A 57,671-nucleotide genomic window follows, 5' to 3' on the forward strand; every position below is an offset into this window, starting at 1 on the left:
TCGGGAATTTCCTACCTTCGATGGTGGTACCGTTGATATGATAGCTGCTGCTGTCAGCGTCGAAATCATCCAGTCGTTCACGCTGATCCACGACGATATCATGGATGATGACGACCTCCGCCGAGGCGTTCCCGCCGTCCACAAGGAGTACGATCTCGGGACGGCTGTCCTCGCAGGAGATACGCTCTACTCAAAAGCATTCGAGATTATGCTTGATACCGGTGCTAGGTCGGACCGGACAGTTAAAGCCCTCGACGTGCTGGCGACGACCTGCAGAAAACTCTGCGAAGGCCAGGCGTTGGACATTGAGTTCGAGCAGCACAGCGACGTCACGCCCGAGGAATACCTCAAAATGGTTGAACAGAAGACCGCGGTCCTCTATGCCGCGTCGGCGTGTCTCCCGGCAATTCTGCAAGGAGCGGACGACAAGACGGTCGATGCACTGTACGGCTACGGTCTCGATATCGGACGTGCATTCCAGATCCACGATGACGTCCTTGATCTAACTGTACCTAGCGAGAAGCTCGGCAAACAACGAGGGAGTGATCTCGTGGAGAACAAACAGACTCTGATCACCGCCCACGCCCGTAAACAGGGACTGGAAATCGAGGAGCTGGTTGATACTACTGACATTGATGCCGTCACCGAACGCGAGATTGACAATGCTGTAACCGAGATCGAGCGTGTTGGCTCAATCGAATATGCTACCGATCAGGCATATAAGTTCGTTGACCAAGGAAAAGCTCGGCTTGAAGTGCTGCCGGACAATGAAGCCCACGAACTACTCTGTACCATTGCAAACTACCTGATCGAGCGCGATTACTGATCGGGTTCTGATCGTCAATCCCCTTCTCAAATAAAAGCTGTTCGCGCTGTCTGGAGACCTCTTAACGGACAAATGGTGGCAGCGGTTTTCAGCCAAAACACATTACGCTGGTGAAACAACAAAATTTGACCGTCATCTGGACGTCTGCACGAACCCGGCTGCGGTGTTCTTCGCCTGTTTCGGGATGACTCCACCTCGCCTCTGATAACTTGCTGACCATCAAACTGAACAAGCTCGTGAAAGACAGGAGCGAGTTCCCCTCTGGGTTACATACAACTCGTAGCCGACTGTCTTCTCGACGCAGCAGTCGTGTCCGGGTTAGACCCGACGTTCATTCCGTCAGGCTCGGTTATTTGGGAGGGGTTATTCGACATTGACCGATTGATGAATTCTCTACACTGCTCATTGGAGCGTTCGATCAAGATTATGGACAACACATGCAAGAGTGAGTTCACGAAACTGCTTCCACCAGTGTCGTGAACGGACGAACGCACCGTATTTTCGCTTGAGACGGGAGTTCACTGTCTCGCTCTGGCTCCGTTGACCGTACAGTTCAGTATCCAACCGAGCGTTCCACGCTTTCTGCAGTAATGAGAACTCACGGTGTTTGATCAGTGGACGAATCGAATTTTCGCGGGCCAGCGCCCGAATCTGCTGATCATCGTATCCCTCGTCTCCAAGCATAACTTCGACTTCAGATGAGTTGCAGTTGATGAGCGATGGTGCGATCTGCGTATCGTGTTTTCGGGTCGTTGTAATGTGAATATCGAGGATAGCGTTCGCTTTGGTATCGACTAAGAGCGTGACTTTCAGCTGCTGAATCGTCAACTTCACCCGTTTCGTGTAGTGCTTCGAGGCGTGACTGCGGTCAAAGCCGGAGGCATCAATTCCGACGACACCGTTAGTCGGGAGGAGTGTGACTGAAAGATTGAGAAGAACACGCCAAACAGCCACATTGAGCCGGTTGAATGCCTTACACAACGTCGAGGATGAGGGGAGTTCCGCAAGATCGATGGCTCTCCGAATTCGAGGCATCTCGATGAGCTCGTCGAGAAGTATCGGGTACGTTGTGTTCTTTCGCACTTTGAGGCAGAGCAAGACGATGTGCTGGTGGAGTGTGTAGCGCCGTTTTGAGAATTTCGGGGAGTAGCGGGCGACAGCTCGTCGAGCCAAATGGAACGTCTGCTCGACGAACCGAAGTAGCTGGGACGTTGGGAGGGTCTGCATCCACTCGCATTACTGGCTAAGTCTGTAACTCTCCAAGGATTTCAACAAAGCCCTCGAATCACTCAATGAAGAAATCGGGGCTCACGACCTGAAGTTCGCTCCTGATCCGGCCTGGGGCGATAAGAGTGCACTCGGCGGCGCGATCGGCAACAACTCGACCGGATCCCACTCCCTGCAGTATGGCAAGACCGACGCCTACGTCGAAGAGGTCGAGGTCGTCCTCGCGGACGGAACCATCACTACCTTCGGCGAAGTAGAGATCGACGACCTGCCCGAGTTAGCCGAGGGGGACGACCTCGAGTCAGCGATCTACGGCGAGGTCGCACGGATTCTGGAAAATAAAGGCGACCTCATCGAGGAGGTATATCCTGATCTCAAACGTAACGTCTCCGGCTACAACCTCGACTGGCTCGTCGAGGACGCTCGCGGAGCCGAACGCGGCATCGGGGAACCCGACGCGGAGGGCGGAATAGTCAACCTCGCAAAACTGCTCTGTGGCAGTGAGGGAACACTCGCAATTGTCACCGAGGCAACCGTCTCGCTCGAGACGGTTCCCGAAACGAAGAGCATGGCGCTGCTGGCCTATGACGCAGTCCTTGACGCGATGGATGACGTCGAGCCTATCGTCGAACATGATCCCGCTGCCGTCGAGGTGCTGGACGACGTCATGATTGACCTTGCGCGGGAGACCCCCGAGTTCGCTTCCGTCGCGGAGATGCTCCCAGAGGGGACGGCCGCAGTCCTGATCGTCGAGTTCTACGCCGACGACATCGAGGACGGTAAACGGAAGGTCGCGAACATGCTTGCCGACCGTTGTCCGGACGTCGACCCCGAAGGTGTGGCCGACAACGAGGACGACGACGCGCGGACGATCACCGACGCCGACGTCCTAGCGTTCGACGCGCTCGAGGCCTACGACGCCGACAGCCGCACGAAGATCTGGAAGCTGCGCAAGTCCGGGCTCCCGATCTTGCTCTCGCGGACGACCGACGAGAAACACGTCGCGTTCATCGAGGACACGGGCATCCCGCCCGAGAACCTCCGGGAGTTCGTCGTTGACCTCCAAGAGGTCCTCGAGGACCACGAAACCTACGCCAGTTTCTACGCTCACGCCGGTCCCGGCGTGCTTCACATCCGCCCGCTGGTAAACACGAAGACACAAGAGGGCCTCGAGGCGATGGAGTCGATCACCGACGACGTGACCAGCCTCGTCGTCAAATACGACGGCTCCGTCTCGGGCGAGCACGGCGACGGCCGCGCCCGTACCCAGTGGAACCGGAAGCTGTACGGCGACGAGATGTGGGAGATCTTCCAGGAACTGAAGTCGGTGTTCGACCCTGACTGGCTCTTGAATCCAGGCCAGGTCGTGTTCCGAGAAGACAACCCCACCGACATGACGGAGAACAACCGGTTCGGGCCCGACTACGAGTTCGACGCAGAGTTCGACCCAGCCCTCGAGTGGGACAACGACAACGGATTCCAGGGAATGGCCGAGCTCTGTCACGGCTGTGGCGGCTGTCGCGGCGAGCAGTCGACTACTGGCGGCGTGATGTGTCCAACGTTCCGCGCCGAGGACGAGGAACTCCTCTCGACCCGGGGCCGTGCGAACGCTCTTCGCCAGGCGATGAGCGGCGAGTTCGAGCCCGAGGAGCAGTTCAGCGACGAGTTCGTCGAGGAGGTGCTCGACCTCTGTATCGGCTGCGAGGGCTGCAAACACGACTGCCCGAGCGGAGTTGACATGGCCAAGATGAAGGCAGAACTCACCTACGAGCACCACAAGCGACACGGGACCTCGCTGCGGGACCACATGTTCGTGAACTTCGAGACGCTGGCGAAGGTCGGTTCGGCGACCGCGCCGCTGTCGAACTGGGCGACGAAACTACCCGGTAGCGGGATCGTCGCGGAAAAGGTACTCGGCATCTCCCGGGAGCGCGATCTGCCGACGTTCCGCCGGAATACCTTCGCAAAGCGGGTCGCCAATCACCGGCCGACAGTCTCCTCGCGTGAGGCCGACCGAAAGGTGGTCCTCGTACCCGACGTCTACACCAACCACGAGTACCCCGAGGCCGGCGAAGCCGCGCTCGAGGTGCTCGAGGCCACCGGCGTCCACGTCGAGGTGGCCGAGCCCCGCGACGTCGGTCGTCCAGCGTACTCGAAAGGGATGCTCGACGAGGCAGCTGAGAACGCGAACGACACCGTCCACGCACTGCTACCGTACGTCGAAGACGGCTACGACGTGGTGCTGATCGAACCCTCTGACGCCGTCATGGTGCAGTCAGATTACCTTGACCTCTTCGATCACGAGGACGTCCGGACGGTCGTCGAGAACACCTACGGCGTCTGTGAGTACCTCGACCGGTTCGATCTCGACCGCGAAATCGACTTCGCTGCACCCAACGACTATCTTGCCTACCACGGCCACTGCCACCAGAAAGCCCACGCAAAGGATCACCATGCAGTCGGGATCCTCCGGCGGGCTGGCTACGCCGTCGATCCGCTGGACTCGACGTGCTGTGGCATGGCCGGCTCCTTCGGCTACGAGGTCGAACACTACTCAATGAGCAAGGCCATCGGCGAAGTCCTCTACGGCCAGGTCGACGAGAGCGAGGGTGACCGCGTCGTCGCGCCGGGCGCGTCCTGCCGGACCCAACTCGAGGACCGTCCGGGTGCGACCGAAGAGCCCCCGACACCGATTGAAGTCATCGCCGAGGCACTCGAAAACGGTAGCGATCGCCGGTAAGATTCGAAAACAGGGCCCACGACCGAGACGACGACCCCGCTTTTCGTTCCGAATGACGGCACAGCGACACCGGAACTCACAGTTGGTCGATTCGACCCACACGGACTGGTCTCTGACGGTGACGACGTCGTGGGACTTCTCGGCTGCAACGGTCGAACTGACACTACTAACGTTGTTCACGATCCGGCCGACATTTTGCTGCCGATGAAGACCATTGAGGCGTGGGACCTCCCGAGTGATCACTCACGCACTTCGTCTATCGACTCGGCGACGTCCTCCGCTTTGATATCCGAATACGCCTCATGAGTTGTTTCAATCGACGAGTGTCGCAGCGCTGATTGGGCCAACTCCGAGTGACCTTTTTTGTACAACTCAGCCCCCAATGCTCGCCGTGCACCATGTGGCTGGAGGTAGTCAGCATCACCCTCGAGTTCAATCCCAGCCTCATGGGTCAACTGCTTCAGGATCTGTCGTCCGGCTTCTTTCGTGATCGACGGCGGAGCAACCTGTTTTTCACGGCAGACAGCATCGATATCGGTGCCGGTTGCAGGTCGATCGCCCGTGGCATCTTCGACGGCCTGGTACTTGCTTGCTGTATGGCCAGTCGGAAACAGTGGCCACTCGCTGATCGGTGGCTCTTGGATGCGCTCAAGGCGTGCAAGCGCGCCGTGGGCAGCTTCCGTCAGCCCGACAGTTTCGTACTTGCGAGACTTGCCGAAGACTTCGAGTCGGCCATGCTCTAAGTCGACGTCGCCCCACGTCAGCCCGTCACGGTGGTTGTCATTCGGATCACGAAAGCACTCGGCTCCCCGAAGCCCAAGTTCGGCCAGCAAGACAACAATGGTTCGGTCGCGGTAAGCACGCTCGAGCGAGACGCTGATCGTTTCCTCACGAGCCATGCTAATTCGTTCGTCCGCGTAGGCGATAAGTTGTTTTCGCTGTTCGGGTGTCCAGAACTGGGTGTCTCGAGTCGGTGTGTCTTCGGGCAGGAACTCTTCGGCCGCTTCGGTATCGGCTGGGTTGGTGTCAAGTTTGCCGTCGCGTACACAAAACGACAGGAACGCGCGAATGTATCGAAAATAAGTGTTCGCTGTCGAGCCGGCGATTTCATTGTCGATGTACTCGGTTCGCAACTCGAGGCCGTAATCACGCAGATCGTCGTCAGTCAGTTCGTCGACGGCGTCAATTCCCTGGGACACACAGTACTCCGCAAAGTCCTCGAGCGGTGGTCGCATCGCTGTGCGACTAGCGCCGGATTCGAGTTTCTTCGTGAGATAGCGTTCGACCGCGTCCTTGACGGTCGTATCCGTGGGGTTTCGGCCTCGAGATTCGGTCCTAACCCCAGAATTTCCTGAATCCATGATTGTCACTGTGGGGTACAGCGTCGCCCCACGTAAATCTACTTGGTTAAACTGGCCTTTGACCAAGTAAGACCTATATCGTTTCTACCGTCTGTTTGTGGTAGTTTCAAGCCCTCTACCCCAAATATAGCATTTTATACACCATATAGTGCTATATAAAATACCCCACTCGATCACTAGAAATGAATCGGACAGAAACAAACGTCTGACGCGTTCTCGAGTGTGTGCTGCTGAGAAGTGTCCTACAACACAAGCCATTCGCTGGTGCCACCAGAACATTTTACTGCATGGTAGTGCTATCTCGAGTTGGTAGAGCGCCGGTGCCCGAGTGCGTACTCGGAGACCGGTTCCTCAGAGAACGATACCGATTACGAGAGCGATTGCTGTACCAATTGCTGTCGCCACTCGAGGACCAGCGGCAATCTCAAGTTGAATTGAGAGTGTTGACTGATTCGCCCACCTTGGGTTCGAGTAGCCGCCTGATTCGTCGGCGCAATCGCTGTTGTGGTTGTCGTCACTCATGATCGAATGTCGGATGGAGGACGGGGGCTTGGTAGAGCGCCGGTGTCCGCCCGCCAACGACAATATCTGGGTACACGCGTCCCACACAAAAAGCCACCCTTTACGCGTATAAAGCGGACGTATTTTCCGGATTCCATTTTAGAGGTAAGGGAAGTGGAGTTTGAAAATTAAGTCCGGTCTTTACTAACAGGATATTTCATGGCGGTCGCCACTGGCAGGGTGTAGATAGTAGACGTATTCGCGTGGTCAGCGGGTACTACGACCGTCATCCCTCGATCCGTTGCCGATGCAACAGCGCCTCTTTGATCGATAGTCCGTCTAACCGGCGATTTCATCTGCCAGTTGGTAGGCCCGGCCCTCCCGGTGTGGGTTTGCGTCGTACCAATTCGCGTTGTATTCGACGAGCGATTCAACGATCAACAAGTCTTCTTGAAAGGTTCGGTCGGACATCACCGCGTTTGGCCGTGTTATCGGGTATAATGTCTTGATAAGGTTGATCGGTTACTCGAGGCCGTCGACAACGGTGTCTTTCATGGCGCGGAATCGCTTGCCCCGATTGTCGTAGAAGTTCACTCGCCGGAGTTGCGGGATAACGATTGCGTATCCCTTCGGTGGCGAACCCGACAACGAGTACACGACACTCCCGACAGTGCCGTGGTCGTCAGTCCGTTCGTTCTTAACGGGTTCGCGACTCGAATTGTCGCCGCCGTAGTGACTCGAGAGTTTTTCGCGTATGTCCGCCTCAGTGAATGTGTCCATGGAATAGGCATGTTCCGTGATGAGTTTAAATTTCTGCAATAGTGGTGAAAGTAAAACAAGTTCGAGAGCCACACCTTTGACCTCCGAATCCGTAGCCTCGAGCAATCAGAACCAGCATGGCTGAACAGGTTGAATCCCACGACGAGAACGATACCGACGAACTAACGGGTAGTGTCGACGAGGTTCCCGACGACAAAACAGTCGAATGGGGCGAGGTACAGTGGGTCGGACTCTTCGGACTCATTTCGAGTTATTTTGTCTTTTCTGGGTCAATTGCGCTGTTCCAATATCTCGACTGGATTGGGATTGCACCGATGATTGCGTCAGCCGTCGAGCCACTCCCCGAAGCCGTTATCGGCATTCTCGGTGTCATCTCACTGTTTGTGAATTTTGTATTGATGGGGCTACTGCTCTGGAATGCAGAGTTTGTAAAGAATTGGCTCGAAGAGAATACGACGTTATAGATCGATTCAACGCCGCTGGGCGCTGACAGCCGATTCTTCCGTTTTCGTGCAAGCTCGAGACCTATCTCGAGGTCGTTGAGCGGGACGGCACGAAATACGTCCGTACCGAAGCGAACGACACTGAAGACGACAACCGAGCTCCCGGTAGTACCCAGCGTGTCGATACCCGCAGCCCCTATCGCCATGAATGCCCAACGGTCGAGGTCGAACGTACGATCGGGCGCCATATGCCACACTTTCACATCCAATGTCAAAGGCGCTATTTCGTCGGGGGTGAGCGTCAGTAGCGCCTGTATGTCGTGTGGCAGGCCGTAGGGGGACGTGGGGATGCAGAACTTCGGTCATTTCACCATGAAGAAAAGCACACCACTCAACAGAGTCCCAATCGGCCATCGCGCCCAACTTGAGGGCCGACACCGTTAGTCGCCAGCTGGAAATACGTTAGTTATTTTATATGGATTAATATCAAGAATTGAAATAATCAGAGCCATACTCACCTTCATTGTCCAATATCAAGTTGAGAAATTGTTCCTCAGTGATTTCACCATCTTGATAGGACTCTGCCCATCCATGTTCGATTCCATAGAACCCTATTGGGTCTTCGTAAATGATTATTTTTACAACAAGAATGTCTGGAGAATCGTACTCGTAATCATCTCCAGCATAAAAACCGCTATAAAAACCCGCCACATGTGATGCCTCTGATATTAAAAGATCATCAGTAGCATCTACCGCTTCTGTTCCAACAGTTAACAGACCTATATTTTGGTCATCAACTTCATAGTCATAGATAGGGAACGGTGTTTCTTCGTCAAGGAATTCTGGAAACATCTCATGGGCCGTTTCAGTTGCCCAATCCTTATCTACTTCAAGATTATCCGATTTATCCTGAACTTCAGAATTGTTTTCATCACCATCAGACATGCATCCACCGAGGAGCGCTAACCCAGTGAGTCCACTGAGAACCTCACGTCGACGCATCCAAATCATTGGTTCTCCCCCTTTCTAATACAAAGAGTTCATTTTGTGCTCCCTTGGCACCACTATACTCATCAGTTGATCGCTGTACTTTACTGCTATAGGTCAGCATACAGGAATCTAACAGACCAAAGACAAAGTAACTAACACTAAGACAACTGGAATGACGTTCCAGACATGTGATCAGTGTTAGTATTATTCATACGGAAAACACCGACCACCTGTTAATTAAGGTAGTTGGAAGGTATTCTCAAGCGGACAGAATGGTTCCAGCACGCAGATCATGCTTCGTTGCAAGCAACACTCGAACTCAACCGTGACACTGGTTGATTGCTCCGCCGCAATTTTCGCGACCACTGGAAGGAGACTAACGCACTCTTTCTGAGTCGTTTGAGCGATCGCTTGACCCCTCCTCCGCTCGTTCCAGTGCCTCAACGAGGCTACCGCTGTCCTGATCATGGACCTGTCTCGCCGACCGACCGCCAACACGGAGGGCGTGCGCGTGCGTTTGTGTGTACCAAAAACAGCTGTGGACATACCGTGACGAATACGACTGTCGAGTTTCGACGCGAGGTATTCGGACTCGAGTACACGATTATCAGCGGTTTCAAGCGTGAGAACGATGAGTGACCCATTCGAGACTGCGTAGCTGGCGGCGATATCCGATAGTGTTTTGAAACTGGTTTGTGAACTAACTGATTGGCGTGCGAAAGGCTCACTTCGGCCCTCTGTGTTCGTATTTCACTCGCAAAAGCGGGGTACGGTTCGTGTGTTCTATGCTTGAGTCGGATGTTTCACTACGGTGAGTTAGATATCCTCACCCCACTCGCGAAGGATTTCCTCAGCGTCGTCGATATTTTCCATCCCGGCGCGGTAGATCGCTTCCCGAACGTCGAACTTGTAAATGTCGTCGCCGAACCGGTCCTCAACTTCGCGACGGGCGTCTTTCTCTGCTCCATTGGTGTCGCTATAGAGCAAGAGTTGGTGTGACCTACGCCGCCCATCTTTCAGCGAGTTGCGTCGGACAAGCCGGGGAGTATCCTCTGTGATTTTGTTTTCTACGTCCCCGTTCAGTAACGCCTCGCCGAATTACCTTGATGGAATTACAAGATGTTTCCACACGAATCCACAGTAATTAATCAAACAATCGAGATTATGGAGAAGAAATTCTAACTCATCATCTCGACAACATCAGTTCGATAAGCCTCTATACAAACTGTGTCCCCAATATCAAACATGTGATTAGTAGTTTTTTGTTGTGTTTTTTCCATATCTACATATATTGTCCCGCTAGGGATTTTAGCGCAAATACCAATCGTATCATCCAAATCAGACCATGATGGTTGTTTGATGAATTCAATTATATCTCCGACATATTGTTGTGTCGACTTGCTTCCTCCTTTTACCAATGGTTTTTGATCACTTTGCGAGATACTGTTAGCTCTGGCAACGACCTTTAGCTGCACTTGATCACCAATCTGGTCAGATGATAAAACTGGAACAGTTCCATCAAACACATTTAATTCATCTCCATTATTCAGTTTTACAACGACAGTCTGAGTATACACTGTCTCTCCGTATTGTGCTTCTGGCTCGATCTCGATAATTTTACATTCAATCATGTGTCGAAACTTGGCTGACCAGGGTGTGAGGTAACAGTGAATCCGTTCTCGCCGGTTATCACAGTAACGTCTTGTCCGTTAATGGAGTGGACATATGCATAACCACCCCCATCAGAACTCGGTATTCTATGTGCATCGCCATGTTTAACTGATTCATGAATTGCATTCTTTATTCCAGTCTTGTCTGAAATATCAAGTCGAGAGCTACTATAAAAGTCAGTAGAATGTCGATTCATAATATGTTCAAGCCCTGCAGATTCAGATCCTGATTCAAGCCATTTGATTCCCTGCGGAGTGGTTACTACACTAGTTACTTGATTGATATCCCCGTTAGAATTGATGACTTCTACTAGATCATTTGCATCCAAATCCGGGTCCAAATGTCGATACTGTAAATCTCCACTCTGCCCCGTATCGAGATTTCGATTGTCATACAATTCACTCAATCGATTAGTGGTCGCTAGATCTTCGTTGAGAACTCGTTGTACATCACTTGGATCGGAAATGTCACTGATGAAACGAACAGTTGCATCCCCGTCAGCACTATTTGCTAATCGGGCTGCAAGAGCAGTTTGATCGCTCGAGGATAACGCTTCGAGGTGACTGTTAGGGAGTTGGTCAAGCCGTGTAAGTGCTATGTCTTGTTTTCCAGGAGAGAATCCACGCTCTTGGAGACCACGCATGACAGTTGGTGCGTCGATTTGCGGATTCCCACCATCAGATACGATACGTTGACTTATCTGTGCGGTTTTGGACCCTTGTCCTGCTCGAAGAGTTGGTGTGACATCACTCAAACCAGCCCTTGCCGTGTCAAGACGATTTGATAAATCAGTCGACTCGGAGGCTCCCTTCGTAATTGTTCCGCCGTATGCCATCGATGCGACGAAGTGGATAGCGTAGCCTTCGTACCAACCCGCTGCATATGCATCATATTGATCAGGATTTTCATGCTGGTCATACGGATTATCACGGTCTTGCTGTTGTTCGACGCTTTCAGGTAAATTTTCAATTATTTCTTGGACTAACTCCGGATCAAGCTCGTCGGCGAACGCTGTTAGTGAACTGTAGACCTCAATAGGATCAGACAGCACTAACATAACGAATTCAGGGAGCTCTGAGGCACCGTGAGTGAAGCCTGAGAGCGTGCCAGCCGCGTTTGGGTCAAGTCCGTGTTGACTCAGTTCGCCGTAGAAAGACGATTGACTGTGAAGGAGTTGATCTTGGGCGTTCCCGTGGATATCATTCGCCTCAATCATCGTCTCCGAGCCACGAAGTGCCGTCATGGAACCTTCCCATAACGACTCATACTGAGTATTCCACGTGAGAGCCGTTGGTGGAGGTGAAAACGTTTCTTCGTCAATCGATGACCCCTCTCGAAGTACTTCGAACGACGAAATTCCCGCGTCGTCCTCCAGTTGATAAGTGTAGCTGAAGTGCCAGCGAGGACGGTCGAAGCTCGCCCACTGGGAGGACTGTTCGTAATTTACCAGTGTAGCCTCAGGAGGTGTTGTGGTGAACACCGTCGGGTCTTCGCTATCGAGCGAAAGTGCCTGTGTATCAGAGATACCGTCACCAGTCGTGTCGCTCTGTCGTGGGTTGGTTCCTAACTCGAATTCCTCAACATCGGTTAGTCCATTTCCGCTCGTATCACTTACTAATGGATCCGAATTAACAAGACGGGTCTCGAAGAACTGGGCTGGATCACGTTCATCATCCGGTTCCGTGACTGCTTCCATCAACTCAAGCGCATCCTCATGGTTGTCGACGATTTCTATTTCCCAACCATCGAGTTGTTGTTGATCTGGAAGGCCGTCACCGGTCGTATCTACACGTCCAGGGTGGGATTCAACATGGTTGAGGTGTGCCTCGAGTTTCGTTTGATTATCTTCTTCGAAGACTTCCCAGTCAATGTCGACTGTCTCGTTGTCGAGTCGTCCGTCACCACTCGTATCCAGGGAAAGGGGATCTAATTCGAGTGGGTCACCGATGACACTGTCGTCACCATCCGCAATTCGAAGATCCATCTCGGTGACTGCGTCCGGAATACCGTCATTGTTCGAATCGAGGAGAGTCTTCGGTTCATCATCCGCCTCAACGTCTCCGATGTCGATCTGAACAGTATAGAATTCGCCAAGCGATGGGGTGAACTCTACGTGACTCTCATTATTCGGTGTACGGAGTTGTAGCCCCTCAGTCCGCTGAGTTCCGGGATTTGTCAGCCGAACCGCAACACCATCGGATCTATCAGGCTCTGTTCCGACTTCGAATCCCGTTCGCATTGCATACGAGCCCGAATTGTCCGTCTCATGTCTAATGTCGCCCTTGATGGTTGTTCCCGATTCAAGTTCGATAAGTTCGTCATTTGAAGTGTAGTAGGTTCCTTGCGGCCCTGTTTCTAACTCCAGTGCATACTGGCCATTTGTCGTTACATCAGAGACAATGCGAGACTCAGCGCCTCCATCACTCGTACGCGTATAATTGTCGAAGTCACCTGACTCAAAATTCTCTATCAGTTCACCGTCTCCATATCGAATATAATCTACAACGCCGTGATCGCCGTCGGACACAAAGTCTCCGATCGATCTAAAATTCAGGTGATTACCATACTCGTCTGGATCGTGATCGTCGAGAACAGAAGCAGATCCAACCTCAGTACCATCTGAATCAGTGACTGTGACTGTGTATTCGAGTGGGTCATCTACGGTATTATACTCGGTTGATGTAATCGAGTCTGTAGACGTTAATCGCTCCTCAGAGAAGGTATCCTCGGTGAGATTGTCTGATGCGTTCTCCGCTGTGTTATAGGCGATACGATTTTCACCAACATTTGGTTCTGTGGAACTCTCAGACAACGCCTGCGTCGCTCCCTTATCCAACGAATTATCCCCCGCATACGTACTGTTCTCAAAGTGCCTATCTTCGAGAACAATCACATCTGTCGTGAAATCGTCCCACTGTTCAGTGTCAAACACCGAAAAGAACGAGAATCCATCTACCTCTGCAGTTGCTGTCTGCTCTTCAAGATCTATCTCTGACTCTATTGAACTCCACGAATCATCGCTAGTTGGGTCCCACGTGTACATCGCGAGTGAATCCGCTTCAGATTCAATATCATCATCAAGCGGGATCGTAACCGACGCGTGATCAATGGCCGTTTCGTTCTCTATTCGCACCATCGGTGCTGCACGATATTCAGCATCACCAGAATCTGATTGATTAGTGACTGTGACCGCATCTGGACCGAGACCGTCACCAGTCGCATTGACTACAGTTCCACTTTCATCATCAGAGACATTGACATCATATGATTTGTCTGGATCACGCGGTGGCGTCGTTACGTTACGTTCGTCAGTTTGGACAGTGGTTTCCTGTGTCACTGTCCGGTCGCCATCCGTTGTGGTCACTTCGAGTGTAACATTTTCATTGGGTTCCAGTTCAAGTTGAGCCATCCCAGTCGCGAGGTGTCCGTCAACGCCTGGAGTGTGAAGAGATTCAGTATCGACGATATTTTCTTCGGAAGCCACATCGAACGTGCCAAACCTTGTAGCATCAGCACCGAATACCGTCGCTTCAAGTCCCACCTTTACAGACCCATTATTTTCAAATGGTTGAGTTGTTGTGACGAAAAGTTCTGGTTCAGTATGTTCGCTTGCTGTATCAAGTGCTCGTTCAGTATGGTGGACTGCCTCTCGATAATGATCAATCGCGTCTGCATGAGTTCTGATCTCGCGTTCTAATTTATACTGATCGGCGCCCTCGACAGATGATTCCCCTCGATTTAGAGCGGCTTCAGCATCGTCAATTGCCTGCTCAACCTGCTGATATTGGGCTGGCTCGTCGATTTCATCGCCAAAATGTTCAAGTGAGTGCTTAGCATCGTTGATGGCAACTTGTGCGGACTGTTCACTCGCATTGAAGATTTCGTGTGTGCTCTCGTTGAGTACCTCATCGTGATCACTACCAGTTGCCCTCGATAGACTGTGAAGTGCTCTCGCTTGTGTGTCGAATGAAGTTCGATCAACTGGTCGATAGACATCATCATACTGCTCGAGTGAAATTGCCAGTTCGTTTGTCGCTTCCGTCACATGATGTTTATTTTCTTCTGATGTCTCAAGTTGAGAAAGTGATTCATTTGCAAGCCATATTTGCTCAACTGGTGAATACTGTGTTTCGAGAATATTTTGATCGGTATCAGGTGGGTTGTCAGTCGAATTATCGGTGAACGCAAGTTGTGATTGCTGTGCCAATTCAGGTTGTTTGATTGACTTATCTTGATATTCCGGTGATGATGCAACTGCGATAGGAGAAATGATTGATGTTATAAGTAGAACTGATAGAATTATAGCTAGAAACTGGTTTACTTTTACAGACATATTTGATACAACATATACACAATACATAAAAGTTATTATTATATATTATACCTGGAGTGTGTATGAATTTGAGGATTATTAATAAGATTCGACAAGCGAAACGATATCTGCCGCTTTGAAAATCCGATTCCGTTCTTTATCACTTAATTCTATGATGATTTCTTCATCGGTGAGTTTCTCAATCACGTCGTAAACGGCCTGTCGAGAGCGTCCGGTTGCGTCAATCACACGCGGGGCCTGAAGATACGGCTCTTCGAATAGATGATCGATGACATCCCGGACCGCTGGACTATTTGGGAAGCGATCATGGTAGTCGGTACGGAGTGAGACAATCTCAATACCACACTGATAGGCATCAGCAGCCTGCTCAGCGATTGCATTCAGGACGAATGTGATCCACGATTCTCACTCTCCGTGCTGGCTTACAGCGAGCAAACGGTCAAAGTACTCTGTCCGATAGTGGTTGAAATATGCTGACAAGGACAAATACGGTTCAGAAAAGAGATCCGCCTGGTACAATTGCAACATGATTAGGAGTCGGCCAAGTCGTCCATTGCCATCTCGGAAGGGGTGAATCGTTTCAAACTGGTAGTGTGTAATAGCGATATCAATCAGTGGCGGGTAATTCCCATTTCTGATATACGACACCAGCTGATCAAGCAAGAGCGCGACACTGTTTGGGTTAGCCGGTACAAATCGAGCGTTTTCAATGTGATTGTCCGAACCAATCAGCACCGGAATCTTATCTCGAATGTGCCCTGGTCGCTTGTTCTCGCCATGGACATCGACCAATAATGATTGGTGGAGATTACAGAGTCGTTCTTGGTCAATCTGTCCTCCATCACCTAAGGCATCGAAGCCCGTTCGAATCGCGTCGACGTAATTATGGGCCTCTTGTACATCCCGTTGGTTTGCTGCTGATCTTTCTGGGTCGTCGTCGAGGTTGTGGAGAACAATATCAGATACAGTAACATTGGTTCCTTCGATTTGTGAACTCATTGCAGCCTCACGAACGACAAACGGAGCGAGGAAATGGGGTTCATTCTCGAGAGTATCGTAAAATGTCGAGAGTTGTCCAAGTGCATATTGGGCATCTCCGTACGCACGAAGGAGGTCATCAGTGAAAGAAAACTCCGGCGGAAGTCCGGCAGGCTGGTAACAGGGATTCCCTCATATGAGTCGATCCACCCCGGCCCGTCCTCAAAATCGGCAGGATTCATTTACCAAAGTGACTGCAGCCACTATCTAAATCTGATAAATAGTATTTTAATAGATTAATGGATCGAAGTTATAGGAGCTAATCTGGGTAGATTTGAATTAGTTGATTTACCATCCAGTGTCGTGGCCAATGTTCAATCCTGACTAAAGAGTAAACCCAAATCAATCGGTCAAGCCATACCCTTCGTCACGCATCATCTCAGCCACTTCCTCCGGGTTTGCATAAGCGAACTTCAGTGCAAACTCTCGAGCATCTGTCTTCGAAACCTCGCCGGTATCAAGTTCGTCAGCAAGTGCGTTCCGGAACTCGGATTCTTGGTTGTTCACCTCAGGACGGAGGTGAATCTCAATTCGTTCTTCCCGCTCATCACCGACATTACTTCGGCGAACAAAATAGGGAAACTCCTGCGTAGCTGGACCAGAATCATCGGTGGGATTAGACTCAGTATCGACAGGATCACTCGGAGTTGTCGATTGCCCTTGACTGCTGTCCTGTTCAGTATCATTTGGGTCTGCCACTGGTGGTTCTGACTCATCAGCCTCTGACTGATCGTCGCTACCACCGAAATCGAGATTTCCAGAACCTTTTTTCATTAGGCCGTCACCTCAGTTTCGGCATCGTCAACCACATCAAACGTATGCTCACCTTTGCCTTCGATATCGAGCGTCAATTCAGTATCTATCTCTGCATCGAACGTCTCGGTTGCGATAAATGCCGCCAGTTCGTAGATATCGCGAGCAGTCTCGAGTTCCCGATCTCGGACACGTCGACGGCCAGGTTCACTAATCATTTCATCGTCCTGCTCGAACGTCTTCCATCGCTCTTCGATTACTTTGAAAGCCGACCCTCGAGCCTCCCACATCGTATCCATCAAACTCTCACGAGCAGGAATTGCAACAGGAGTTTCGTATTCATCGGTGTTCTTGAACTGCTTTGAATATTGCTGGTGAGCGTTCGTCTGTCCAACCCCGGACGGAACGACACACGACAGTCCCACCTCAATATCTAACTGGGTACTCATGTTCGTGACTAACTCCTCGAGGCCATCGAGACTGAGATTTCCTTTCCCTGCTGGCTTGACTGGTGCAACGAGCGTCCGCATAGCGTAAATTGCGTTGAATAGCAGATCCTCTGCGCGAGCATTCGGATCAATAAGGATCGCATCGTACTGTTCATTGAGTTGCTCCTGCTCCCAGAGCAACTTGTATAGTAGCTCGTAGCGTGGGAACTCATCTTTACTCATATTCTTCATACCCGTCTCGTAGGCAATTTTCTGCTCGAGATTTGACGTGAAGTCACCGAGCATATCGTGACTCGGAACGATGTCGACGCCTTCTTCGGATGTTTCAATCAGGTCTTCAAAATCACCGTCAGGCATCTCGAGAATGTGTTTGACCAGATTGTCCGCTTCGGGATCGCTTCGGTGCTTACCAACGTCGAACAGACTTGTGAGATTGCCTTCCTGCGGGTCGAGGTCGATCACGCAGACATCCAGCCCCATCCGCTCGAGGCTAACCGCGAGATTCGCCGTTGTCGTCGTTTTGAACGTACCACCGGACTCTGAGTAAACGACTGTCGTTATCATAGTATCCGGTACAGTCATCAATTACTTAAATCTGTACTAGATAGACAGTGCAGATATCCATTACAGAAATCTGTACCAGTCGTCTGTAACGACCATCTGTTATGGTTCACTCAAGTGGTTTTGCTATCTTCGAGATTAGAAGTGGCCAACCTTCGTCGTAGTAGTGGTATCTGTACCAGATGTCTGTAGCAGATATCACATACAGATATCTGTAGTAGATATCCATATTTGATGTCCGTAATGAGTGAGCTACCTAAATCAGTCCGCAGTTCTCCTTAGGAGAAAGCGCACTCTAGTAGGATATTTAGCTGTTACCGGATTATTGGTAACTAACAGATGTACGAGGTACTCGACGACACAGCGGCACGAGTCATCCTCGCTCTAGAGAGTGGCGACTCGATACGCCGTGTCGCACAGCATCTCCACATGCCCTACGAGACGGTCAGACAGGCAGTCAACCGGCTCGAGGACGCCGGCTACGTCCGGTATGATGACGGCCTCTCCGTCGTCGTCGACCGCGTACGCGACGCGGCCCGTGAGCTGGTAGCCGCGAGCGCCAGCGTCAGTCCACCATCGATCGAAGAGGCATACATCATCCCACAATTTGGAGAGTGGCCGTTCGCGTTCACACGGATCGACGCTGTCTACGTGTGGACGCAGGGCGGGTACCAGGTCGGTCGTGATCCCGACGACTACCCGTTATTCCTCGCCGTTCGCGAGCAGGACGTCCACCACTGGGAAGCGTTCTTCGAGTCATTCGACCTGGCCACCGCATTTGAGCGTCAACCGAGAGAAGAGCTAGCGGGGCCGCTGCAGATCGTGCTCGATCCTCAGCCATCACTCGAGATTGACCATGTTGAAGGCTATCCAGTCATTCCACGAGCGGAAACGATCGAGTATATGCGAGAACATTACGCGCAGTTTCAGTCTGCACTCGCAATGGTCGACCGAATGTACGAGGATCTCGACCTCGGTGTTGCCTACCGGGAGAGTCAGAGGGCCCAGTCATGAGCTTCCATAACCGGAGTGACGCGCTCATCGAACTCCTCACCAACGAGTTGTCTACGATATTGTTCGGGACTGCGGGCCGCTCAAGCCGAGTGAAATCCACGAGCGCCACATCGACCAAGTCGATGATCCTCGAATGAAACGAACCGTCTTGACGTACCTCTCGAAGATGGCTTAGTACAATCTTCTCGAGGCCGAGGTAACGAAGGCTTTTGTCCTTTGAACCGTTATAGCGTTCATGAACCATGATGCGGTTCAGAAAGAGGGGACAAAGGAGGGGTCGTACGTTCGGCTCCCCGTTCCACTCGGTGATCCAGATGCATTTCGATATGGGGCAACAGCTGACGTCCTCCACCTCCTCGTCGATAATCCAGATCGAGCGTTTACGAACCGGGACCTCCGTCGGGTGACGGGAAGAGGATTAAGTGGTGTGAACGCTGCCGTCAATACTCTCGAGGCATTGGGCGTGATCACCGTCGATCGATCCGGCCGGGCAAACGCTGTTCGGATAGACCCTGAGATGCTCGTCAAATCAGACGATCCGGTAACGACAATCCCTCAATCGGAGTATCATGCACCAATCAGGACGATTCTCACTAGGCTTGAGGAACAGATCGCCGAAGACGTCGGCATCGTCCTCTTTGGCAGTGTCGCACGAGGCACTGCCGACCGAACCAGTGACATCGACCTGTTCGTCGTTGTCGAGGGGGATAGAATGCAGGCCCAGCGCGAAGCCCACGCTATCGAACAGGAAATTGCCGACGAGCAGTTCAACGGTGATCGATACGAAGCACACATTGTGGTCGAACCCAGAGAGTCGGCCCCAAATCACGACCGAATCAACGATATCCTCACCGAAGGACTAACACTCCAAGATTCACCCGTACTCGACGCAGTAAAACAGGAGGTGTTTGCCAGTGGGACTAAATGAGGTCGTTGACGCGCTCGAGCGCGTTGAACGGCTGTTAGAAGATGGTCAAACTGGCCCAGCACAGGACTCCCTCTCCTGGCAGCGAGCTAGCGACGACGCAGACATCCAACTCGGAAAGGCATGCGCTATGCTGGGAACGTGCCGCCAGCTTCGGCAAGGAACAAACAACTATGTGAGCATCGTTGAACTCTCGTTTAACGCAATCGAGCGGTCGTTCCAGTTCTATCTCGTCGAAATGACTTCAGCGGAGTCAGCAGATTACAGAAAGCACGAGGAAGTGTTCGCCGACATCGCGGCACGAAACGTCTTCTCTGACGAAGAGGTCGCCAGTCGAATCGATGCCTTTCGCTCCGAACACCGTTCGCGATTCTACTACGATATCGATCGACCTGGACGGGACTTCGCGATGGGGATGCACGACTTAGCCGAGGAAGTCCACCACTACCTGGTCGAGTTTGCCGACGCTCACTCGCGGTGCAGTTGCAACGAGTGCGAGTGAATCTGTGTTCACCGTAGTCTCGCAGGGGTATCGCCGATTCTTCTCGGTCTTAACCAACATTCTACTCTATTGGTCCGATGTGTTGGTTAAGGCCCCAGCATAGAACACGTTCGTTTCTGGAAACAGTCGAACCGCTGTAATTCGGTAGCAAAACCCGTTCTACAAGGGGTGGGTAGCCGGTGGAAGCCTCCAAGCCTCCCACCCAGGTTTGTCGAGACACTTTCCGGAAATGACCCAGTCACGTTTTTATGACTTGCCGAGAAACCTGCCTGTCACTAACGTATGATCCGCGATGCTCGAGTCCTCCGCGCCGGATTTGTCCCTCGAGAAGTCGAGCATCGCGACGCCGAAGTCAACCATCTATCTAGCGTTCTCAAACCGATTACGAACGGCGAACCTGCTGAGACTGCCATCGTGACCGGTCCAAGCGGAATCGGGAAAACGTGTATCTCGAGATTCGTCACCGAACGCCTTCGCGAAGAGGTCCTCGAGGTTGAAGCAACCTATGTCAACTGCTGGCGGAACTATACGCGGTTTCGAACGCTCTATCAGATCCTCGACGATCTTGGAACAACAATCGATATTCATCGACAGTCGACTCCCCACGATGAACTTATCGAGCGGCTTCAACAGTATGACGGCCCTCGAACCGTGATTATCCTCGACGAAGTCGACCAACTCGAGGACCCCAGTATTCTCTACGATCTCCACAGCCTCCCACAGTTCGCGGTGATCTGTATCGCAAACAAAGAAGAGGACCTGTTCAATCGTGTTGACGACCGACTCGTGAGCCGTCTTCGATCGAGTGAGCACGTCCGGATGGACAAATACCACGACGAACAACTCTATGATATTCTGCGGACTCGAGCGAAGTGGGGGCTCGAAAAGGACGTCGTCACAGAGGATCAACTCTATCGGATCGCGGATGCAGCAGCTGGTGATGCTCGGCTCGCTATCGGTGTTCTTCGCTCCGCTGCGAGCAAAGCTGATCGGGAAAATCACGAACGAGTCACAGACGATGTGCTTCTAGACGCAGCGACGGATGCCCGTGCACAGATCAGACAACGAAGCCTCGATTCACTCACACCTCATCAACAGAAAGTCTACACTATTGTCCGCGATCACGGCCCTCTTGCACCGAGTACGATTCACGAGTACTACGTTGACGAAGTCGAGGATCCCCGGACAAAACGAACAGTGCGATCATACCTCTCAAAGATGGCACAGTACAACCTCCTCGAGGCAGAAGGGACGAGTCGTGATCGACAGTACTCGGTTGTCGACTCAACGGCAGCTACATCTATTCAGTGATTTACAACACCATCGTACTACGGTTAGGGTCTAGTTAGCACAACTTGAAATCGAATCAAAACAGCTGTATCAAACGAATATAGTCTGACAGTGGTTTCACAAGTACGTATTGACCGCAGCGACAGCACCTGATGAGAAGGTGAGCAAGCATCCGAGAGTAGCTTGGAGAATGTATACTATTATAACAGACAACAACTATATTGGATACTCAGCACACAAATGCTAGTGGAAGTCAAAGCTAGGCAATTATTTTATCATATGCTTTCTCTGTATACCAGCTATGTGGGGTTGATCTTCTGGTTGACGATCGCCGGCCCCAATCAAGTCAATTTGCCAATCTTCCTCATTCTTGGAGGCGAAGATATGAACTAGTTCGCCATGATCAAGTCTATCGTAGTCATTTCCGCTGAATTCGACTGTTCTATCGCTTTCTTCTTTAATTGTAGCAACAGACTCGAGAGAGCCAGTCGTTCCCTGGTCGCGTTTGATTTTACCTTCCACTTCTTTTGGAGTCTTAATATCTAAGCTAAGGGCTTGTTCTATAATCATATCTCTAGTCTGAAAATCAATATGAAACCCTTCACTGTCTCCAGGATCATGTTGCGTTCCAATGTGTCTCGAATCAATTAATGTTGATGCAGTAAAAGGTAGGTTCTCTGCAATTGGATCCATTGCCTGAGAAAATGCACTTTCTATAGACAATGGTCTGGTAATCCACACGGGGGCTGGCTCTATCGGTTCTCTTCTTGTATCACCTAGTATGTTTTCATACCGGACAAAAAGATGAACTATTGCACTCTGAGTTCCCGTGTAGTTGAGTTTTGCTGTCGCAGTTGTGAATCGAGAGAGTGTATCTGTGAAGTAGTCGCTCTCCAATCCAATAACAACAGACGAGTCAAATTCTCCACTGTCATTAGCGGCGAGGTTTGAACCTAGAGATAATAAAGAATTACTACTTTCAGTTAGAGGAGTTACAGTCGGCTGAATATCATAATATTCGTTCTTGGTTTCAATCTGGCTCACTAATGCGAGGTTCCTCGCGATACCATTTCCCTCGTTTTCTATTTCAAGTGTAATTCTATCGCCTAATTTGAAGGAGATTGATGAGACTGATATCAGAGGTTCGTGGTTTGCGCGGCTAATTTCAGTCTGTGTCTCAATGAGTTCAGTTTGGTTTCCTTGTATCTCTGCTTGTGTCTTCTGAACATTCCTCATTTGGCGATAAAAATAGACCAAGAGTGCGCTGAGCAGAACAGAACCAAGAGCTCCGATTACCTCGCTCCAGCGAAGAAGCCAATCGAATATCGGCTCGATCAATTGATAGCCAACATCCCACATCAGTTCTACTAATGAGCCAATTGTAAATATTATTTATCAATCAGGGGAACTACCCTGTGGTCAGAACTCCAAGATAGATCTTCTCATTAGTGTCCGTGAATCCAGTGAGAGTCGGACAGGATCGCCCCAGTATTTCCCTCAAGGACCACCGTAAGAACGAGATTGGTGGTAGTTCTTGTCCGGAATACAGGCTATCCGGACGATATGAATTTGATGGACAGAAGTACCGTAGCGATATGATGATCCAACTCAACCGGAAGGAAGCAGGATGATTGTTTGCTGACATCAGAAAACAATAGATATGCTTTCTTCTCAGCGCATGCTGCAGTTGATGATAGAATCGCATCTAAATGCTACTGCAAATGGCACCATCCAACGATACTTCTATATGGTGTCAGCACCTAACTATACCTGCAAAGGCTTGTGCCCCGGTGCGCTGCCATATAATGCACCGTGTCACCGAACCCATCATAAAACTACCCTGAGCAGGTAATTGGGTTCGGATTGATTTTTCCTACGTGCTAGTAATACTTAACGCTTGCGCAGATAAGGGTGGGTCGTAAAGATATTAGGACCGCTCGTAAATTCTCCAGATACCTGCCAACCTGATGATAGTGGTGGCAAATAAGCAGTCGACCTTATTTTGAAGCAAAAAAGTAGGGGTCAATCTCCAATAGAATAAGCAACCTCCCTTATTCGACCATAGGCCAAAACATAGTGGATCTCCTTCTGATGATTTGAGTCTGAATGAACTATCTTCAGCATTCCAAATATCTAAAAGAGGGGGGGTTAATCCGTGATGTTTTATATACTCAGAGCATACATGTTACAGCATGGTTCGCCAGAAACACGTTGATCTCTCTCCAAGCAAGGAAACATACCAGGCGGTCAAAGCAGATGTCAATCCACGCTCAGCAATCAAGGAGCTCGTCGACAATGCAATCGATAATCGTACTCGAAATGAAGCACAAGAGGACTCCCTTCGCGTCAAAATCACACACTTGACGCCAGAAGAAAGCCCGAATGACACTGAGGAGTTGGTGATTTGGGATAATTCAGGTGGACTGAAAGAAAAAAACCTGAAACTTTTTTTCGCCCTTGGTGAATCTGCGAAAGAGACTATTGAGGGCTCTATCGGCGCGTATGGCATCGGTGCAAAGAAGGCCTGCGCCTACCTCGGAGATACCGCCGAATTTCGGACACGTTACGAAGACGTTGAGCGAGGATACGGTTTCACAGTTGATGAAGAATGGCTCAACAGCGATACATGGACTGTGGGTCAGGAATACTACGAGAACATTGAACCTGGTACGACAGAAATCAGGATTCGAGAACTCAATTTCACTTGGGAGGATATCCAAGAGCCACTTCAGAGGGATCTAAGTGAGACATATGAAATGTTCCTTGGAGGAGGTGTTGTTCAGGAAGAACATGACTTCGAATTGTTGGTAAATGGGGAACCAATTGAACCGCCGCTTCCTGTCGAGTGGTCGTTCTGTCCACTTGACGGCTATTTTCCGCGTCGCTACGAGGGATTCCAACTCTTCCCAAATGACGAGGCTGAGTCAGAGGCCCCAATTATCATGCACGTCACAGTTGGACTCATGCGACAGGCCAGTCAAAAAGAATCTGGCACGGATGTCTTTTGCCAACGGCGGAAAGTGCTAGTCCGAGATACAGGAGAAGAGGGTGGCTTTGGATCGGGGAAACACAAATTAGGGACCTTTGGCACTGGTCAGAAACGGCTCCGAATTATTGTTGAACTCGAGACGGACGGTGATGCCGAGCGCCTCCCATGGGACGCCCAGAAGTCTCATCTCAATCAATATGACCCAGTTGCCCAGGAGATGTATATTTATCTTAATCGGGTGGCGAAACACTACTATTCAGCAACGTATAGTAAGATCCCACAGTCGATACTCCGTCCTTACGACGAGACACATCGCTATGCAGAAAACGATGGAGGCGTCTATATTCACGATTACAACGATCGAGTGCGAGTTACGGATCGACCAGATGCTGATGCACCGACTATCAAACAAGTACGCCAGATCGCGGAAACTCATGCGCAACTGGGCATCCGATACGAAGACGACCGACTCAAACCTGAGGCTTATCCTGCTTATCATTCGCTTCTGGAGGAAACTTTCGAGAGGGAGGTAGAGGAACTCGATGAGCTAGTCGATATTCAGGGACCCACAACTGGTATCAATTACGAGTCTATTAAGCCCCAAATCAAACAAATAGAGGCATACGCACGCCAGCACGCATCTGAGGACATCTATGTACCTGGTATCGCAGAGTGGGCAAAACCCAGATATCACGCTGAGCTACAAACCCTGGCCAAACTCGATGAATTGGAACCCGTTGATCGTGAGTTAGATCTCACAGTATCGAAGGAGGATAAAAAAGAAGAAGCTCTACAGGACGATGGACAATTAGACGACGGGAAATCGGAGGAATCGGCTAGAACCGAAACTGTACAGCGTGGACAAACGCTACAATTCGTCTTTGAAGATGACACCCAACGCGAACAGATTCTGGAAGCGCTCGACTTGTCTTCTAATGCAACTGCAACTGAAGCCGCCAAGAAACTGCTTGAGCGACTTCAGCAAGACTAGCTAATATTGTCAACTCCACTTCCTTCCAGATTTGGAGATCCCCTCATAATCTATCTCTTCAAAATACTGTGCTGATTGTTGTGCATGACGGAGAATATCCTCTGGAGAGTAGGCTGGAATCCGATGATGGTTCTTTAGCGCGTATCGGAAGTACTCTTCCAGAATTTGGGTGAGTTGTAGTAGTAGATCTGACTCCGACGGAATATCACGATGCCAATCATGCCATACATATCGGAGGCGCTCAACATGGTGAGAATCATCGACTGCTAAATCACTTGGAACCCCCTCTCCGTCGCGCAATGCTACCTGTTTTAGTGGTGAAAAGGCACGCGCAGATTCATCTACATACGTTCCAAATGGTGGTGCATGTCGCTCTGACTGATTTGCTTGTACCATGGGCATACCCATCGGAATTTGTTCCATATGTTCTCGGTGGTCATCTAATCCCTCTAATACTTCTTCTGAAAAGTCCTTCCCATGAACCATTGGTCCAAACGCTAACCCAGCACGTGGCAAGATTGCATGGTGAATACCTTGTATCGTTATGCCCTCAGAGTCGGCCTCTGTTTCGTCATCGCTCACTAGTTCCCCGGTAACGAGTTCTGCGAGTTTACGGAATACTTTGTCGAGGAAACTTTCCATCGTGTCTCGTCGATCAGACATTACGTAGGCACCATCCATGATGGCGTAGCGGTCTAAGTCACCATCGACATCCACCTCACAAAGCGTCTGATGGAATTTGTATAGTGCATTCGCACACTGAGGCATCGACTGCAAGAGTTTTGATTGTATCCCCATTAGATCGATCCAACAGACGTACTGGTTCTGCGGTTCAGGCAGACTATCGGCGTCGAAGTAGACGCTGTGTGCATTACTCATGATGAGTGGATAGTAAACTGCTTGGGTAAAATAGTATTGAGTATTCCTAACCAAGATTAGAACGTCATATGGATGTTGTCTCAATAACGTGTTTAAATATATTGATTCAATCACAGACCTGATTAATGATAAGACACCTTATTTTATATACTGCCAACCTTGTATTTATATCTTATCAAAATAGTATTGAAATGGGAATGGTCCTTCCATGTCCTAGCTAGATGGTTAATTAATACACGAGATAACTTCAAACACCCATAATTTAGTACAGATCCACGTACTGGATCCACTCTTGTACAGTTACTCAACTTCACCACCCAGAATCAAACAGGAAATTGGAAAATCCACGGAGTCAAAATCCTCTGCTAGATTCACTGTTAGGCGTGTCCCTAACGCGGACTTCATCAAAACACATTCCTACCTCTCCGAGTCCTACCCCTATGGGGTGGAACACTGAGCCACGCACAAAGAAGCAGAGTTTGCTGGAAAATAGCGTTGCCACTACCGAGTCGGCTTCAGCCGAGATGATGCCACGCTACTGAGGCGAAGGATTTCGTCTCCGTCTTGTCGATTGATCGGAGACCGGAGTCGACCTCCTTCTTGTATTGGACCTTGGCCATCCGGTATCGATCTTCGGGCATATCCGCTGCTGTCCACAGTTCGTAGCCTTCCCGAAGCTTTCGCTTGATGTCGTCCACGACACCGAACTCTAATCGAAGTGCGTCCCCGTCACGATCTCAAACGTCGATATCATGTTTTGTGGCCCAGGCGATGAACGCGCTCGTGGATTGGTCGAGTCCTCGTTCCGCCGCTTCGATTGCTTTGGCACCGGCTTCGGCGGCTCGTCTGGTTGCTTCCCTGGCTTCCTTTACCGCGTCGTGAACAAGATCCGCGATGTACTTGGACCGCAGCGATACCTTCCCGTACTCTCGCTCGACCAGTTCCGGGATTCGACCGAGAGCGCGACGGACACTTCCTGGATGCCGTCCCGTTTCGTTAGCGATGTCTTGCGGGCTCACCTCACCACCGTCGGTTATGAGAACCTCGAGGGACTCCCACGTCGTTGGGGCAATTCCATCCGCGAGATATTTGATGATGACTGACTCTTGACGGTACTTGATCTGCGTGAAGTCCAACTCGATGACATCGCGATTGCGGTCGGAGTCCCCGACTGACAAGTATGCATCGTCGACTAGGTTCCCGTGCGTGACCGAAGTGAAAGGCCAACTTCCGCGAGGACGCTGAGAAGCGTTTCCTCGAGTTCTCGATTGAGCCGTTCGATATCGGCGGGCGATGCATCGAGTTGGTCGTTCCAGAACGAACACTGGTAGGAAGTACCGACATTCGGGCGCGCTATCGAGCGGTTGTTGTCGAGACTCACCGCGTGCTGTGCGTAGTAGTGTTCCACCTCTTTCAGGAGTTCGTGCGACGAGAACGCCTCGCGGACTCGTCGCGGGTCGGGAGTTGCCGTATGATAGTAGGGACAGATCGCGACCGTCTTCATCGCTGTCTTACTGAACGAACTTGCGCCGACCTGTGCAGTCGTTCTCGAGCAAGTAGCCCAGTTGCGCGAGAAGTCCATCGCGAACGTGTACCGGACCGCTCTCGTTCTTGTCGATCCGTACGCATCGTTCGGCATTGAGGATCGTCGAAAACTTGTATAGTTCGACGAAGTACCGACTGTTGATTCTGACTGCGCGTGCCGCGTACTGGATCAGCAGCTGATAGCGATTGAATTCGATATTCGATCCTTGGAGTGGAGGTTCAATACTTCTCACTGTCGACAGTATCTTAACCAACATCCCTACAGAACACGACCATATGTTGGTTAAGGCCAAGAACAGTCCTAATTCAGGAAGCTATCTTGGAAACAGAGATCAAAATACGGAACACAGACATAGAGCGTCGAACTACCACTCTGTCGCTATTCCTTGAAACATGGAAGCCACACGCTTCGGCTTATTGAAAGAGTGGATGTCTAGTCGAGTATGCCGAGAAACGACACGTCGATGTCGAACCGGTTTGTGACCGATCGACAGACTCGAGGTGCCGATCACAATCAGGATCTTGTCAAGCGAGCGGACCCGGCAACCGATGATCTCCTACTGCCTTCCCTCGAGGGTGGTATGACGCTCCTTGACGTCGACGGCGACCGAGGGGTTCCGATCTTACAGTCGCTTGTCCTCGATCATCTCCTCCTCCACGATGGGCCTGCCTTTTGGGTTGATGGAAATGGCCACGCTACGACGACTGCACTTGCTCAGATTGCACCCAGCCAGCGATTACTCGACCGAATTAATGTCGCCCGTGGTTTCACTGCGTATCAACACTACGGGGCGGTTTGCGATCTCCCGAAGGCGGTGAATCAGTCAATCCAACAGTCAACAACCGAGTCCTGTTCATCACGTCAGCGGAACTCAAATCCTGACGGATCATCCTCCCATACTCCCTCTCTTCTCGTGGTTCCATCGATCGACGTGCAGTATCGGAGCGATGAGACACTCCGGGGGACACATGCAGAGACCCTCCAAGCCCGAACACTCGCACGATTGGCGACCTATGCCGAAGGATACGATATCCCTGTCCTCGTTACCCGCAGTCGAAAAGATGAATTTACGGCACCGGTCGAGACGGCTGCTAATCATCCCCTGAAGTGTGAGCAAACTCGGATGGGACCACGGTTCGTGGGCGACGAATTCGAGACGCTCGTATACCCAGTTGGCGACGGCGCGTACTATCAGACCACGTTCGCGTATTGGCAGCAATTGCTCAGTGCTCGAGCAACGCAACTCGGTCTAGAGCCCGTACCTCCTTCGACATCAACGGGGAGTGGTGCAGGCGTTGGGTCTGGCATAACTGCCGGTGGTGACACGACAACGTTGAGTGCGAATCCACTACTCGATGCATGGACTGCAGCTGGCACAGGAGGGCAATAGCGATGGGGCGAACCAATCCAACCTACCGGGACGCGCTCCGAGCTATCGAGGAGCGGTGGACCGACTTCCGACGAGCGCTTCGGCGTCGCGATCAACCTCGCTTCGACCAGTTGTTCCAGTACGCTCGCGAGCATGCTGACGCCAGTGGACTCCTGAACCACCAAAATCCACTCCTACCGGCGCTCCTCAGTATTGATCTCGAGCAAGAGGCTCGTCTAGATGCACACGAAGAACGCCTTGAGGACCTCGAGGCTGCGCTCGAGGAAAGAGACAACCGCGAGGCAGACTGTCGTGAGAAAGACGACTAGCCATGCCGTTTACAATTGATTTCCTCGATGATGGCCGCACCCTCGAATGGGATGAAACACCAGATGGGCCTGTCGTGACCGAACGTGACGACTACACACCGCGTTTCTACATCGCGCCTCGCTCTCCTGGAAGTGATCTCGATCTTACGAAACTCCAGGCAATCTATGACCGCCATCCAGATGTTGTCTCTACCGAGATTCGTTCCCGACGACCTAGCTTTCGCCGTGATGAGGAACCAGTCCTCGCTGTTGACGGTGTCCACATTGACCGAGTTAGCTCGCTTGCCAACCAAGCTCGGCAGCGAACCGAGTATCCAATTGGTGATCTCGCCTGCTTCAACGTTGACTTCTCTCGAGAATTCCGGTACTGCTTGGAGACGGGAATCGATCCGACACCGGCGGCAGATCTATCGATGCTCCGACTCAGTGTTCCGATGACCGAAGCGGGTAACGAGACATACACTGAGCTGTCCGTCGCTGGAGAGACCATCAGTGGTTCACCGATGGATATCCTGACCGCGGTTCAAGCCGCTCTCGAGACACATGATCCGGATATTCTGGTTTGCTCGACCAGCGAGATTATTCCGGCGCTATACAAGATGGCTACGGCTGCCGGCGTCGACGGCTTTACCTTGAGTCGGTGGCCCGATATCGACTACCAGCAACTTGCAAGCCAGTCAACGTACTCGAGTTACGGCCGTGTTGGGCACTCTCCTGCTCGGTACAACGTCCCGGGAAGAGCGATTATCGACGAGTCAAACACGTTCTTTTACGGCGAGACGAATCTTGATGGGGTCCTTGATCTCGTCTCACGCTCGAAGAAACCCGTTCAAGAACTTGCCTGGGCATCAATTGGAAATGTTCTCACTGCGATTCAAATTTGCGAGGCTCACGAACGCGGCGTCCTCGTCCCATGGAACTCCTGGCGGCATGAATTCTACAAGCCGATGGGGACGCTTCACGATGCCGACCGCGGAGGATTCATCTTCGCACCGGAGGTTGGATTCCACGAGGATGTCCATGAACTCGATTTCTCGAGTCTCTACCCGAATATCATCTGTACACGGAACGTCTCCCCGGACGTCATCCGATGTGAGTGTCATCGTGACCGCGATGACGTCCCCGGGCTTGGGTACTCGATTTGTGACGAGCGTGGCTATCTCGTCGACGTCCTCGAGCCGATCATCGATGCACGCGACAAGATCAAAGCCGCCATCCGTCACGAACAGCAGTGCAAGGATCCCGATGAAGATCGACTTACAGAACTCGAGGGGCGGTCGGAAGCACTAAAGTGGATTCTCGTCGCTTGCTTTGGGTACCAGGGGTTTAGCAACGCGAAGTTTGGCCGGATTGAATGCCACGAAGCAATCAACGCATTCGCTCGAGAGATTCTGCTGACGGCTAAGCAGCGGTTGGAAGTCGGCGGATGGCGAGTCGTCCATGGTATCGTTGACTCGATCTGGGTTACTCCAGACCCAAGCGTTGATGAAGCCAATCGAACCGATCTCGAGACGCTCTCGAGTGAGATCTCGACAACCGTTGATATCCGACTTGAACACGAAGCCCACTACGACTGGGTTGCGTTCGTCCCGCAACGAGAGAGTGCCGCCGGTGCGTTGACAAAGTATTTCGGGAAGGTTGACGGGAAGGATGAATTCAAGATCAGAGGTATCGAAGCCCGGCAGCGATCGACGCCGCCGTTCGTCAAAGATGTGCAACAAGAGTGCCTCGAACGCCTCGACGCAACCCGATCACCGGCGGCTGTTCTCAGCTCTCTCGAGGCTGCAATCGAGAAACTGCATGCGGGAGATGTAGCAGTGGAACAACTCGTCGAGCGAAATCGCGTCTCCAAACCGCTTGAGGGATACACGCAAAATACCCAGAACGTGGCGGCGTTGAAACGTGCTCATGATCAGGACGTTGCTATCCATCCGGGTCAGGATATCGAATATGTGGTCGTCGACGATAAAAAGACCTCGCGAGAACGAGTCGCGTTGGCTCACGAAGAGATCAAGTCGTATGATCCATCGTATTATGAGACGGAACTCGTCAGAGCTGTAGAAAGTCTGCTGTCACCGATAGGCTGGGACCGGTCGAAAGTTCGTCGAGAACTCGCGGAGACACGGGTGACGGAGTTGACGACGTTCGCGAACACCGAGCAAGATTAATCAACACGCGAGTCGGTTGGCGAAGATATATTGGTTAATCATGGTTCCCATAATGGAGAACCCCCACACCCCGTGTGCGATATGAAATAGAGAAGACGACGGGAGGGGGGTTCCCAAAGAGAAACTACGTAACACCAAGAATCCACGATTTCATGGAGGAGAGGTCTCAAAGACAGTAATATCGAAATGGAATATATTTCAGGGAAATTTTTATATAGTTACCCTGTCAACCAAAACCGTACTGGAACTAGAGTCAATCGAAGCGAAACAGTTTGTTTCGTGATATAACGATTCTCGTCTATGGATTTCCTGTCTTTTGGGTTGTCGTCTTCGCCGGTTCTACGCCTTTTCGTGGCCTCTATCCCCAATCCCCGAGATCTTCGGATGATTCGTCCCCGCCTACCCTCTCGTCAAATTCATATCGCACACGGGGTGTGGGGGTGGCTCCCCGGCAAGATCCAATCCCACTTAGGATAGTCAGGGTAGTATTCTTAGTACTACCCGGGCTGAGAGCAGTCTCATGTTTCATCTTGCACACGGGGGGTCTCACCACTAACCTCTTCTAACCAACTCGATATCGGCGACTGCTCAATAAGCTGTCCGTTATTTCATATCGCACACGGGGGGAGGGGGGTCGTTACGGACAATTGATTTCGCCCACGGTTACTATGTCACACCGTTCACCATCTACAAAGACGCTTCTATTGGCTGATTTCGACCGATTTGACCTCGCACACGGCACCCATATTTATTTATGGTCTCGACTTAATCCCCAAACATGACTGACGGCGACGATCAACAATCCCTCTCACAATCTATCAAAGGCCGTCTTCAAGAGGGCGTTCAGAACTCTGTATTTCGAGATAAAGGACTTCTCGACCCGGATGCCGTCATCGACGAGGATCGGATCGTGGGTCGTGATGATCAGTTGGACGATATCATCACCTATCTTCGACCAGCATTGCAGGGAAACCGTCCTCCCAACATGCTCCTCTACGGGCCGTCGGGAACCGGGAAATCGCTCATCATCAACGCGGTCTGTCAACAAGTTCTCGAACTTGCGAATTCCCAGGAAGATCGGTTCGGTGTTATCAAAATCAACTGCCAAACGATCAAGTCGCACGACCGTGCTGTCTATCGCTTGGCAAAGAATGCAGCTGACGAAGCTGGTGTCGATGTCGGTATTCCCCAAAGCGGTATTTCGACGGACCAGAAGCTCAATCGGTTCTACGAAGTCTTGAGCAATAACTTCGACTCGGTCATCATTATCCTCGATGAGGTCGATCTCCTGGTGGGCCGGCAACGGGATCCGAACGACGAACCGGCGTATTCGAAACTGCTCTACCAACTGTCGCGAGCATCACAGCTCGGTCGCATTGAGGGGCACGTTTCCGTCGCCGCGCTCACGAACGATCCCCGGTTTATGGAACATCTCGATGGCCGGGCTGAGAGTTCGTTCAATCCACAGGATGTCGTTTTCCCAGATTACGACGCGAACCAACTGCAGTCGATCCTCGAACGACGTCGTGACGCATACCAAGACGATGTTCTAGAACACGGTATTATTCCGCTCAGTTCCGCATTTGCCGCCCAGGACCATGGCGATGCTCGAAAGGCAATTGATCTGTTCAGGAAAGCCGGTGAAATCGCTGACCGGGCCGGTGAAGATACGATTCGTGAAGAGCACGTTCGTGGCGCCCAGAAAGAAGCTGAACGAGACCGGACGTTAACCCAGATGCAGGGACTATCGACACAAAAGAAGCTCTCGCTTTATGCCACCGCGATTGTCCCCGTCCACTCAAAGCGAAACCTCAACGCTGTTCCCAGCACGGTTGCTTACCGCGTATATCAGTACCTCACAGACCTGCTAGATGCTGACGAGAAATCTCGTGACTCGTATTTGCGGTACATGAGTGAGGCTGAGACCTACAATTTTGTCACGTCTGCGAAACGAGGACGTGGCTACGGGAGTGGCGTCCACAAGGAGTATACCTTCGTTGACGATCCAGAGGTGGTCGCCGAAACTCTTCAGGCTGATATCCGACTCGAACAAGCTGAGCATGAGGTGGATCTTGTCAAATCTGTTGTCAACGCGCAGATAGACGATTTCTTTGAGGGGAACTAACGCAAAGAGACGCCGATTCCGGGTCCGAGTTCATTTCGCACATGGAGTGTGCTTCCGCCGGAAATATTATTAGAATTGTTATGTATGTCTGACAACGGTATGAATAATTTCACTTCGCACACGGGGTGTCCTACCCTCCATCTATCAATCAATTCATCTCTCACACGGGGTCCACAGTAAAGTGAGAGCAAATTCATTTCGCACACGGAGGGTGCTGACTCGATGCAGTCGCCGAATTCACTTCGCACATGGGGTGTTGATGCTTATGGCCGGTATGCTTGAGTCATTCACTGGTGTTCGTCTCCGCGTACTTAAGACGACGACAAACAGCATCTGCTCACTCCCTGTTCGGATCAACTTCGGGACGGCCACTTACAGATACCGTCGCTGTTGCTGTCGCGGTGAGTACAGTTTACTTCTGTTGCTGGCTGAGGAACTCGAGGAGCGTCTCGATATCCTCAGCGTTGGCCGAGGATTGACCGAACATACTCTTGAAACGGTGATCTAACCCACCGTCTTCGATGAACGTTTGTGCGTTGCTGAGCTGGTCACGAAGGGCATCAACATCTCCGCGATACAGATGCGTCTCGACTAGATCTAAGTCGATTGAGGGAATTGCGGAAAGGACATCAGCGAGATCCGTTTTCCGGCCACTATGGAGCTTGGCGGCAACAAGCACTTCTCCGTCAGCAGCTCGTGCCGTCGTCGACTGAGTTCCGCCTGAAATCGTTGTCGGGGAACTGTGCTTGCGCAGATAGTCGAACAACCACTCTGCTTCGGTCTGTCGGCAGCCGAGGCCGTTCACAAGGATGTCTACGCCGACCGGGTGAGGCAATCCCTCGGTGCGCTCGAAGAGTTCAATTTCACGATTATAGATGGTTTCTTCCGGTGGGACTTCGAGATCGGCCTGTCGTTCGAAACTGCGCGCTTCGAGAAAGGCAACGACTTCGTCGTAGTCGTCTGGGGCGATGACGAGGTCGAGATCGGTCGAAAATCGCGTTTCGAACCGACTGATCGCGTAGCCACCAACGAGGACGAACCCGATATCAGACTGCTCCAGTTCTTCGAGCACTTCGATGAGTGCTTCACTGCGGTCTTCTTGACTCATGTTCAGGCTGGCTCCATCCGGTAGGCGGCGTCAGTGTCGACGTCGTCGTACATCCGACCGAGCATGTCGAGTGCCGACTCGAAGGTCGCGTAGTACTCGTTTGCGAACGCCACGGTTTCCTGAAGCGGGATTACGGGCCGTCCGTCGACCATCTCGGCCTCGATCTGTGACCGCGGCTCCAGAACGACTTGGATAGTGCCATCGAGGTCTTCAGCGGGCTGTCGCTCCTCCGTAGTCTGGATTCCAAACCGATCAAAGAACTCCGTCCAGTCGTCAAGTTCGGACTCCTGAACGGCGATGAACAGCGGATAGTCTTCTGGGTCGCGAGCGACCTGGTAACCACCGCGGGTCCAGACGTAGACCGCATCGATAGTGGTGAATGCATACTCCATCCCCGCGAACTGCGGAAGGACATACCCTTCTGAAATTGACGGTGGCGAGATGTCTGCTGACGCCGTTAGGAACTCGAGACCGATGTCTCGAATCGTCTGATCGACGAGCTGGAGGCCATCATCGTACGCGACATATCCTGCCTCCTCGAGACGGTTCACGACGCGCCGAATCGTCTCCCGGTTCTCGTCGATCTTCCGCGCGACGCCCGAGATGGAATCGTCCGGGTCGAGCGCGAGGATAACCTTGAGTTCCTTCTCACCGCATATTTCGTACATCCTATGATTACACAATTCTGTGCAACACCCAAAAGGATTACTCTTCATGTGGGTTCTGTCGGTGTACGGATCTGGTATGCCATGGTCGTCTCGTGCCCTGCGCTCTCTCCTGGGCGCAAAAGCAACACCATGTTAACCAACGTCTGGCTGTTAAAGGCGGCGACTATTGGTTAAACAAGGCTACGGACCGAGTCTGGGGCCAAATTCGTCCCTATTCGTCGGTCGACTGCCATCGTTTGTGCTCCTGCCAAACGTTGTACTGCTTCAGTTTGCGACCGATGGTCTCGAGCGCATTAACACCGCGCTCGACGAGCTAGTGGCTGAGTCTGCGCCAGCCGAAGCATCTCCATCAGTGAGTTTCCTCCGGCGGCTCGATGAGGTCGTTGCTCTCTGCGACGAGGTCGCGAAAAGCCTGCTCGACGTCGCCGTCGACGGGAACTGTGTGACTCGCTAGCGGCGCGGGATAGGCTCGATCTCCCTGACTGCACAGGACGACGAGCCACTCGTCGTCGCCGACTCCGAATACAATGTAATGGTCGACATCAGTCCGCTGGAAAATACGCCGGTTCGGTCGTGTGATTGTCCGCCAGTTCGCGGGCAATGACGGCGCCGGTTGCCCCCCGTCAGCAACGGCGACGACATCGTCGGTTATGGTCTCGAGTGTGGCATCGATTTCCGCGCCGGTGAGGTGCCAACAGTCTGCTGGTCCGTTGCACTCCAACTGACTGACCACCTGATTCCGGAAGGTGATATAGTGCTCTCGAGCGAACTGCTTGTCGTCGTAGTAGTCGAGGAGGAGTCCACAGGCGAGCTGTGCGGGCCCGCTTCCGTTGTAACCCCACTCGAATCCGCTGGGGCTGTGATTGACGAGATCGAGACTCTGCTCAGGGGAGAGTCGCTGGTGTTCGGTGAGATTCAGAATAACGGGACTTCCGTCCACACGGAAGCCGACGTATTCGGCCGATTTTCGGTGCGCTTCAGCGGGCGATGCTACTGGAACTGATTCTGTACTGGTTGTTGGTGCGTTCTCGTTCATTCGTTGTTCGCGGGAGGTTGGTGATCCCCGCACCCCTCTTGGGGTTGAAAAAACAGGGTAGAGATTCGCTTGAGAACGTGTTTGACTGTTATAGCGTATTCTTCCGGTATCCCAGGGATGGCTATACTAGATAACCACTCTGGGCTCGGGTTTGAGGACGAGGAGAGGATATCTTTTGAAACTTCGGCTACGAGAATTTTTGTCCGCTGACTGGATATCCGACGAGAGTCAACCATCTCAAGGGTTGATTCAACTGGCGACAAAGCCACTGGATACGATGGGGTGGCAAACGATGTTCGTTTCCCCGCCCACCTACTCGTCAGGATTGACTGGTCCTTTGTATTTGGACTTGATTTGGTCTCCATCTCGCCACTGCCAGTAGTAGTAGCGATTGTCGTTGATTTCCTTGATGGTCGTTGTCGCTTTTGACGGGACGTCGTCTGGGAGGTCGGCAGAGCGCTCTTCGATGTCACTGCTGTCCGATTTCTCAGCAAGACGTGCCTCACGCTCCTGGTACTCAGCGAGTGCTTCGGCATAGTGGGCAATACGGCGAAGTTGATCAGATGAGTAGTCAGTGATCGCATCACCAAGATCGTCTGGGAGTTCCGCTGGCGGTTTCGGTGGTTCGTCGGACATGATCTCCCCTGTTAACCAACACTCTCCTCGAGTGCATAATTTTGTTGGTTAAACAGATAGAGTTGGTGTACCAGACTTGTTTGGCCGATCTGTGATCACAGACTAGTTCCTACTGTGGTTTTCTCGAGGTCTATTTCATCTGGAGTTCCAGTAGAACGCGTTTAGATCGACTTGAGAGGTGATTGTTGGATATGCACACGAAAGACACGAGTTCGTGTGCATATTGGGGAATTGTGTTTTGTCGACGCGCGGTCCCAAGGGATGATACCGGTAAAATCTTGTTTCCGTATTAGTCAAATAGAATAGTAACTGTTATAAGCTCCATAATATCCATATTCGAGAACATATCATGAACGAGAACAATGGAACATATCTTCCAAAATCCAGTTTTAGACATCGCAATAGCCGATTAGGATGGCCTAGATAGACAGCAATATCGTATTAATGTCGACTATAGAGACCCTAGAGGTTTTTATACCTGGGCGATATACCATAGGGTAATAAGATAGGTCGACATCCCACTGCGAAAAGCCGCATTGGTTCGAACCTGTTGGCGCAGGTTCGGACGTTCCTTTGGGGCAGTAGTCGGTGAGTGGCTCCATGCGACAATACTCACCGGCGTACGTAAACTTTACTGCCGCAAAGCGAAGCGACTAGTCGCTACTACGAAAAGACATTGAGTCTACGTAAGTTAGCCAACGACGTTCGGAATCATCACGAAAATCACGGAAGCCTTGAGGATCAGATCACGGTTCTCGCCCTACACCACTGGGTTCAAACCCGGCCAAGACCGGAAGGCCCGTTCCTAACAAAAAGGGAGATGAGTGAGCTCCTTGAGGATTTAGGGTTAGAACTGGACTGTAACTTAGATGTTGCAGTTGGTAACCTTGAGGAGTTCGGAGCCATGGACGGGTTCCGACCAGAAGACAACCCCGATTGGTACACGATTCGCCAACGCGATGGCGAATTCGTGATGGGGGAAGAAGACTTCCCCGAAGCAGTTGATGAAGAGATAAGGAGAGCACTCAGTCACATCGACTCACTGAGTGCTCGTGTAGCGATCGCTGATGGAGGAGAAGGGCCAAAACTTAACGACGATGGTCAAACTCTACGAGAAGAGGTTGCAGAGGAGATCGGCGTCGATGCAGATGAGTTGGAGTCCTACCTCCACGATGGTGGTGCTAACGAACGACGAGGCAAACTCGATGAAGTCGTGGAGGCTGTAGAAGGCAGTGAGACCTTCGAAAAGCCAGACAGTTACGACAAAATCGAGTGGATCCCCAGTGCAGTTCGGCATCATCTTACTGAAGGAGTGATCGAAAGCTACGATCTCTGAATTAGACTATTTCCCGAAAGGGAAATATTGCGGAATCGTAATTGAAGGGGCGATGGTTAGTTTGCCCTTTGGCCTTAGCCACTTACTCAAAATCTTCTTTGGTGATGGGTTCGCCCTTTGCAAAACGCTTCCATGCACCAGGGTTTTGAATAGCCATTATATCGGATGAACTGATGCCCATTGCTCCAGCAAAGAAGGTTAGGAACGGAAGAAGGGGGAGAAGAGAACTAGGATCAGAAGCAGCCAATATTGTAAAAAGCATGAATGGGAATATAAGCACACTACCACCAGTCATTTTCACTTGCATGTCTGACATTCGGTCTGGACAATCGAATGCTACCCGAGTAGGTGCCTTAAACCACCATCCTTGAAGTCGTGGTCTTGCCCCCGAGATATAACCAATAAGATAGTGGCACAACTCGTGTGCCCAGAGTCCGAGCCAACCTAAGAATAGTCCAGTGAAGACTAACAAAGGCAATTCTATCAATGTCATGACTTACACTACTGAAAACATAACTAAATCCCTACCGACTACCCCTGTTTCATGTGCTTCAACTGGATATCCGCTGTGCGGAGGCGGGGCGGGGGCGGTGTATTTTTTCGGCTTTGTCCCCTTGGGGACAGTGCGAAGGCAGAACGGTTGATTTGGACTTTTGAATACCCAGTCACCCTTCAGCAACGACAATCTCATGAGCGTCTTCGGCTTCCTCGTTATCCTCGAGAGCCAGGATTGCTTCTCTGACCTCTTCGGGAGTGGCTTCTTTCATTCCCGTTTCACTATCTAACATGGTGTTGACGCACCATCAATAATATCTCCACCAGATTCTGGGTCAGAAAATCCGATTCCACTATTATAGGCTAGACCGTTGTTGGCGGCCTCATTTCTCGTAGTTCAACTGGATATCAGCGGAGTAGGGGCACTGTTGACTTTGTGTTGCCAGATACACTTTGCCAGTTCAGTCTCGAGGCCGCGGTCAGCTTTCGCACCATCATGATTGCTGTGTTTGGGGAGTAGAATTAAGCAATAGCACACCGAACCGACTAGTATTAGGTGATCAGACAGAATGTCCCTGGCTACTGATCCTCGCCCGCCGTTGCCTGAGTGGGTCTTGGAGGCATACGATGTCCTCACCGACGCGATCACCCGGCAAGGGCATGATAAATCCAATTGTCAGGTTCCGTCACTCCATCGCGAGGACGCCATATCGGTGTTACTGTCCACCAACGAGTTAAATCTCGAGCAGAGCGATGTTGAGTACGCAGTGAGACGCCTGATTGAGCGTGGGTATCTCTACGAAGTGGACATGGAACTTCGGATCACCACCATTTCTGAAGACGAAATCTGAGTTTTGGATAGTATTCTCATTGAAGAGCCTGAACCACTGACTACTGGCCTGTATCACTTTTCATTAATTACTTAGTCTCCGATAGATAAGTCATCAGTATGTACGACCTCACAGGCTTCCAGCGCGACCTCTTGTACACTGTTGCCGGCCAGGACAACCCGCACGGGCTCGCGATCAAAGACGAACTTGAGGACTACTATGAAAAGGAGATTCACCACGGACGGTTGTACCCGAACCTCGATACAATCGTCGACAAAGGCCTCGTCGAGAAGGGACAGGAAGACCGTCGGACGAACTTCTACACGCTGACTAAGCGTGGGCAGCGCGAGATCGAAGCCCGCCGTGAGTGGGAAGACCAATACGTCGACGAACTCCTCGAGAGCGAATAACGCGCTTTTCGGATTTACTCTCCCAGAATATTTAGCTCGTCTTTCTTATACCAAGTGTGTTAAAAATAATAGTGTGAACGATAGATCCTCTCCGGAACACGGTCGACACGGTCTGGATCGTCGAGCATTCCTTGCTGCCAGTGCTGTGAGTACAGTCGCAGTCACGGGGTGTTTGGGTTCTGACGATGGTGTCGAGGAAATTGAAGACTGGCACGACCTCAATGCCGTCCGCGACGAGGACCCTGACATCGATAAATACGTTCTGATCACCAACCTTGATGAGGCAACCGCGGGCTACGACGAACACGTCGGCAATTCTGATGGGGGCTGGCTCTCGATCGGGAACCGGCCGTCCGGCAATGCTACGTCGGCATTTAACCGCACGTTTGACGGAAACGGCCACGAAATTGCTGACCTGAAGATTGACCGCCGGTGGACATCGCATGTAGGGATGGGGCTCTTCAGTTGGAATATGGGGACAATCAAGAATATCACAGTCACCAACGCCGATATTACAGGCCAGCGTAATGTCGGCGGCCTCGTCGGGAGGAACGAGGAGGGAGAAGTGTTGGAGTCATCTGTGTGTGAAGCCGATATCACGGGTGAGCGTAATGTTGGCGGCCTAGTTGGGGAGAACAGAGACGGAGAAGTGTTGGAGTCGTTTACGTGTGCGGCCGATATCACTGGTGAGACCTCGGTCGGCGGTTTCGTCGGGCGGAACACCGGTGAGGTGTTGGAATCGTGGGCTGGTGGTGAGGTGACTGGTGAAGACCAGGTCGGCGGTTTCGTTGGAGCGAACGCCGGAGGCGAGGTGGTGAGATCGTGGGCTGCCGTCGATGTGATTGGCGACGATACTATTGGCGGATTCGTCGGGGAGCAAGACGCTGTGGTATCTGCGGGCTACTGGGACACCGAGGCGACGGGTCAGACGGACGGAGTCGGAGACGGCGAGAGCGACCGAAATGTGGTTGGGCTGTCAACCGACGAGATGCAAGGTGAGAGGGCTGCGGAGAACATGAACGCGCTAGATTTTGAGGAAACGTGGGTCACCCAAGCTGATCCCGATGGCTTCCCAGTGTTGCAGTGGCTCAACGACGATAACGGGAAGACGGACGCTACGTGAGTCACGCTGACTGCCCCAGTGAACTACCCCTTCCTACTCACCAGCAAAAGCTGGCTCCTTGAGGCAGGGGCTTCCTGCTTCAACGACGTTGTCAGACTACGTCTGACAGCCTGTCGAGGTTCCCTCGACAAACGCGATTTGCAGACACCGACTCTCGAGCAGTGGATTTGAGCCGAACTCAACCGTCATCACACCGCTTTCTATCTCTCGAGGATCTCAAGAAGCGCATCTCTGTGCGCTCGGATCGTTTTCGGAGACGTGCTCGAGACTGCGGCGAGTTCCTGTTGTGTGACCAGCCAGCCACGTTCTTGGCCCGCTCTGTACAGACAGGCCGCAGCGAATCCCTGTGGGTGACGGCCAGTCGTGATTCGGGCCTCCGTTCCAAGTGCCGCCAACTCGAGTGCTCGATGCTGGACGTCGTTTGGAACGCCCAGTTCGCTTGCGAGTCGTGGGAGAACAGCCCGAGGTTGGGGAACGACAGTCGGCAGTTCCAATTCGGTGTTCATCGCCGTATACGCACACTCGAGGCGAGACTGTGAACACGCCGCCACGTGACTGATCTCCTCGAGGGTTCGTCCGAATCCGTTACACCGACAGACTGCGTAGACGCTTGCTGCTGCGATACCCTCGAGTGATCGTCCATGACAGAGGTCTCGGTTCTGGGCTTGTCGAAAAAGTGCACACGCCTGCTCACGAAGAGTGTCTGCTAACCCGAGCGCACCGATGATGCGACGAACTTCTCCAAGCCCAGTTGCAAGATTCCGCTCGCGTTTCGAGCGCCACTGACTCCGCCGGTGTTCCCGCCGCATGCGGGCGAGTTGGCGTCGTTTCTCGCCCGAAATCTCGTTCCCGTATCCATCCCTGTTCCAGCCAATCTCGGTTGATAGCCCTCGGTCGTGTCTCCGCTCTGTAAGCGCAGCACCAGTTCGGCGCCGACTCGAGTTCGCATCTGAGGCGAACCACTCCGGACCACGGTCAAGTTTGTCTTCGTCGACGATCAAGCCACATGTTCGACAGCGCGTTTCGCGATCCGCTGTGACAAGTTGTCCACGACACTCTGGACATGACAATTCTGGTTGCGACTCTTGCGTTGTCTCTCGGGCGATGCGACTGCTGGATGTCTTGTTTGTAGCCATCTTAATTCTGACGAGGCAATGATTTGATTCCCCGTCGCCCCTCCTGGGGGTCACAAAACTCTCGAAGTTGGTTCGAGAATCTGCTCTCAGCGATGGAATGTTCCATCTGGACCTGGAACAAGTCCAGTCCGAATCTCGAGGTCAACACGGCGCAGATGCTTACAGCCGCCGTCTGGCTGGCGCTGTTCGAAATCAGGGCAGGTACACGTCCCGTTCTCGACGTCGACGATGTAGGTACTCTCGCTCTCACTGACGACCTCGTACACGGGTCCTGGTTTGACGAATTGGACGTCGATCTGTTCGGTGAGCGCACGACGAGTTCGTGGCTCGTCGATTGAGTAGCCACCAGCCTCGAGGGGAGTTGCTGGCTGCGGTTCTTCACAAGGGGTTGTAAATTCCTCGCGACGGTTGCGCTCGTGGCCACAGTTCTTGCAGCGCCAGTAGCGGGTCCGATACTCGTAGCTGTCTGTGAGGTCGATGTTGTAAGGTGACGGGGCCTTTCCAGGGAGCCACTCATCGATTGCGACGAGTTCGTGTCCGTGTAGACGTGCAATATCGCCTGGATAGCTTTGGGAACGGCCGGTCGAAAATTCGTCATCAGTCGACCGTTCTCGATGCGTCTCGCTGTGGATTGGTTGGTCAGTACTCATCAGTAATCTCGAGGTGCACTACATTGCGCCTCACGCCTGTTGGCGCACAAAAATGGCTTATAGCGCCTGCCGTCGAGATCCAGTTATGAAATGAGTAGACCTTTTCTGAGTGGATAAAATCACTTGATGAAATTTATGATGCAAAACACACAGGATACTGACACTGAAAACCACTGTGAACTAACTTGAGAAACGCTTGAATAGGTGCGCCGGTCGACCTTTTGATCAACCAAGTAAACTCTCCTCCTCAAGCTCTGACAAATATATTACGGGACCAACTCACTACCCATATGTACCTGCATTACTATTCGTCTTTAGCTAAGACTCACACCTCGGTTGCGTAGCGGTAGCGAGCGTCTCTTGTAACACTGGCCGTTGCTGGTGGATCTTCTGTGCGTCGTCAATCAGTCGGTCGAGCAGCGGTGGCGGCGAGTAGCCGAGGTATTCACTGAGTTCATGGAGGATGAGCTGGGCGTGCGACCGAAAGGTCGCCGCCCAGCGTTCCGGTGGAAACACGATCTCATCGTCCGCCTGTTCGCTGACCAGATCGAGCAACTCACGACTCACGAGCAGTGACAGCAACGCCGCGTACAGCAGAATTTCGACAACATGCTCCTTCGTCGTGTCAAACTCGTCCAGTTCGTACTGCGTCTTCAACTCCCGAAACAGCAACTCTACTTCCCATCGACAGCGATAGATCGTCCCTAGATCCGACGGCAGGAACTCTTCTCTCGGCAGATTCGTGATATACAGGTGGTAGTCGTCGGCGTCCTCCTTGCGGACGCCGATGACGCGAAACCGCTTCGTATCGCGTGATTACGTTCCTCCGTACGGTCTTCGGTCGAACTTGGCTTCGACTTCCACGTCGATGTACTCGCGGTGCAGATCATCCACAACATCGTGAATCTGCTCCCTTTCCAAGGGAATGGCGCGCTCGCGCCATTCCCGTAATTCCTCCGTTACAACCGGGTTTGCGCTCTTTTTCAGCCGACTCACGAAGTAGCCGTCGTTCTCATCGATCAACGCGAAACGGCGGTACTTGAAGTAGGCTCGGTCGAACAGAACGAGCCGATCTTCGAGCCACGATCCTGTGTTAAACAACGTGCTGTCGTGCGTTTTCTCGTCAGTCGCGTCGAGTCGTTCTATCGTCTGCTCGGTGGCATTGAGGAGCAGGCTGGAGCGAAGCTCCACCTGCTCCTCCTTGCGAGATTTGTGCTCATCGGCGAGGAACTCGTGTAACCGCAATACCGTTCCATCAGTGATCATCACTCCCTGAATCGGTTGATATCGGCGTCAACAGTGTCAGGGACAGCGACCTCGTCGAGCACGGTCTCGACGAGGTCGCGGAAGTACTCTGCAAGAGACGGCGTCAATCGGTGATAGAAGCCGCCGGTAGAGATCGTCTCGTCGGCTGTCGAGTTGTAACTGCGTCTGAAACCAGCGAGTGTTCGGCTTTCGCCTGCGGCGAAGCCGAACACGAATGCCCAGACGAAGGCAGGCATCTGGAGCCTGCGGTCGCGTTCGACCACGCCGAGGAACTCGGCGTGGTCTTCGAGGAACTCAGAGGGAAACAATGTAGTGAGCCGACGCATAATCCGAGATGAGGAGGCTTCGTTGTGCACACTCGTCGCCTCCTCATTCCTCTCGAAAAGATGCCTCGATAAGTCGCCGCTGTCACGTGGTTTCTCGCTTAGCTAAAGACAGATAACCTGCATTACTATAACCGTCAGAGGTTGCATCAATCGCTCAATGGACGAACGCCAGTTGAGGATGTACTAGACAGTTCGTCTAATCTTTGTCATACTTTTTGAGATCCGTCTATCGGTGGTCGTAGATCCCGCCAGCGAAAATCGGCTTCTTCACCTGAATCAAGAGCCACGCGATACAGATATGAATCACGCGTATCGTTGGTGATTGAATCAGCTTCATCAATTAGTACTTCGATGATCTGTCCGTGTTTTCCATGATACTGTTTGTGATCTGGATCGATTTCCTCAGGGATATCAATTCGAACGCGATCACCTGTCGAGAATCGTTGCATGATCAAGCAAACGATACCGGATGCAATCATAATTTTGGATGCGTACTGTCGCATATACATTGTTTCAGCGGTTCGAGAACCCCTATACCACACAAGTGTTATACTATTCTACGTAAATAACATCGTAAATTCTATTTGGTAATATACTTGCCGAATATAATTTAATATTATATATAATTGGACTAATATACAATCAAGGCGTTAATCGATGGACAATGGTTTTATGTAATCTGAATATATAGAAAATGCTATGTGCCCACGTTATGACCCGAAGGCTTCTGATTCACCCCACATTGGTGGAGTGCAACCTACCTGGGGAGACCTTGCTTACGCTTGCGAACTCATCAAACCTTACCATCAAATGCCTGATCGACCTGCTGCAGATATCAAGAGCGAACTTGCGGATCGGGGAAAAGAAACAAAAGTTGATCAGCAGCATCGGTTTCTCGAATTGCTTGGCATTTTGGATGCTGAAGAGGGGCTATTACCATCTGGAATTTGGTTGGCTGAACACTTCGAGACTCCTAATCAGACAACTCTCTCTTCGGGTATCCAGTTAGATGTTAAATTGAGTCTTTCTCCTGAGGAGCAAGGTATCTGGAAGACAGTACTGTTCGAACAAAACTGGCTACCCATGATAGCTATAATTAACCAACTTGCGACAACAAGGACAGAAGCAACTGAAACTGAGAGTCGTGCCGAAGCGTTCAGAGACCGCGTTGAGCACCTCGATTCTTACCAGCCAGTCAATTCGATCAACTCATGGCGAAAAAAGGTTCAGGCACATCTAGACTGGGTTGATTACTTAGGGTATGCCGAAGAAAATGCTCAGGGTTCTATTGTTCTCAAAGATTCTGGTCGTAAACTCCATCAGCGACTACGAGTTCAGTACCACCCTGAGTGGCCACCAAACAGATAATTGCCAACATTTTCTGTTTGAGCTACCGGAAAACTCTCTTAACAGATTTCGAGATTGGCTAAGCTGCGTTTGGACAGGTCGCTTGACATACGCTTATTGACTATTTATTGTGAATGTTTTTACTAGTCTAAGTATGAGCGACCACTGAATAACAAGATACAGATAGCATTGGCGAGGACCGGATAATAGACCTAAACTACATGAGTGTGGATATCACTACCTACGATAGAAATACGGAAAAATATGTGATTGGAGATGCACTTGAATATCTTCAAAAGAGTGGTGAAAAGGCGGATCTTATCTATCTTGATGATGCTTGGGCACGACCGCAGAGAGCAGGACAGTTTGGTGTTGAATACCCTACACACGGATTTGATGAGAGCGGTCGTGAACGAGCACCGGACGACTCGTTGACAACGAGTGAATTACTTAAAGCCTGTAAAGAGGCCTTGACTGCCGGTGGTTGGTTGATTGCTGACGCAGATGATTGGCTTCTTCCAAAACTCATTCAAGAATTACAAGAAGAATGGGGGAATGTTGCTAAGACATATTCTGGTGGAGGATACCGAAGAATTGGCGGGGTGACATATATTCAAAAATCTGCATTTAAAGTAGATCGTAGTAGTGCAGGTAAGTATCTTAGTAACGGTGGCTACCCGGTTGTGTTCGCACATAAGGGGGAAACAGAACGAGAATCAACTGCTTCTGCTCGACAGCTTGCGCACAAACCAACCAAAAACTTTGGTTGGGGGAGTGTCAAACCTATCGAACCGTATAAACGATGGATTGATGCACTGTTAGAAAATGGTGATAAAATATTGGTCCCTTGTGCTGGCACTGCTCCTGCAGCAATTGCTGTTGAACAATTGGAAGACAAGCAGATTGACTACACGTGTATTGACATTGATCCGCGGGCTCGCGAAGCGTTTGAACAACGACGAGAAACGGTACAGAACGATGGCGATCCTGACCAGCGAAAACTCCCATCTGAATATTGAGTTCTGTCGATCCTAGATCACATATGGATGGTCTTCTGTTCGAGCGAGAAATAACATGAATACATCAATCCATAAGCTCAAAATTCCATATGTCGACAGCAGTTTCTCCAAGTTCTTTGGACCGACGTTCGATGGTGTCCGTATTCCAGTCAGAATAATTCGAACGGACGTATTCAGTCATTTGAAAGTCAGAAAGCCGATATTGATCTTTTTTCTGTTGGAATGGGTTCGCACTCGCTTCTTCGTTTAGGCTTTCTTCGAGAAGAGTAAGGTTTCCAATTCGATTTCGGTATTGGTTCTTGTACTCGGCTTCACCGATATCGAGCAGTTCCTTCCACGAACTGTACTTATCGGCAGACATTGCTGCTTGAGGTGCAATGTGTTCGATATCAACAGAAGCTCGGTCGTATGTTTTTCCACCTCCAGTAGAATAATATTCGCGTTCGAGTGTATCTAAGACGTATCGAGTCATCGAGTTCTGTTTAAATTCTGAACTCGCAAATTTCGCCTTAAATTCGTCATCACCAGGGGCCTCTTCTTTGAGTCGCTGGCGGATAGCGCTGATCGGATCTGACTTCTTAAAAGCGTTTGAACAGAGTTCAGAAAAGATGCGGTCAAGAGAGGCTCCTGTTGTGAGATCAGCAACCCTCCAGCGAGTCATGAATGATTCTAGTAACCGTAGAACCTCGATTGTTTTCGTCGATTCATCGAACTCTTCAATGGAGCGAAGAATCAACGTCCTGGAATGGGAGGCGCCAATATCATTTAAATTCCTGAGTCGAGAGTTCACCTTTTTGGATTGCTTTCCACCATAGGTGTCGATGGACGCGTCAATTATTCCCATGTATGTATCGGAAATATCTACCATCTCATCGACGTACTCATCTATCGAAATACCCACATCACTCAGATCAACATCAATGATCTCATTAAATATATCATAAAGCTTCCTTGGAGAAACATTCCCTTCATAGTCCGGTTCTTCCCTAGACATAATGAAATGCCTGAAGAATCTATTTGGGTGATCTATTTGATGAACAACATTTTGTAAAAGGAATTCCCATTGGTTTCGGACATGCTCATATTCCTCACTATCACTTCCGTATTTATAGGTAGCTGTCTGCAGCAAAGAATTTTTCATCAAATCAATTGAGGATAACTCCATCCCTCGGTTGTTCAACGTCTCAAACAACCGGAAAGCAGAACCTGGAGTATCACATTCCACGACGACTATCGTCATTTGTTTTGTGAGGTGTGCCCGTAGTTCATCTAGTTCATCCGCCGTATGATTTGAGAGTTTTTCTTCGAAGTACCTTAATGCTCTTAACAGTCTTGAACCATCATCAACTGCGTTTTCACGCCCTTCAAGAATATGTTCATAGTCGTCGCCATCGTATCGGCTCAGGGAGAGTTTTGGCTGTTTAGTATTGCTGTCGTCCCGTTCGTGAAGATATTCGTCATTGATCAATTCCGAAATGCCGTCAGGGTCGCCCAACTCTTCGTATTGAGACTGCATTGCACAGAATAATAGTGAGATTGTGGTGAGTCGTTGCTGGCCATCTACAACCTCCAACTCTGCAAGTTGATTGAACCCACCATCATGCTTAATCAAAACTATAGATCCAAGGAAATGTGTATCGTTCTGAATAGTATTGAGATCGGTCCAAAAATCGGCCCATTGATCATTTTCCCACGAATATGGCCGCTGATAGTCTGGAACACTGTATGTACTTTTGTCGGCAAAGACGCCTTGAACAGTACTTTCAGTGGCGTCAATATTCATACTCATATCCTATCAGTCATAACTACAAGGATATATAATTGTCCTACTAGCCTTGACTTTTCAAATACATTAGGTGTATGTCCAAACACAATTAATAATATATCAAAAGCTTAAATTTAATCTATCCTCAAAACAAAATTAAACTCATTATTCACATTGACATTCAGTGGAAAGTAGAACGGAAGAACCAGTTATCTGAATACTAGTCTTCTGACCAAACTAGTACCTAACTGACAGTTAAGTCCGATCCCGTAACCAGTACACGGAACTCACTAACAGTGAATCGAATTTCGATTTCAGTATCTTGACTCGCTGAATCTACGAGTTGCTCGAGTGCCTCAACATCGATCCATTCCCCTAATTGATACTCATCACGCTCGAGGCCCTCTTCCGCAAGCGCTTCGAGAATCTCAAACAACAACCGTTGATCACGTGTCGCTCATCTCCTCCTCAACAGCGTCGATGATCTCCTGTGCAGTTGAGCTAATTCGCTCGAGTCGATTAAGAATTGTCTCCGGTTCATCGGTCGTGTTTAGTTAAGGCTGAAGGATGAGGTGGCGTGATTTTTATCTGGTCTATGGCAGAAATCACCCGCCTCAGTGGTCGTAGCGACTGGGTTGACTTGGATTTTGTGGACCGAGAGCGGACACCGCGCCGACTGATGAAGTTCGGTATTTGACTGCACCTTGCCGGACTATCGCTTTCGAATACCGTTCGAGAATTAGAGAAGTTCGGTGTCGAACGATCGCGAAAACCCGTTCACGACTGGGTGCACAAGGCCGATCTACAACCCGCCAGCGATGCGAGTCCAGATCACGTCGCGCTCGACGAGACCGTGATCCGAATCAATGGACAGCAGTTCTGGCTGTACGCGGCTGTCGATCCCAAGACAAATGAATTCTTGCACGTCCGGCTCTTTACGACGACTACAACGGCATTAACACAACGGTTCTTGCGGGAACTTCGTGAGAAACACGACGTCGAAGACGCTGTGTTTCTCGTTGATCACGCACATCACCTAGCGGCTGCATTACAACGACCAGGGCTCCGATTTCGACCGGAACGCCATGGAAATCGGAACGCCATTGAACGTATCTTTCGAGAGATAAAACGACGCACCTCACCGTTCAGCAATAGTTTCAGCAACGTCGATCCAGCGACTGCCGAAACATGGTTACAAGCCTTCGCCGTCTGGTGGAACTCGCTAAACTAAACACGATGCATTGAACCATCTAAATCTATAGAGTGACTACGTCATTGGGTCCTGCTAAGAGCGGGGTGTGAATTTTTCCGCCATCAATAACTACACTAGTCCCGTCGCATGTAGTGTTCTTACAATGACTATTGTCTCATTTGAGGGAATCCCTACTGAGAACCGTGTCATTCACATCACCGATCCCTTGACTGCAGGTAACGAAGAGGGCTACGGGATGGGGTATCTTCGAAGTCTACCGCTACTCCTGCACTATGGTGTGACGCAGTTCACCTTCCCGAGAGGGTGGCTTAGTGCGTCAAGTACGGACACGTTCGACGCGGTCGTTGAGGAACGCGAAGACAGGCAATTTCGCTACACTGCTATACCGGATCTCGAATTCGACTATGTTCTTATCGACACTGATCGACGCGCAGACACCCTTGGTTTCGACCAACTCTGCCAAGTCACAAATCAGGATCTCGAGGACGCGCAAACGTCAAGCACGACGCACAAACTTATGGACGCATATAAAACAGATCGAATTAAAGAGTTATTTCTTCTCACTGACACGGGCGATTTCAAGATGCAAGGGACGGTGACACAGAAGTCGATGGCTGAGGACGTCGACCGTATATCTCAGTTAGACTACACAGACCTTGCCCAGAAGTACATTGCTCAAAATTTCGAGAAACCACGTCTCAGTCTCGGTGAAACCCGCAATATATGGCTACACCACGCGGCAGCAGAATACAAGGATGTTATGGGATATGAACCGACACAGATTCGCGACCTCTTCGAATTTGACATACTTAAACCCGGCATTCGAACCTGGGACATTCTCGAGTTTCTCGCCTCCGATACAGCCAAAGAAGATCCGGCTCATATCGAGGCAGTGACACGCCCCTGGGTAGAGTCAGACAATTCCGTAATCGAGACCTACATCCGGAACGCACTCCAAGAGTTTGACTATGACCGCGAGAAAGTTCGGGCGTACCGTACAGAGGATTGAGTGATAGCCAGGTTTTAGCCAGAACTCGAAATCAAAATCTCAGGGCGTGCTATGATCTGTCATTGTCCCTATTTCTCGTCGATCAATTTGGCTATCGGACTGCCTTTGCTCGATTAGGGTTAAACGGTCGGGATGACTACACCGACCGAAACATCATCGAAAAGTGGTTTCACACCCTCAAAATGCGAGTCGACCGTTTCCATAATTCATGGGTGGGCAGTCGGCGGAGTACTCGGAAATGAATTGAACAGTTTGTACATTACTACAATCGCCAGAGACCGCATCAATCGCTCGGTGGACGAACGCCAACTGAAGAGGTCCTAAACTAGATAGTGCCCAATCATTGATCTGTTCAACCAATGGATGAAAGTGTTCTTGTGAGGTGGTTTGTGGACATTTCCATGGACCAATACCTTTATTTATATTCGTTGGTATTCTCCGCCTAGAATCGATAGTGTACGGACAGGCAGACCTCTCTCAAATCAGGGACACTAACACTAATTTATAATGTCAGTACTCAGACGAAATATCACCGGACATGATATTCTCGCACTACGTGAATTCATCAGTACCGACGGACCAGTCACCGAAGACGAAATCAAGCACTGTTTCTTCCCCGGCGACGCGACCGAGTCGTCGATCTCGGACAAACTAAAGTTAATTACTGATGCTATCGGATTCTTAGAAGAGACCGAGCAGATAGTCGAGGAAACCGATGGTTATCGGCTACATGAGGGTGCTGCAAGTGCTACTAGTCCCCAAATATCGATACTTTCGGGTCTCTACTCACAGTTCGGCGAAAACGGTGCCTATCGAGATGTCCTCGGATATCTCGCCTCTGAGGACCAAACGCTTGCGAATCGCAAAGGTGAACTTCAAGATGCAATGAACGGGTACAGTCCTGATACCGGCTGGAACACGACAAATCTTGGTTACTGGGAGCGAACAATGGATTGTCTGGGTCTCATCACGAAGGTTCATGGTGACGACGCCACAATGGTGTTCGTACTCGAATATGACCTCTGGAGGGAACTGCTTAATAATGTCTGTGAAACCCGGACTACTCGACTGGAGGATGTTCTCTCGAATCTTCACGATGTGTACGTACCTGTCTGGACTTCTGGGGGGACTATCGCCAAGCACGTCCAGTACGGATTAGCTGGTCTCGAAGAACACTCTGAGATCGATCTCCGGAAAGAAAGCGACGCTGGGGCGACCTACGAGGTTGATTCAAAGGGCGTGAATACAATCGAACTTACGACACAGTTCTAGCATGACACAATATCCTAAGAATTGGACCGACCGTTCCGTTGAGAAGTACGTCACTCAGGAATCCCAACAGAAATCCCGTGCTGAATTCGAAGCTACCCACGTTCCGATCAACCACATTAAGGTCGAGCGTACACAGATCGATGCGTGGACTGACAAGGGTGAGTACATCACGGAGTCGGACTTTTACGATGCGGTCATCGATTCACATATTGAATCGGACAACCGAATGTTTTTTGTCGTTGGTGAGACTGGTTCCGGGAAATCAGAACTTTGCCAATGGCTCGATTATAATATTCAAGACAAATACGGGAACGCAAGTGATGACGAGTTCCGTCATGAACCCATCCTGATTCCACGGGAAGTCCGAGAACCGCGAGAAGTTCTTCAGCGGCTAACACAGTACCTTGACCACACTGAACTGGACGAGGCTAAGCGACTGGCCGAACTTCCACCCGAGGGTGTTCTAGACAGGACGACTGGTGATATTACTCTCGCGTTCGACAAGTCGAAAACTGCGACAATCGAGTTAGTCCAGAGCAGCAAATTCAAACAAGAAGTTAGACAGAACCTCGACAAGTTCGTTAACGCGTTTGATGATCCCGGTCAGGAGATTGAGTTTGAACCAATCTCTGAAGACAAACTTGAGTCGCTCGTTGATACGTATCCCGGCGTCGAATCGGAAGTCTCAACAGATACTAGCAATGCGATCGACGTCCTCTACAATAAGGTTACTGAACAGGCGAAGGACTCGATCAAGGACATGTTATTCGTTGGTGATCTAAAAGAAACACTCCGACAACTCAACGAGCGATTCAAAGAAGCAAATCGCCGGCCTGTGCTTATTATCGAGGATCTCAACGGATTTACAATCTTTCAGCACGAGATCCTCTCTTTCTTTTCAGACCTCAAAGCCTCTAACTGGGACGTTGTCATTGGTGTTCCGACCGGTACAAATCAGACTCTTGTACAGGGACGGCGCGCAGATCTTAGCACTGAGGAGACGATCAACGATCGCATTAAAGCACGCGTTGCACTCACGGAACAGACAGATGAGGGGTCGAAGACCCTCTTCCTACAGCAAGAGGAGATCCATATCGATCTCGCGCGAAAGTATCTCACCGCAATCAAGCACGACGCTGATATTGACTATTCTCCATTGGCCCAAATCTCAGAAAGCGAACTCGACGACGCGTTCGGAGAAGGCCTGTATCCATTTAATAAGCCGTTCCTTACACGCATTTATGAAAATTTGCGTGAAGATAACCAAAAGAAACAGACACCACGAAACTACCTGACGTTTGTTATCGAAGGTTTGCTAACCAACAAGAATCCTCCCTTTGAGCACGCGGACCTGCTTAAGAAACTTGGGTCTATCGACAATACGCTTGATCCAGAATATAAAGAGTCAGATCGTGACCTGCTGAAGTGGTATGGCAAGCGGATTGACAACAACAAGTACGTTGTCGATGAACGAATACCGGAGATGTTCGACGTCCCAAGCGATGGTTGGGCGCCGAGCGTCGATGACACGCTTCTCTGCGAGAAATGCGGTACAGAGATGGAAGAAACGAGTGAAAGCACCCCGTTCTGCCCGAGTTGTGAGACCGTGTGTTCGGAGTGCCAGGTCCCGATGGAGCGGGAGGGTGAGTATTGGGTCTGTTCAAGCAACACCGATCACAAGAACCCTGTTGGCGGCCGCGCAGCGCTGTTCAAATCACGGAGACAGGAATTGCTCGACTGGAAGGCGGAGGGTCTTGATTTCAAGAAGACTTCCCATTTGGAGGACGGGGCAGAGCGAGTTGTCCGCTACTTTCATGATAACCCGACCAGCCTCCGGACGCCGCCACGAAACGCTCAGAAGGCCAGTGCGGTTTGGTGGGATAAGGGCAGTCGTGCCGTTCCGATCCATATCAGCAACGGCGACGAACCAAGCTATCGAAAAGTCATCGTCTCTCGCGACCTCCCAGGGACGCTGCTTCTCGATCTGCTCCGCATCGGGGTGTACGATGAGCAATCAATTGACGAGCATATCCAGACGGGACGCGTCGACCCTCAATTGCTCAGCTGGTGGGCTGACGAGGCTGTCACAGATCTCCGCTCGACCGTCGAGAGCGACATCGAGGAAGAGTTCGGTGTAACGCTCGACGACGTCGCTCTGTTTGGGAAGTACTTCCTCAACGTACTCGGTGGAAAGGGGACCGAATTTTCCGTGGAAGCCCTGACGGAACCGCTTGAAGCAGGAGAGCCGAGTACAAGCCAAATCGCGATCCCAAGCGAACTTGACATCAACAAATACACTATCGAGAACCATCGAGAGACGTTGAAAGGTCTCTTTCGGGCGCGGTTCCACTTACGGTCGAATATCGTCAACTATCCCAAACTCCAACGCTGCGTTTCACAGACCTCTCCTGAAGAGTTGGTCGATCGAATCGGCGAGATCACGAGCGGGAAAGACGGCGTGAAACTGGGTGCGACAAAATCTGACGCCAGCGACCTCTCAGATTTCCTCCGCCTTCCGAGCAGCTTCAACGCCCGGAAAATCGCACGAAGGCTCAGCGACTTCCGTGAAGAGAGTCGATCCAAAGATCTGGAGACAGTTCGCTCGCGTCTCCTCAACGAGCACGGTACGGTCGCAGAAGCGTTCGAAGGCGTTACGAGCCCCGACGACATCGACTTCAGCGCTATCGATGCCGCATATAAGCACTCGGATCGATCTCGACCAACAATTATTAACGAGGTCCGCAAAATCGAGGCAGAAGACTTCGAGTCGACGGTCACTGCGCTCCAGACGGAGATGAACGCGATCAAGGGTGTCACGAACGCGTGGGAATTCCTCGATGCCTATAGGACTTTCCTCAGGATCACGAATTTGGGCAAGAGCAAGCAAATTTACAATACCCTCTCAGATTTCACATCGGAATTATATGAACTCGAGCAGGCGTTGGCACAGAGAGAGGAACAGCTAGAGGACGAGGAGTTCGAGGTAGAGCTACCGGATACGACTCCGTTTGATGGGGCACAAGACGCCGCCGCATCCCTGGCGGATACGATCGAGGGTGGACTATGAGTCAGGCCATACACACTGAGAAGAGTGGAATCAAAACACGGGTCAACCGATTGAACGATCTTGCTGACTCGGTCAAAACACTTGAAGATGAGAAGGAGAACATCGAGACGAAGCGGAATAATAGAAAACAGAGAAATCAGGCGTTTGAGGAGGTCTGGGAAGCGATCAACGACGCAAAAAGTTCCTTCAACGTTCTTTGTACTGCGGTTGGACTCGCTGCAGTCCTCGACGCGCCCGCTCCTCGACACAACATTGAACGAACACTCGACGAATATCGTCCACAACTTCGCGAGTTCGAGTCGAAGAGTTACGACGACTTCACCGACGTAAATGAGATTAGTTCGACGCGAAAAGAGTTCAAAGCGTTTCAGGAAACTCTCAACGAGCACAAGGAGACTGTCAAGACTAACCTCGAGGCTGCCGCGGACGAAGAGTTAAGCGATGTAGAAACCAGAGAGACGATTCTTCGAATTCCCGACATCGGTACTACAACCGATACCGAAGCCGTGACCACATACCGAAAAAAGATCGCGTCGATCAAACGCGGCCAGTTCATCGATGCGGAGGAATTAAAAGAGGCGAAGCAACGGTATTCCGAGGTCGATATCGACATCGGGACGATTCGCTCGAACTACGGCTTGAGCGAGGACGCGGGCAACCTCTTGCTGCGCTTCTTGCGGAACGAGACCGTCACTCTCGCAGACGTCGACGACGGGGTACTGGATGAACTCAAGACGCTCGAAGAGTTCAGCAAACGACTAACCATCCAATTCTAACAATGTCAGCATACGACCCAATCGAACTCGGAGAACACGCACAAGAGAGCTACGCCCAATACCTCATCGGGAGTAATCAGCGCGGGTACCAGGGCCTCCTTAATGACTTTAGCCACGACGAAAAAACGACTGCCAAGCAGGCCTTCATCCGCTCAAAAGGTCCGTATCTCCAGGGCGTACCCTCTGCACAGTGGAGCGAGACCTCATGGCGGTCATTCGCGGAGGACGTCGAGGGCAAGTTCGCACCAGTCGGACTTGAAGAGCCTCTTATCAATGCCTTCGAAGAGCAGGGGTTCACGAACCTGCAGGAGCATCAAGAAGACGCGATTCGCTGGCTTGTCGATGATAATCATGCGCTAATCTCCGCGAGCACGGGTCGTGGGAAAACTGAGGCCTGGTTCATACCTCTCCTTCAGTACGCATTGCGGGCCAAGCAGGGAAACGTCCCGAACCGCGCTCCGAACAGCATTAAGGCGGTTATCACCTATCCGACGAAGGCACTCGCACAAGACCAACTCAAGCGATTCATTGAGTATCTCTGGATCGCGAACCGGAAGTCCGGTCTCGCGGAAGACGAGCACATTACGATCGGCGTCTACGATGGTGACACACCCCGCCGCGGCCAGTACAACAACGGGAAAAAGACGCATAAATATCTTGAGGACTCTTACGAATATTTTGAGCTTCCTGATTCAATCGCGGACGAACTCGCGAGTAGTGATCGAGTGCGCGAAACCGAAGTGCCTCGTCTACATGTTAAAAAAGAGGGAAGTGAGTACTTTCTCCAGACTCGACAGTCATACGGCGGTGAGTTCCTCAAGTTCGTTCACCTCACCCGTGACCGGATGGAAGCAAACCCGCCAGACATTCTCCTCACAAATCCGGACACGATCAACTACCGGTTGTTCAACATCAACGATGAAAAGGCACACCGGCTCTTCGTGGACCAGCCGAAATTCCTCGTCTTCGACGAGGTACACACCTACGAAGGACTATTCGGGGCACACGTCTCCTCCCTCGTTAAGCGCCTCCGTCGGCTTCGGAAGGCGCGTGACGTTGACGATCCGCTTCGGCTCGTCGCTTCTAGTGCAACCGTCGGGCACAAAGAGGAACTCTTCCAACGTCTCTTCGGTGTCCCACACGGTGACCCATACGAGATCATTGAGGAAGACACAATCGTCGAGGCGCCGTCACCTGTCGGCTCGCTCCCTAAGTATGTCACCAGTGAAATAGTTGACGCGGCCAGCCTTCGAGCCGATCTTGAACGCTGGTACGCTGGCGAACCGGTCCAGACCTACTCGTGGCTTGACGATCTCGGTATCAAACCCAACGACTGCAGGGGTACCGATGCGGTCCTCCGTACCGCAGCTGACGCAGGATCAA

The 57,671-nt window shown here is 51.2% G+C and carries 50 protein-coding genes and 7 pseudogenes (2 of these 57 cut by a window edge); 25 read left to right on the top strand and 32 right to left on the bottom strand.

All coding sequences use genetic code 11. The annotated features are described in order from the left end of the window. On the top strand, nt 1-826 hold the 3' portion of the coding sequence (gene idsA3 / locus B2G88_RS18130; protein WP_087715591.1) for a geranylfarnesyl diphosphate synthase. It extends 224 nt beyond the left edge of the window; 826 of the gene's 1,050 nt are visible here — the last part of the coding sequence; the start codon falls outside the window, past its left edge; it ends in the stop codon at nt 824-826. Nucleotides 827-1,228: 402 nt separating this feature from the next. Here the strand turns inward: idsA3 and B2G88_RS18135 are convergent, their stop codons facing one another. After that, on the bottom strand, nt 1,229-2,053 hold the full coding sequence (locus B2G88_RS18135) for an IS5 family transposase (protein WP_054861990.1): 825 nt from the start codon (nt 2,051-2,053) through the stop codon (nt 1,229-1,231). Nucleotides 2,054-2,105: 52 nt separating this feature from the next. On the opposite strand from B2G88_RS18135, the pseudogene B2G88_RS18140 reads away from it, so the two are divergent. Beyond that, nucleotides 2,106-4,793, top strand: a pseudogene (locus B2G88_RS18140) (FAD-binding and (Fe-S)-binding domain-containing protein); the annotation flags it as partial. Between the two features lie 239 nt (nt 4,794-5,032). Here B2G88_RS18140 and B2G88_RS18145 read toward each other — a convergent pair. The 3 genes from B2G88_RS18145 to B2G88_RS18150 all read right to left on the bottom strand — a co-directional run bounded on the left by B2G88_RS18145 (nt 5,033) and on the right by B2G88_RS18150 (nt 7,435). Beyond that, nucleotides 5,033-6,154 carry a tyrosine-type recombinase/integrase gene (locus tag B2G88_RS18145; protein ID WP_087715592.1) on the bottom strand — a complete coding sequence of 374 codons (1,122 nt, stop codon included), beginning with the start codon at nt 6,152-6,154 and terminating at the stop codon, nt 5,033-5,035. 840 nt (nt 6,155-6,994) lie between these two features. Then, nucleotides 6,995-7,126, bottom strand: coding sequence for a hypothetical protein (locus B2G88_RS20110; protein ID WP_281253899.1), 132 nt, complete (start codon nt 7,124-7,126; stop codon nt 6,995-6,997). Nucleotides 7,127-7,177: 51 nt separating this feature from the next. Further along, entirely contained in the window at nt 7,178-7,435 is a 258-nt protein-coding gene (locus B2G88_RS18150; RefSeq protein WP_087715593.1) for a hypothetical protein, read from the bottom strand. Between the two features lie 116 nt (nt 7,436-7,551). Here B2G88_RS18150 and B2G88_RS18155 point away from each other — a divergent pair, with 116 nt between their 5' ends. Beyond that, nucleotides 7,552-7,899, top strand: a complete 348-nt coding sequence (locus B2G88_RS18155; protein ID WP_054861988.1) for a hypothetical protein — start codon at nt 7,552-7,554, stop codon at nt 7,897-7,899. A 465-nt stretch (nt 7,900-8,364) separates the two neighbouring features. Here the strand turns inward: B2G88_RS18155 and B2G88_RS18160 are convergent, their stop codons facing one another. From B2G88_RS18160 to B2G88_RS18190, 9 genes and pseudogenes are all read right to left on the bottom strand, one after another. Continuing rightward, a complete protein-coding gene (locus tag B2G88_RS18160; RefSeq protein ID WP_054861987.1) occupies nt 8,365-8,823 on the bottom strand; it encodes a hypothetical protein in 459 nt (152 codons plus the stop codon). Between the two features lie 861 nt (nt 8,824-9,684). Then, nucleotides 9,685-9,855: a hypothetical protein gene (locus tag B2G88_RS19760; protein WP_176393291.1), complete on the bottom strand. Its 171-nt coding sequence runs from the start codon at nt 9,853-9,855 to the stop codon at nt 9,685-9,687. Nucleotides 9,856-10,046: 191 nt separating this feature from the next. Continuing rightward, nucleotides 10,047-10,499, bottom strand: a complete 453-nt coding sequence (locus B2G88_RS18165; RefSeq protein WP_087715595.1) for a hypothetical protein — start codon at nt 10,497-10,499, stop codon at nt 10,047-10,049. Beyond that, on the bottom strand, nt 10,496-14,872 hold the full coding sequence (locus tag B2G88_RS18170) for a hypothetical protein (RefSeq protein WP_140408909.1): 4,377 nt from the start codon (nt 14,870-14,872) through the stop codon (nt 10,496-10,498). The genes B2G88_RS18165 and B2G88_RS18170 overlap by 4 nt, the downstream gene beginning before the upstream one ends. A gap of 78 nt (nt 14,873-14,950) precedes the next feature. Continuing rightward, nucleotides 14,951-15,100 (bottom strand): hypothetical protein, encoded by a 150-nt coding sequence (locus B2G88_RS19995; protein ID WP_245835450.1) that lies wholly within the window; start codon nt 15,098-15,100, stop codon nt 14,951-14,953. Nucleotides 15,101-15,277: 177 nt separating this feature from the next. Then, nucleotides 15,278-15,664: a Fic family protein gene (locus B2G88_RS20000; protein WP_245835456.1), complete on the bottom strand. Its 387-nt coding sequence runs from the start codon at nt 15,662-15,664 to the stop codon at nt 15,278-15,280. 120 nt (nt 15,665-15,784) lie between these two features. Further along, nucleotides 15,785-15,919 (bottom strand): annotated as a pseudogene (locus tag B2G88_RS20005) (Fic/DOC family N-terminal domain-containing protein); the annotation flags it as partial. Between the two features lie 333 nt (nt 15,920-16,252). After that, on the bottom strand, nt 16,253-16,684 hold the full coding sequence (locus tag B2G88_RS18185) for an acyl-CoA dehydrogenase (protein WP_087715598.1): 432 nt from the start codon (nt 16,682-16,684) through the stop codon (nt 16,253-16,255). Further along, a complete protein-coding gene (locus tag B2G88_RS18190) occupies nt 16,684-17,676 on the bottom strand; it encodes a ParA family protein (RefSeq protein ID WP_054861984.1) in 993 nt (330 codons plus the stop codon). Before B2G88_RS18190 ends, B2G88_RS18185 begins: the two co-directional genes overlap by 1 nt. A 336-nt stretch (nt 17,677-18,012) precedes the next feature. Between B2G88_RS18190 and B2G88_RS18195 the strand changes: the two genes are divergently transcribed. From B2G88_RS18195 to B2G88_RS18215, 5 genes and pseudogenes are all read left to right on the top strand, one after another. Then, the gene (locus B2G88_RS18195; protein ID WP_054861983.1) at nt 18,013-18,687 is read left to right on the top strand and encodes a helix-turn-helix domain-containing protein; all 675 of its coding nucleotides are present in this window, start codon (nt 18,013-18,015) and stop codon (nt 18,685-18,687) included. Between the two features lie 31 nt (nt 18,688-18,718). Continuing rightward, nucleotides 18,719-18,859: pseudogene (locus B2G88_RS20145) on the top strand (AAA family ATPase); the annotation flags it as partial. Between the two features lie 63 nt (nt 18,860-18,922). Continuing rightward, nucleotides 18,923-19,615 (top strand): nucleotidyltransferase domain-containing protein, encoded by a 693-nt coding sequence (locus B2G88_RS18205; RefSeq protein ID WP_087715599.1) that lies wholly within the window; start codon nt 18,923-18,925, stop codon nt 19,613-19,615. After that, entirely contained in the window at nt 19,602-20,114 is a 513-nt protein-coding gene (locus tag B2G88_RS18210) for a hypothetical protein (protein WP_054861982.1), read from the top strand. The genes B2G88_RS18205 and B2G88_RS18210 overlap by 14 nt, the downstream gene beginning before the upstream one ends. 282 nt (nt 20,115-20,396) lie before the next feature. Beyond that, nucleotides 20,397-21,425, top strand: coding sequence for a Cdc6/Cdc18 family protein (locus B2G88_RS18215; protein ID WP_087715600.1), 1,029 nt, complete (start codon nt 20,397-20,399; stop codon nt 21,423-21,425). 246 nt (nt 21,426-21,671) lie between these two features. Here B2G88_RS18215 and B2G88_RS18220 read toward each other — a convergent pair whose 3' ends face one another. Then, nucleotides 21,672-22,763, bottom strand: a complete 1,092-nt coding sequence (locus B2G88_RS18220; RefSeq protein WP_087715601.1) for a hypothetical protein — start codon at nt 22,761-22,763, stop codon at nt 21,672-21,674. 833 nt (nt 22,764-23,596) lie between these two features. Between B2G88_RS18220 and B2G88_RS18225 the strand changes: the two genes are divergently transcribed. Beyond that, the gene (locus tag B2G88_RS18225; protein ID WP_087715602.1) at nt 23,597-25,384 is read left to right on the top strand and encodes an ATP-binding protein; all 1,788 of its coding nucleotides are present in this window, start codon (nt 23,597-23,599) and stop codon (nt 25,382-25,384) included. A 9-nt stretch (nt 25,385-25,393) separates the two neighbouring features. Here the strand turns inward: B2G88_RS18225 and B2G88_RS18230 are convergent, their stop codons facing one another. The 5 genes from B2G88_RS18230 to B2G88_RS20260 all read right to left on the bottom strand — a co-directional run bounded on the left by B2G88_RS18230 (nt 25,394) and on the right by B2G88_RS20260 (nt 28,065). Next, nucleotides 25,394-26,263: a hypothetical protein gene (locus tag B2G88_RS18230; RefSeq protein ID WP_087715603.1), complete on the bottom strand. Its 870-nt coding sequence runs from the start codon at nt 26,261-26,263 to the stop codon at nt 25,394-25,396. A gap of 515 nt (nt 26,264-26,778) precedes the next feature. After that, complete coding sequence (locus B2G88_RS18235; protein WP_087715604.1) at nt 26,779-26,961, bottom strand: hypothetical protein; 183 nt, start codon at nt 26,959-26,961, stop codon at nt 26,779-26,781. Between the two features lie 39 nt (nt 26,962-27,000). Further along, entirely contained in the window at nt 27,001-27,441 is a 441-nt protein-coding gene (locus tag B2G88_RS18240) for a helix-turn-helix domain-containing protein (protein WP_054861977.1), read from the bottom strand. A gap of 14 nt (nt 27,442-27,455) precedes the next feature. After that, entirely contained in the window at nt 27,456-27,845 is a 390-nt protein-coding gene (locus B2G88_RS18245; RefSeq protein WP_449406697.1) for a DUF7845 domain-containing protein, read from the bottom strand. Continuing rightward, nucleotides 27,775-28,065 (bottom strand): DUF7845 domain-containing protein, encoded by a 291-nt coding sequence (locus tag B2G88_RS20260; RefSeq protein WP_449406698.1) that lies wholly within the window; start codon nt 28,063-28,065, stop codon nt 27,775-27,777. Before B2G88_RS20260 ends, B2G88_RS18245 begins: the two co-directional genes overlap by 71 nt. Nucleotides 28,066-28,251: 186 nt before the next feature. Here B2G88_RS20260 and B2G88_RS20190 point away from each other — a divergent pair, with 186 nt between their 5' ends. From B2G88_RS20190 to B2G88_RS18270, 4 genes are all read left to right on the top strand, one after another. After that, nucleotides 28,252-29,199: a hypothetical protein gene (locus B2G88_RS20190; protein WP_087715605.1), complete on the top strand. Its 948-nt coding sequence runs from the start codon at nt 28,252-28,254 to the stop codon at nt 29,197-29,199. A gap of 2 nt (nt 29,200-29,201) precedes the next feature. Continuing rightward, entirely contained in the window at nt 29,202-29,507 is a 306-nt protein-coding gene (locus B2G88_RS18260) for a hypothetical protein (protein ID WP_054861974.1), read from the top strand. A gap of 2 nt (nt 29,508-29,509) precedes the next feature. Continuing rightward, nucleotides 29,510-31,675 carry a type B DNA-directed DNA polymerase gene (locus B2G88_RS18265; RefSeq protein ID WP_054861973.1) on the top strand — a complete coding sequence of 722 codons (2,166 nt, stop codon included), beginning with the start codon at nt 29,510-29,512 and terminating at the stop codon, nt 31,673-31,675. 778 nt (nt 31,676-32,453) lie between these two features. Further along, a complete protein-coding gene (locus B2G88_RS18270; protein ID WP_054861972.1) occupies nt 32,454-33,800 on the top strand; it encodes a Cdc6/Cdc18 family protein in 1,347 nt (448 codons plus the stop codon). A gap of 412 nt (nt 33,801-34,212) precedes the next feature. Here the strand turns inward: B2G88_RS18270 and B2G88_RS18275 are convergent, their stop codons facing one another. From B2G88_RS18275 to B2G88_RS18290, 4 genes are all read right to left on the bottom strand, one after another. After that, nucleotides 34,213-34,908: a nucleotidyltransferase family protein gene (locus B2G88_RS18275; RefSeq protein ID WP_054861971.1), complete on the bottom strand. Its 696-nt coding sequence runs from the start codon at nt 34,906-34,908 to the stop codon at nt 34,213-34,215. A gap of 2 nt (nt 34,909-34,910) precedes the next feature. Further along, the gene (locus B2G88_RS18280) at nt 34,911-35,576 is read right to left on the bottom strand and encodes a helix-turn-helix domain-containing protein (RefSeq protein WP_054861970.1); all 666 of its coding nucleotides are present in this window, start codon (nt 35,574-35,576) and stop codon (nt 34,911-34,913) included. 349 nt (nt 35,577-35,925) lie between these two features. Next, nucleotides 35,926-36,612 (bottom strand): DUF6166 domain-containing protein, encoded by a 687-nt coding sequence (locus tag B2G88_RS18285; RefSeq protein ID WP_087715606.1) that lies wholly within the window; start codon nt 36,610-36,612, stop codon nt 35,926-35,928. Between the two features lie 312 nt (nt 36,613-36,924). Then, nucleotides 36,925-37,248, bottom strand: coding sequence for a hypothetical protein (locus B2G88_RS18290; RefSeq protein WP_054861969.1), 324 nt, complete (start codon nt 37,246-37,248; stop codon nt 36,925-36,927). A gap of 820 nt (nt 37,249-38,068) precedes the next feature. Here B2G88_RS18290 and B2G88_RS18295 point away from each other — a divergent pair. Then, on the top strand, nt 38,069-38,584 hold the full coding sequence (locus B2G88_RS18295) for a hypothetical protein (protein ID WP_140408911.1): 516 nt from the start codon (nt 38,069-38,071) through the stop codon (nt 38,582-38,584). Between the two features lie 82 nt (nt 38,585-38,666). Here B2G88_RS18295 and B2G88_RS18300 read toward each other — a convergent pair whose 3' ends face one another. Beyond that, nucleotides 38,667-38,900 carry a hypothetical protein gene (locus B2G88_RS18300; protein WP_054861967.1) on the bottom strand — a complete coding sequence of 78 codons (234 nt, stop codon included), beginning with the start codon at nt 38,898-38,900 and terminating at the stop codon, nt 38,667-38,669. A gap of 349 nt (nt 38,901-39,249) precedes the next feature. Beyond that, on the bottom strand, nt 39,250-39,372 hold the full coding sequence (locus B2G88_RS20115; RefSeq protein ID WP_281253900.1) for a hypothetical protein: 123 nt from the start codon (nt 39,370-39,372) through the stop codon (nt 39,250-39,252). Nucleotides 39,373-40,028: 656 nt separating this feature from the next. Between B2G88_RS20115 and B2G88_RS18310 the strand changes: the two genes are divergently transcribed. Together B2G88_RS18310 and B2G88_RS18315 are read left to right on the top strand one after the other, a co-directional pair. After that, nucleotides 40,029-40,319 carry a PadR family transcriptional regulator gene (locus B2G88_RS18310; RefSeq protein WP_054861966.1) on the top strand — a complete coding sequence of 97 codons (291 nt, stop codon included), beginning with the start codon at nt 40,029-40,031 and terminating at the stop codon, nt 40,317-40,319. 172 nt (nt 40,320-40,491) lie between these two features. Then, a complete protein-coding gene (locus tag B2G88_RS18315) occupies nt 40,492-41,442 on the top strand; it encodes a hypothetical protein (RefSeq protein ID WP_054861965.1) in 951 nt (316 codons plus the stop codon). A gap of 200 nt (nt 41,443-41,642) precedes the next feature. Here B2G88_RS18315 and B2G88_RS18320 read toward each other — a convergent pair whose 3' ends face one another. The 4 genes and pseudogenes from B2G88_RS18320 to B2G88_RS18335 all read right to left on the bottom strand — a co-directional run bounded on the left by B2G88_RS18320 (nt 41,643) and on the right by B2G88_RS18335 (nt 45,269). Continuing rightward, entirely contained in the window at nt 41,643-42,578 is a 936-nt protein-coding gene (locus B2G88_RS18320; RefSeq protein WP_087715609.1) for a transcription initiation factor IIB, read from the bottom strand. 86 nt (nt 42,579-42,664) lie between these two features. Continuing rightward, nucleotides 42,665-43,228, bottom strand: a complete 564-nt coding sequence (locus B2G88_RS18325) for a hypothetical protein (RefSeq protein ID WP_087715610.1) — start codon at nt 43,226-43,228, stop codon at nt 42,665-42,667. A 318-nt stretch (nt 43,229-43,546) separates the two neighbouring features. Continuing rightward, a pseudogene (locus B2G88_RS18330) lies at nt 43,547-44,820 on the bottom strand (IS4 family transposase). A gap of 206 nt (nt 44,821-45,026) precedes the next feature. Next, on the bottom strand, nt 45,027-45,269 hold the full coding sequence (locus B2G88_RS18335; protein WP_054862018.1) for a hypothetical protein: 243 nt from the start codon (nt 45,267-45,269) through the stop codon (nt 45,027-45,029). 250 nt (nt 45,270-45,519) lie between these two features. Between B2G88_RS18335 and B2G88_RS19275 the strand changes: the two genes are divergently transcribed. Continuing rightward, entirely contained in the window at nt 45,520-46,188 is a 669-nt protein-coding gene (locus B2G88_RS19275; RefSeq protein ID WP_140408913.1) for a hypothetical protein, read from the top strand. 200 nt (nt 46,189-46,388) lie between these two features. Next, a complete protein-coding gene (locus B2G88_RS19280; RefSeq protein WP_140408914.1) occupies nt 46,389-47,186 on the top strand; it encodes a polyamine aminopropyltransferase in 798 nt (265 codons plus the stop codon). A gap of 64 nt (nt 47,187-47,250) precedes the next feature. On the opposite strand, the gene B2G88_RS18350 is transcribed toward B2G88_RS19280, so the two are convergent. From B2G88_RS18350 to B2G88_RS20195, 3 genes and pseudogenes are all read right to left on the bottom strand, one after another. Beyond that, a complete protein-coding gene (locus tag B2G88_RS18350) occupies nt 47,251-48,975 on the bottom strand; it encodes a DUF262 domain-containing protein (RefSeq protein WP_087715612.1) in 1,725 nt (574 codons plus the stop codon). A gap of 220 nt (nt 48,976-49,195) precedes the next feature. Beyond that, the gene (locus tag B2G88_RS18355) at nt 49,196-49,387 is read right to left on the bottom strand and encodes a HalOD1 output domain-containing protein (protein ID WP_245835455.1); all 192 of its coding nucleotides are present in this window, start codon (nt 49,385-49,387) and stop codon (nt 49,196-49,198) included. Nucleotides 49,388-49,397: 10 nt separating this feature from the next. Beyond that, nucleotides 49,398-49,493, bottom strand: a pseudogene (locus tag B2G88_RS20195) (DUF955 domain-containing protein); the annotation flags it as partial. Nucleotides 49,494-49,546: 53 nt separating this feature from the next. Here B2G88_RS20195 and B2G88_RS18360 point away from each other — a divergent pair. The 7 genes and pseudogenes from B2G88_RS18360 to B2G88_RS18390 form a co-directional block, all read left to right on the top strand. Then, nucleotides 49,547-50,182: pseudogene (locus tag B2G88_RS18360) on the top strand (IS6 family transposase). Nucleotides 50,183-50,306: 124 nt separating this feature from the next. Continuing rightward, nucleotides 50,307-51,173 (top strand): hypothetical protein, encoded by an 867-nt coding sequence (locus tag B2G88_RS18365; protein WP_087715613.1) that lies wholly within the window; start codon nt 50,307-50,309, stop codon nt 51,171-51,173. Between the two features lie 50 nt (nt 51,174-51,223). Further along, nucleotides 51,224-51,502, top strand: a pseudogene (locus B2G88_RS18370) (integrase core domain-containing protein); the annotation flags it as partial. Between the two features lie 178 nt (nt 51,503-51,680). Continuing rightward, a complete protein-coding gene (locus tag B2G88_RS18375; protein WP_054861959.1) occupies nt 51,681-52,445 on the top strand; it encodes a hypothetical protein in 765 nt (254 codons plus the stop codon). 1 nt (nt 52,446) lies between these two features. Beyond that, nucleotides 52,447-55,512, top strand: a complete 3,066-nt coding sequence (locus B2G88_RS18380; protein WP_087715614.1) for a hypothetical protein — start codon at nt 52,447-52,449, stop codon at nt 55,510-55,512. Then, nucleotides 55,509-56,288, top strand: coding sequence for a hypothetical protein (locus B2G88_RS18385; protein WP_087715615.1), 780 nt, complete (start codon nt 55,509-55,511; stop codon nt 56,286-56,288). Before B2G88_RS18380 ends, B2G88_RS18385 begins: the two co-directional genes overlap by 4 nt. 2 nt (nt 56,289-56,290) lie before the next feature. After that, nucleotides 56,291-57,671, top strand: partial view of a DEAD/DEAH box helicase gene (locus tag B2G88_RS18390; RefSeq protein ID WP_087715616.1) — the beginning only. It continues 4,184 nt past the right edge of the window; only the first 1,381 of its 5,565 coding nucleotides appear in the window; the start codon lies at nt 56,291-56,293; its stop codon lies beyond the right edge, outside the window.

It is taken from the genome of Natronolimnobius baerhuensis (assembly GCF_002177135.1).
In the GTDB taxonomy this organism is placed as follows: Archaea; Halobacteriota; Halobacteria; order Halobacteriales; family Natrialbaceae; genus Natronolimnobius; species Natronolimnobius baerhuensis.

Coding starts and splice junctions, on each gene's coding strand:
- B2G88_RS18135 (WP_054861990.1), bottom strand. CDS start 2,053: ATGCAGACCCTCCCAACGTCCCAGCTACTTCGGTTCGTCGAGCAGACG.
- B2G88_RS18145 (WP_087715592.1), bottom strand. CDS start 6,154: ATGGATTCAGGAAATTCTGGGGTTAGGACCGAATCTCGAGGCCGAAAC.
- B2G88_RS20110 (WP_281253899.1), bottom strand. CDS start 7,126: ATGTCCGACCGAACCTTTCAAGAAGACTTGTTGATCGTTGAATCGCTC.
- B2G88_RS18150 (WP_087715593.1), bottom strand. CDS start 7,435: ATGGACACATTCACTGAGGCGGACATACGCGAAAAACTCTCGAGTCAC.
- B2G88_RS18155 (WP_054861988.1), top strand. CDS start 7,552: ATGGCTGAACAGGTTGAATCCCACGACGAGAACGATACCGACGAACTA.
- B2G88_RS18160 (WP_054861987.1), bottom strand. CDS start 8,823: ATGTCTGATGGTGATGAAAACAATTCTGAAGTTCAGGATAAATCGGAT.
- B2G88_RS18165 (WP_087715595.1), bottom strand. CDS start 10,499: ATGATTGAATGTAAAATTATCGAGATCGAGCCAGAAGCACAATACGGA.
- B2G88_RS18170 (WP_140408909.1), bottom strand. CDS start 14,872: ATGTCTGTAAAAGTAAACCAGTTTCTAGCTATAATTCTATCAGTTCTA.
- B2G88_RS18185 (WP_087715598.1), bottom strand. CDS start 16,684: ATGAAAAAAGGTTCTGGAAATCTCGATTTCGGTGGTAGCGACGATCAG.
- B2G88_RS18190 (WP_054861984.1), bottom strand. CDS start 17,676: ATGATAACGACAGTCGTTTACTCAGAGTCCGGTGGTACGTTCAAAACG.
- B2G88_RS18195 (WP_054861983.1), top strand. CDS start 18,013: ATGTACGAGGTACTCGACGACACAGCGGCACGAGTCATCCTCGCTCTA.
- B2G88_RS18205 (WP_087715599.1), top strand. CDS start 18,923: ATGAACCATGATGCGGTTCAGAAAGAGGGGACAAAGGAGGGGTCGTAC.
- B2G88_RS18215 (WP_087715600.1), top strand. CDS start 20,397: ATGATCCGCGATGCTCGAGTCCTCCGCGCCGGATTTGTCCCTCGAGAA.
- B2G88_RS18220 (WP_087715601.1), bottom strand. CDS start 22,763: ATGTGGGATGTTGGCTATCAATTGATCGAGCCGATATTCGATTGGCTT.
- B2G88_RS18225 (WP_087715602.1), top strand. CDS start 23,597: ATGGTTCGCCAGAAACACGTTGATCTCTCTCCAAGCAAGGAAACATAC.
- B2G88_RS18230 (WP_087715603.1), bottom strand. CDS start 26,263: ATGAGTAATGCACACAGCGTCTACTTCGACGCCGATAGTCTGCCTGAA.
- B2G88_RS18245 (WP_449406697.1), bottom strand. CDS start 27,845: ATGGACTTCTCGCGCAACTGGGCTACTTGCTCGAGAACGACTGCACAG.
- B2G88_RS20260 (WP_449406698.1), bottom strand. CDS start 28,065: ATGTTGGTTAAGATACTGTCGACAGTGAGAAGTATTGAACCTCCACTC.
- B2G88_RS20190 (WP_087715605.1), top strand. CDS start 28,252: ATGCCGAGAAACGACACGTCGATGTCGAACCGGTTTGTGACCGATCGA.
- B2G88_RS18260 (WP_054861974.1), top strand. CDS start 29,202: ATGGGGCGAACCAATCCAACCTACCGGGACGCGCTCCGAGCTATCGAG.
- B2G88_RS18265 (WP_054861973.1), top strand. CDS start 29,510: ATGCCGTTTACAATTGATTTCCTCGATGATGGCCGCACCCTCGAATGG.
- B2G88_RS18270 (WP_054861972.1), top strand. CDS start 32,454: ATGACTGACGGCGACGATCAACAATCCCTCTCACAATCTATCAAAGGC.
- B2G88_RS18275 (WP_054861971.1), bottom strand. CDS start 34,908: ATGAGTCAAGAAGACCGCAGTGAAGCACTCATCGAAGTGCTCGAAGAA.
- B2G88_RS18280 (WP_054861970.1), bottom strand. CDS start 35,576: ATGTACGAAATATGCGGTGAGAAGGAACTCAAGGTTATCCTCGCGCTC.
- B2G88_RS18285 (WP_087715606.1), bottom strand. CDS start 36,612: ATGAACGAGAACGCACCAACAACCAGTACAGAATCAGTTCCAGTAGCA.
- B2G88_RS18290 (WP_054861969.1), bottom strand. CDS start 37,248: ATGTCCGACGAACCACCGAAACCGCCAGCGGAACTCCCAGACGATCTT.
- B2G88_RS18295 (WP_140408911.1), top strand. CDS start 38,069: ATGAGTGAGCTCCTTGAGGATTTAGGGTTAGAACTGGACTGTAACTTA.
- B2G88_RS18300 (WP_054861967.1), bottom strand. CDS start 38,900: ATGTCAGACATGCAAGTGAAAATGACTGGTGGTAGTGTGCTTATATTC.
- B2G88_RS20115 (WP_281253900.1), bottom strand. CDS start 39,372: ATGTTAGATAGTGAAACGGGAATGAAAGAAGCCACTCCCGAAGAGGTC.
- B2G88_RS18310 (WP_054861966.1), top strand. CDS start 40,029: ATGTACGACCTCACAGGCTTCCAGCGCGACCTCTTGTACACTGTTGCC.
- B2G88_RS18320 (WP_087715609.1), bottom strand. CDS start 42,578: ATGGCTACAAACAAGACATCCAGCAGTCGCATCGCCCGAGAGACAACG.
- B2G88_RS18325 (WP_087715610.1), bottom strand. CDS start 43,228: ATGAGTACTGACCAACCAATCCACAGCGAGACGCATCGAGAACGGTCG.
- B2G88_RS18335 (WP_054862018.1), bottom strand. CDS start 45,269: ATGCAACGATTCTCGACAGGTGATCGCGTTCGAATTGATATCCCTGAG.
- B2G88_RS19275 (WP_140408913.1), top strand. CDS start 45,520: ATGTGCCCACGTTATGACCCGAAGGCTTCTGATTCACCCCACATTGGT.
- B2G88_RS19280 (WP_140408914.1), top strand. CDS start 46,389: ATGAGTGTGGATATCACTACCTACGATAGAAATACGGAAAAATATGTG.
- B2G88_RS18350 (WP_087715612.1), bottom strand. CDS start 48,975: ATGAGTATGAATATTGACGCCACTGAAAGTACTGTTCAAGGCGTCTTT.
- B2G88_RS18365 (WP_087715613.1), top strand. CDS start 50,307: ATGACTATTGTCTCATTTGAGGGAATCCCTACTGAGAACCGTGTCATT.
- B2G88_RS18375 (WP_054861959.1), top strand. CDS start 51,681: ATGTCAGTACTCAGACGAAATATCACCGGACATGATATTCTCGCACTA.
- B2G88_RS18380 (WP_087715614.1), top strand. CDS start 52,447: ATGACACAATATCCTAAGAATTGGACCGACCGTTCCGTTGAGAAGTAC.
- B2G88_RS18385 (WP_087715615.1), top strand. CDS start 55,509: ATGAGTCAGGCCATACACACTGAGAAGAGTGGAATCAAAACACGGGTC.